This window comes from Gilliamella sp. B14384G10 (assembly GCF_016101685.1).
Taxonomy (GTDB): domain Bacteria; phylum Pseudomonadota; class Gammaproteobacteria; order Enterobacterales; family Orbaceae; genus Gilliamella; species Gilliamella apis_A.
Genome location: NZ_JACFQA010000001.1, coordinates 715,416 through 773,086, shown reverse-complemented (window position 1 = coordinate 773,086; position 57,671 = coordinate 715,416). Strand labels below are relative to the sequence as shown.

The window sequence follows — 57,671 nt, the reverse complement described above, 5'->3', positions numbered from 1 at the left end:
ATTAGTTCATATGGATTTTGTACGCGCATAATTACTTATTTGTTGAATTATCATTCAACACATCTTTAGATAAAAGGTCACCAATTTGGTGGCCTTTTATTTTTTTATTAGAGTTTAAAAAAGACAAATATCTATTATTATGATTGATTCTATTAACTCAATGTATACTGGTAATCAAACATAATAAAATAAATTGTAGATGACACCATTTTAGGAGAACTTCATGTCTGATATCCCAGCTTGCGATTTAGTTATTTTTGGCGCTAAAGGGGATTTAACGAGGCGTAAACTTTTACCGTCTCTATATCAATTAGAAAAATATGGAAAGTTACCAAAACAGACAAAAATTCTAGGTGTAGGCCGTGCTGATTGGGATCAAAAGGCTTATGCTGAAGTAGCTAAAGATGCATTGACCTCATTTATGTCCGAGCCTTTAGATGAAGCTGTTTGGCAACGACTTAGTCAGCGTCTAAACTTTCATAAATTAGATGTTAATGATATATCAGGCTTTGATTCTTTAAAAAATAAACTTGAAAAATCGCATCCTGCTATTTTTTATTTTGCTATGCATCCGAATGCATTTGGGACTATCTGCCAAGGCTTAGCAGCTGCAGGTATGAACCAATCTCAAAATCGAATTGTCATGGAAAAGCCATTAGGTTTTGATCTACAATCATCGAAAGAGATTAATGATTCAGTTGCAAAATTTTTTAGTGAGTCACAAGTTTATCGTATTGACCACTATTTAGGTAAAGAGTCAGTTTTAAATTTACTTGCATTACGCTTTGCTAACCCAGTGTTTGCTGCATTTTGGGATAGAAATTCAATCGATCATGTTGAAATAACTGTTTCAGAACAAGTTGGAATTGAGGGGCGCTGGGGCTATTTTGATAAAGCTGGACAAATGCGCGATATGGTGCAGAATCATTTATTGCAAATTCTTACTATGATTGCCATGTCTCCTCCAGCAAATCTTGACGATAATAGTTTGCGTAGAGAAAAGATTGCTGTACTTAATGCATTACGTCCAATTAATAAAGCTAATATTCGTGAAAAAGTAGTTAGAGGGCAATATACGGCTGGATTTGTTAACGGTATCAATGTTCCTGGTTATTTAGAGGAAGATGGCGCAAATAAGCAAAGTAATACTGAAACATTTGTTGCTATTCGTGTAGATATAGACAATTGGCGTTGGGCTGGGGTTCCTTTCTATTTAAGGACAGGTAAGCGCTTACCGAGCAAATGTTCTGAAGTGGTGGTTTATTTTAAATCTTTACCTCTTAATTTATTTAGCGAGTCTTATTCAGAATTACCACAAAATAAACTAACCATCCGTTTACAACCAGATGAAGGTATGGACATTGAAATTTTAAATAAAGTACCTGGATTAGATAGTACTCATAATTTACAAACCACTAAACTCGACTTAAGTTTTAGAGAAACATTTCATCAACATAGTGCTGATGCTTATGAGCGTTTACTATTAGAAGTGATGCGTGGCAGACAAGCTTTATTTGTTCACCGTGATGAGGTTGAAGCTGCATGGAAATGGGTTGATTCAATTATTAGTGCTTGGAATTTAGATAATGAATCACCAAAAACCTATCCTGCAGGTACTTGGGGGCCTGTCGCTTCAGTGGCTTTGATCACCAAAGATGGTCATTCATGGCATGAGTTTGAATAGAGGAATTGCGAAAATGTTTACATTAAATAAATACTCAAACAGTCAACTATTGATTGAAGATTTAGCCGCCCATATTGTCAAAGAACTAAAAAAGGCTATTGAGAAAAAAGGACATGCTTCTATCGCCGTGTCTGGTGGAAAAACACCTATACCACTATTTAAATTACTAAGCCAACAAGATTTAGATTGGCATAAGGTTTTTATTACATTAGTTGATGATCGATGGGTAGCTGATACTGATGATGCGAGTAATGAGAAGTTAGTATTAACTTATTTACTACAAAATAAGGCTAAATTAGCTAATTTTGTCGGCTTGAAAAATAGTTGTGATAATCCATTCGACGGCGCAGAAATTACCGATAAAATATTAAATAAAATTCCGATGCCATTTGATGTGTTAATTTTGGGAATGGGTGAAGATGGACATACTGCCTCGCTTTTCCCTGGTGCAGCTAATTTAATGGCGGGCTTAGATATGAAATCCGGTCGCAAAGTTATCGGTATGACACCATTAACCGCTCCACTTGATCGTATTACCTTAACATTACCTACTATTTTAGATAGTGAAAATATCTATTTACATTTAGTCGGTGAAAGTAAGATGCAAGTGCTTGAGCAAGCAGAACAAGGTGATGATATTAATCAAATGCCTATTCGTGCAGTCTTGCAGCAGAATAGAGTCAATGTTATTGGTTTTTGGACCGCTTCTTAACTAAATCAACCTTGCTAGTTTTGACTGGTAAGGTTCTAATTGACAGTCAGGTACTAAAACCTCTTGTTACCTAAATCATTGGCTCTTTATATCTATAATATATTGATAAATAGAATTTTTTATTAGAAAGCATCAATTTTGTATTAAAAACTATATCCATAATTCCTTTTAATATTCTTTACTACTTTATTTCAGTTGTTAGGATTTACTAACAGTTATATACATTTTTTACATTGGTAGAAATAAATTAATTAAACATCTATTATTTTATTAACTTTTGTGGTAAAAAGTGGGGTAAAGTGGTAAAAAATAGGATTGCAATTAACATATTGATTTTTTTATAATTTAAAAATAATAAAAATTGTTAATTATGGTGCTTTCATGTTTAGTGGTGCAATTTTAGTCAGTTTAGATAGTAAAGGGCGAATAGCAATTCCTACTCGCTATCGTGATTTTTTGTCTGACGGCTTAGTTTGTACCATTGGTTTATATCATCCTTGTTTAACACTTTATTCAATGTCTGAATGGCAAAAAATTGAATTACAACTATCAACATTGTCAACTATTGTTGAAGTAGAAAGAAGAATTAAAAGGCTACTATTAGGTTATGCAACGGAATGTAATTTAGATAATGCTGGACGTATTTTACTACCACCAACTTTACGTACTTATGCAAAACTAGAAAAACATACTATGTTTGTCGGCCAATCCAATAAATTTGAGATTTGGGATGAAGGAATATGGTATCAACAAATTAGTGATGATATTGCTGCGTTACCAACAGATATTGAAAACTTATCAGATAATTTAAAAAATCTAACAATTTAATAAGAGTAAATAACAATGGATTATCAACATAAAACAGTTTTGTTAAATGAAGCTGTAACGGCATTGAATTTAAAAAAAAACGGTATTTATGTTGATGGGACTTTTGGTCGTGGCGGTCATTCTCGTTTGATCCTCGAACAATTAGGGGATAAAGGGAAATTAATTGCAATTGACCGTGATGAGCGAGCTGAACAAGCAGCAGCTAAGATAAATGATCCTAGATTTACTTTTATTCGTGGTGAGTTTTCTAATGTTTATCAATATATTAATGAATTAGGGTTGTTAGGCAGCGTTGATGGTTTTTTGTTAGATTTAGGTGTGTCATCACCTCAATTAGATGATCCAGAAAGAGGATTTTCGTTTATGAGAGATGGACCACTTGATATGCGAATGAATAATCATAAAGGTGTAACTGCAAGTGAGTGGTTACTAAATAGTGATGAAAATGATATTGCATGGGTATTAAAAACTTTTGGTGAGGAAAAATTTGCTAAACGTATCGCACGTGCAATTGTTGAGCAAAATAAGGTGGCACCAATCACTCGAACTTTAGAGTTAGCGAGTTTAATTGAAAAAGCGACCCCGAAGAAAGATAAAAATAAACATCCTGCAACACGATCATTTCAAGCTATTAGGATTTACATAAATAGTGAACTAGAGGAAGTTGAACAAGCATTAAATAGCAGTTTATCGATATTGGCTAATCAAGGTAGACTGGCTGTGATTAGTTTTCATTCCTTAGAAGACAGAATTGTAAAACAATTTATTAATAAACAGAGTAAAGGCCCAGATTTACCTGCAGGGTTACCATTAACAGAACAACAAATTAAACAATATGGTAATGCTAAACTAAAATCACTTGGCAAAATTAAGCCGAGTAATGATGAAATATATGGTAACCCGCGTTCACGTAGCGCGATATTAAGGGTAGCAGAAAGGAAAAATGAATAGTAATCAAAACAATGAAATTTACAATAGAACTGATGTAGAAAAACACAATCAAAAAAGACCAAGCAAAAGTTTATTTGGGTTAATCCTTAATGATTTGCTTGGCCATCAAAAAATTTCATTATTGTTATTGTTACTTATTATTATTTCTGCTGGTGCTGTATTAATAACTACTCAGCAGGTACGTAAACAATTATTTGAACGTGAACAATTATTGCTTGAACAAGATGTATTAGAAAGTGAATGGCGTAATTTAGTTATTGAAGAAAATGTTCTTGCAGATCCCAAACGGGTTGAAGAAAAAGCTAAAAATCAATTAGGAATGTCTTATGTGACACCACAAAATGAAACCGTTATTGTGATAAAGAGTAAATAATGAAGTTTGCCAATAAAAATAAAAAAGATAACGTAAGACTTAATACGAAATCAAATAAAGGTAATAAATTAAACAGTAAAAAACAAGTTTTTACGCTTAATAGATTCTACCTTGTATATGGCTTTATTATTTTAGCAATTATTGGTTTGTTGGTGAGATTGGCTGTTTTACAAATAATAGAACCCGATAAACTTATTGCTGAAGCCAATAAACGTTCAATTCGTCATCAAGAAATGAGTGCGCCGAGAGCTATGATTACTGATCGTAATGGAAGAGCTTTGGCCGTTAGCGTTCCAATGTATGATGTTTGGGCTGATCCGAAAATAGTTGTGCAAAAAGGTGGTGTTGATGCCAATGATATTCGTTGGCAAGGATTAGCGAAAACGTTAAATATTCCAATATCGACATTAGAACAAAAATTGAGTAATCCATCGATGCGTTTTGTTTATTTATCTAAACAAATTACACCAACCATATCGGATTATTTAAAAAAATTAAAATTACCTGGAATATCGTTTGCTAAGACTTCAAAACGTTATTACCCTGCAGCAGAAAATATTGCCCAATTAATTGGCTTAACTGATATCGATGAGAACGGTACTGAAAAAGGTTCTGAAGGTATTGAAAAAAGTTTTAATAAATGGCTTATTGGAGAATCGGGACAACGTATAGTTAGACGAGATAGAGTTGGTCGTGTTATTGAGGAGCTCGAAAGAACAGAAAGTGAAATTGCCTCTGATTTAACGTTAAGCATTGATGAGCGTTTACAGTCGCTAGTTTATAGCGAGCTTAGCCAAGCAGTAGCATTTAATAAAGCTGATAGTGGTACAGCTGTTTTGATCGATGTTCATTCTGGTGAGATTTTAGCGATGGCAACCAGTCCATCCTATAATCCAAATAATCGAACTTCAATTGATTATAATTTGTTACGAAATCGGGCCATAACAGATGCATTCGAACCGGGTTCAACAGTTAAACCTTTAGTTGTTATGGCTGCATTAGAAAAGAAAATAGCCGACTTGAACACTATCATAGATACTAGACCTTTTTTAGTTAACCGCTATGAAATAAAAGATGTCTCTTATCAAAAAGCACTAAATTTGGCTGGTATTTTGGAAAAATCAAGTAACGTAGGGGTAAGTAAATTAGCACTACAAATGCAATCAGGTGATCTGGTTGAGTTTTATAGTCGTTTTGGCTTAGGTCAACCAACAGAACTTGGTTTAGGTGGTGAAGTTAGTGGTTCTATTGCTGCCGATAGGACGAGAAAATGGGCTGATATAGAGCGTGCAACATTTTCTTTTGGTTATGGTTTAAGCGTTACTCCATTACAATTGGCGAGAGCTTATGCAACTATTGGTAGCTATGGTGTTTATCGACCAGTTTCAATATTGAAAGTGAACGAACCAGTAGAAGGTAAACGGGTTGTAAGCGAAAAAATAGCTAAAACTGTAGTGCAATTGATGGAAGCTGTAGCCGTAACCGGTGGCGGAACTAAAGCCTCAGTTCCTGGATATAGTGTCGGCGTTAAAACGGGTACAGCTAAAAAACTAGCTGGTGGTCGATATGTTAACCAGTATTTAGCTTATACCGCAGGTATTGCACCGGCAACAGGGCCAAAATATTCACTAGTTGTGGTAATTGATAATCCAAAAGCAGGGCAATATTATGGCGGCTCTGTTTCCGCACCTGTTTTTAGTCGAATTATGGGGGGCGTTCTTAGAACAATGAACGTTAAACCAGATCGCCAAGTAGATGGCCAAATGATCGTATATTAGTAGGTAACAAATAATGGCAACAAACACATTTAAAACGTTATATAAATTATTAGGTGGGAGTGATCTGGAAATAGATGATTTCTCACTTAATCATTTGATAATTGATAGTCGAAAAGTAAATAAAGATGATGTTTTTATTGCTATTAAAGGGTATAACGTTAATGGTCGGGATTTTATTCCGCAAGCTATCTCATCTGGTGCTGCTGTAGTTCTAATTGAAACAAATAGAAAATCAAATGATTTGAAAATTGATTATCTTAAACAAAAAAATAAGAAGGTTATTCCACAAATTAGTATATTTCAGCTTTCTCAAAAATTATCAAAAATTGCAAACGATTTTTATTTTTCACCATCTAAAAATTTATCGGTTATTGGTGTAACTGGAACTAATGGTAAAACAACGGTAACTCAGCTTATCGCACAATGTGTAACTTTATTAAATCAAAAAGCTGCGTTATTGGGTACGATAGGTAATGGTATTTATAATCAACTTGAACCTTCAGTAAATACGACTTTATCTGCTATTGAAGTTCAATCAGCTTTAGCCGAATTTGTTACGCAACAAGTTCAAGTTGTCGCCATGGAAATTTCGTCCCATGGTTTAGCGATGAATCGAGTAAAAGCACTAAATTGTGCGGCAACAGTGTTTACTAATTTAAGCCGTGATCATCTTGATTATCATAAAACCATGAATAAATATGCTAAAGCAAAATGGTCATTATTCAGCGGTGATGAACACGAAAAGCAAGTTGCTAGTTCAGGTAAATCAATTATTAATTATGATGATGAATACGGACGGCGTTGGATAGATAAATTATCAAGTGTTACGGTTGTGTCATGTCAGCCTAAATCATTGCGCCGTTTAAAAACATTAGATAAAACCTATGTTGGTGTATCAATGATTGAATATCATGATAAAGGGGCCAAAATTCATATGGAATCGAGTTGGGGTAATGCTATTATTCACAGCCGATTATTAGGCGAATTTAATGTATCAAATGTACTGTTAGCAATCGCAACCTTGTTGACTCTTGATTATCCATTTTTTGCTGTTGTTAATATGGCATCATATCTTAAGCCGATCTGTGGTCGTATGGAAGTGATACATATAAAAAATAGTCCAACAGTCATTATTGATTATGCACATACCCCAGATGCATTACAAAAAGCATTACAAGCAAGTCGTATTCATTGTAAAGGCCAATTATGGGTGATTTTTGGTTGTGGTGGCGATAGAGATACCGGTAAAAGACCTTTAATGGCCGAAGTCGCGGAACAATTTGCTGATAAAATTGTATTAACAAATGATAATCCACGTACTGAAGATGAGACTAAAATTATTCATGATATAGAGCAAGGTTTAAGCAATATTAAAAATATACAAGTTATTACTGATAGAGTTACAGCTATTCGAGAAACGCTTGCTCAGGCTAAACCTGATGATGTTATCTTAATCGCCGGAAAAGGACATGAAGATTACCAAATTATTGGTAAAACCAAGCATCATTATTCAGATCAAGAAACGGTAAAACAGATTTTAGGAGTAGAGAATCTATCATGATTCCTTTAGTTATTAAACAAATTGCAACAATCGTCAATGGTACATCTTATCATCTTCCAGATGAAGAATTGGCTATTAATGAAATTTGTACTGATTCACGAAAAATTACTGATCAATCACTATTTATTGCATTGGTAGGTGAAAAATTTGATGGTCATTTATTTGCTAAACAAGCTATTGACGATGGTGCTATTGCGGTAATTGTAAATCGTAAAATCGATGATGATATTCCTCAAATAGTGGTCAATGATACTTATATAGCATTAGGTCAACTAGCTGAATTTGTAAGAGATCAAAGTTCAGCAAAATTTGTTGCGTTAACTGGTTCATCGGGCAAAACCTCCGTCAAAGAAATGACTGCCAATATTTTACAACAATGTGGTGAGACTCTTTATACTCAAGGTAATTTTAATAATGATATAGGAGTGCCACTAACTTTACTACGATTAAAGAAGCAAGATCAATTTGCGGTTGTTGAGTTAGGTGCTAATCATATAGGTGAAATTGCTTATACTACACGCTTAGTTAAACCAAACAGTGCACTAATTAATAATATAGCTTTGGCGCATATTGAGGGATTTGGTTCTCTTGATGGTGTAGCAACAGCTAAAGGTGAAATTTTTGAAGGATTAGCTGATAACGGAATTGCAATTATTAATTTGGAAAGTTGTTCTGATAACTGGTTAGCTATGCTCAAAAATAAAACTGTCTGGACCTTTTCGATACATAATTTTTCTGCTGATTTTTATGCTAGTAATATTGAAATTATGGATCAGACTACTTTCACATTACACACCCCAATTGGTGATAGTGAAATTACCTTACCATTAGTTGGTGAGCATAATATATCAAATGCCATAGCTTCATCTGCTTTAGCAATATCTGTAGGAGCAACCTTAACACAGGTAAAAAAAGGTTTAGCTGAGTCAAAATCGGTAAAAGGGCGATTGTATCCTGTTAGGTTAAATCAAACGCAGTTAATTTGGGATGATTCTTATAATGCTAACGTAGGTTCAATGTCTGCTGCTATTCATGTTTTAGCAACACAGCCTGGGTATAAAGTATTAGTCGTTGGTGATATGGCTGAATTGGGTAATGATGCAAACATTTATCATCAACAAATCGGCGAGTTAGCTAAACAACAAAATATTGATTGTGTTGTTAGTGTCGGCCAGCTAAGTGAATTAATCAGTCAATTTAGTGGTGTTGGCCATCATTTTATTGATAAACAAAGTGCTGTAGATTATTTATTAAACTTACTACGTCTACATCCAACTTTAACTATGTTAGTCAAAGGATCACGTAGTGCAAAAATGGAAGATCTTATCGTGGAAATTCAAACAAAAATAGGTCGGGATTAAAATTATGTTGGTGTGGATATCAGAATATTTAGTTAAATATTTTACTTTCTTTAATGTTATTTCTTATCTTACGGTAAGGGCTATTTTAGCGCTATTAACTTCATTGACCATTTCGCTAATTATGGGGCAAAAAGTCATTGATTGGTTACAAAAATTGCAGATTGGTCAAGTTATCCGTAATGATGGTCCGGAATCTCATTTAAGTAAAAAAGGAACACCAACAATGGGGGGAACGCTTATATTGGCCTCCATTTCAATTTCCGTATTTTTATGGGCTGATCTGCGAAATCCTTATGTTTGGGTAACATTATTTGTATTACTTGGTTATGGTATTGTTGGTTTTGCAGATGATTATTTAAAAGTTATACGCAAAAATACTGCGGGGCTAATTGCTCGATGGAAATATTTTTGGCAGTCAGTTATTGCATTAATTGTTGCTTTTGGTCTTTATGCTTATGGAAAAGATAGTTCTGTTACAGTTCTAGTTGTTCCATTCTTTAAAGATGTGATGCCACAATTAGGATTGTGGTTTATTTTACTAACTTATGTCGTCATAGTTGGCGCTGGTAATGCAGTAAATTTGACCGATGGTCTCGATGGATTGGCAATTATGCCAACAGTTTTTGTTGCTGCTGGTTTTGCACTTGTTTCTTGGGCAACTGGTAATGTTAATTTTGCTGCCTATTTACATATTCCATATATTAAATTTAGTGGCGAATTAATGATTGTTTGTACTGCAATTATTGGTGCTGGTCTTGGTTTTTTATGGTTTAACACTTATCCGGCAATGGTCTTTATGGGCGATGTCGGTTCATTAGCTTTAGGTGGTGTGTTTGGTATCATTTCTGTTTTGCTTAGACAAGAGTTCTTATTGTTAGTTATGGGGGGAATTTTTGTTATTGAAACCTTATCTGTAATTTTACAAGTAGGATCCTTTAAATTAAGAGGTAAACGAATTTTTCGAATGGCACCAATTCATCATCACTATGAATTAAAAGGTTGGCCTGAACCAAGAGTTATTGTTCGGTTTTGGATTATTTCACTGATGTTAGTGGTAATTGGGTTATTAACTTTGAAATTACGCTAAAGAATATTAGAGCAGGATTAAATCATGGTTGATTATCAAGGTAAAAAAATTGTTATTATCGGATTAGGTATTACAGGATTATCCTGCGTTGACTATTTTCTTGCTCAAAATGTTATACCGAAAGTAATTGATACTCGTACCTCTCCTTCTGGATTAGAACAATTAGATGAGCGTGTTAGGTATCATTTAGGTAATTTAAATACTGATTGGTTGTTTGAGGCTGACTTGATTATTGCCAGTCCTGGTATTGCTTTATCTACACCTGAATTACAAAAAGCCGCAAAACACGGAATTGAGATTATTGGCGATGTTGAACTTTTTTGCCGTGAAGTCAATCAACAAAAAAATAAAAAAGTTATTGCTATTACCGGGGCAAATGGTAAAACGACTGTCACAACTTTGGTTGGTGATATTGTAAAAGCCGCGGATATAAAAGTTGGTGTGGGTGGCAATATTGGTGAACCCGCTTTATCATTATTGCAACAAAACTGTGATGTTTATGTTCTTGAACTATCAAGTTTTCAATTAGAAACAACATCAAGTTTACAAGCTTCAGTGGCAACGATTTTGAATATTTCTGAAGACCATATGGATCGTTATCCACTAGGATTGATGCAATATACTGAAGCGAAACAACGAATTTATCATAATGCAAAATGTTGTGTTATTAACTATGATGATAAATTGACTAAACCGTCTGGTAAACAACACCATTGTGTCTCATTTGGATTAAATAGTGGAGACTATCATTTAGATGAGAAGTATGAACATTTAATTGCAAAAAATCAGCCTGTTTTATCAACTAAATCAATGAAACTAATCGGCTGTCATAATTATCTGAATGCATTAGCAGCCTTAGCTATTGCTGATAATTTACAGATCCCACGTGATTCAAGCTTACAAACAATTTCTAATTTTCAAGGTTTACCACATCGTTTTGAATTAGTCTTTGATTGCAATAATGTCAAATGGATTAATGATTCTAAAGCCACTAATGTAGGTAGTACCGAAGCGGCATTGAAAAGTGTTATATGTAATGGAAAACTATTTTTATTGTTAGGTGGCGATGGTAAATCAGCAGACTTTACCCCTTTGATTCCTTATTTAAAAAGTAGGAATATCGAAATTTTCTGTTTTGGCCGAGATCGAGATTTGCTAGCAAATTTAGCTCCTGAAATCACAACTGTTACGCGAACTATGTCCGAAGCCATGCAGTGTATAGCTAAAAAAATAGTCGCAAATGATGTTGTATTACTCTCACCGGCTTGTGCAAGTTTAGACCAATTTAAAAATTATATTGAGCGTGGAAATCTATTTGCAAAACTTGCCAAACAGTACGGTTCAAGGAGTGATGAATGACATTATTTTGGATAAAAAAACAAGTGAATCCAAATATTCCATTTGATAACCAATTACTTTGGACTGTAATTGGTTTAATGGTATTTGGTTTAATTATGGTGACATCTTCATCAATGGCGTTTAATGAGAGTGATCCATTCTTCTATACGCAACGAGAGTTGATTCAAATTGGAATGTCGCTCTTTTTAATGTGTATAACGTTATATATTCCGATGCAACGTTGGCAACAATTTGGATCAGTTTTATTAATTCTTTCAATTGTTATGTTGATAGTTGTTTTAGGGATTGGCTCTTCAATTAACGGTGCGTCTCGTTGGATCCCATTAGGTGTTTTTAATTTTCAGCCAGCTGAACTTTCTAAATTATCGTTATTTTTATTTTTAGCTGGTTATTTAGCCCGTAAGTCAGAAGAAGTCCAAAGCGGCTTTTGGGGTTTTTTTAAACCTATGGTTGTTATGGCGGTTTTGTCAATTTTGTTACTCAAACAACCTGATTTAGGTACTGTAATTGTATTATTCATGGTAACAATAGGCATCTTGTTTATTGCTGGCGCTCAATTATGGCAATTTATTGCGATTTTACTAACTGGAGTTGGTGCTGTAGTTTGCCTTATTTTATATGAGTCTTATCGTTTAACACGTTTAATGACATTCCTTGATCCGTGGCAAGATGCAACTGGTGCTGGTTATCAGCTAGTTGCATCGTTAATGGCAATTGGTAATGGTGGTATTACTGGACAAGGCATTGGTAATTCTATTTTTAAATTACGTTATTTACCTGAATGTCATACCGATTTTATTTTCTCAATTATTTCAGAAGAGTATGGATATATTGGTGTTGCTGCATTATTGTTATTACTCTTCTTTTTAACCTTTAAAGCATTAGCAATTGGCTATCGAGCTTTGAATGAAGGTTCCCAATTTTCAGGCTATTTGGCTTGTGAAATTGGTATTTGGTTTGGATTTCAAACTTTTGTTAATGTTGGTGTCACCTCCGGTATGTTACCGACAAAAGGTTTAACCTTACCATTTATTAGTTATGGAGGCTCAAGCCTTATTGTGATGAGTATTGCGGTTGCAATATTACTGAGAATAGATTTTGAGTTTAGGCAACAACAAACTCAAGCAAGAATAAGGTCGATAAAATAATGAAAAAATTATTAGTCATGGCAGGTGGAACAGGTGGCCATGTATTTCCAGGTATTGCCGTTGCTCATTATTTAATGAAGCAAGGTTGGCAAGTAAGGTGGCTAGGGACTGCTGATCGTATGGAAGCACATTTAGTGCCAGAAAATGGTATTGATATTGATTTTATTCAAATATCAGGCTTGCGAGGAAAAGGTAAAATGGCCTTATTAAAGGCGCCTTACAAAATATTAAAAGCGGTTTTGCAAGCAAGAAAGATCTTAAAAAATTATCGTCCGGATGTCGTTTTAGGTATGGGAGGATATGTTTCCGGACCGGGAGGAATTGCGGCTAAATCTCTAGGCATTCCGGTTGTATTACATGAACAAAATGGTATAGCAGGTTTAACTAACAAATCCTTAGCTAAAATTGCGACCAGAGTTTTACAAGCTTTTCCAACAGCATTTCCTAATGCAGAAGTTGTTGGAAATCCTGTTCGTAGTGATTTATTAACAATTGAAGAACCACGCGAAAGATTTAAAGATCGACAAGGCTCAATTAGAGTTTTGATTATGGGCGGAAGTCAAGGAGCTAAGGTCATTAATGATGTTGTACCTCAAGTAATTACAAGATTATCTGATAAGTATGTTGTTTGGCATCAAACAGGAAAAGGTATGTTAGATGAAGTACTTAAATCATATCAGCATTGTGATATGACAAATAATCGTGTGACAGAATTTATAACAGATGTAAAAGAAGCTTATGATTGGGCTGATATCGTAATTTGCCGTAGTGGAGCATTAACTGTAAGTGAGATTGAAGTTGTTGGTATTGGAGCTATTTTTGTACCATTTATGCATAAAGATCGCCAACAATTTTGGAATGCGAAATCTTTAGCCGATATTGGTGCGGCAAAGATAATTGAACAACCAGATTTCAATGTTGATTCTCTATTTACGTTACTTAAACATTTGAGTCGTGAAGATATAGTTGAAATGGCTATTAAAGCAAAAAGTTTATCAATTATAAATTCGACGGAAAGAGTAGCCGAAACGCTTATTTCGGTGGTAAAATAGTGAATTTTATATATAATTTTAAGTAATTGTCTTGTTGATGTGTTTAATATTTAATCTTAATTTATTTGATAAATGATTGTCCAATAAATTTTTAAATACCAAATACTAAACAAGAAGTAACTAACTAGTTAGGGGTTTAAGTGTGAATACTAAGGAATTAGCTGAATTAAGAGCAATCATTCCAGAAATGAAACGAGTCAAACATATCCATTTTGTTGGTATTGGTGGCGCGGGCATGGGCGGTATTGCTGAAGTTCTTGCTAATGAAGGATATCAAATTAGCGGTTCAGATATTACTGAAAATCCTGTAACTCAGCATTTAGAAACATTAGGCGCTAAAATTGTCATTGGTCATGCTGCTGAAAACGTCCTGAGTGCTAGTGTTGTGGTTATCTCTTCGGCGATTTCTCAGGATAATATAGAAGTTATTGCAGCTAGAGAGGCTCGGATACCAGTGATTCAAAGAGCTGAAATGTTAGCTGAGTTAATGCGTTTTCGATATGGTATTGCTATCGCTGGTACCCATGGTAAAACAACCACTACAGCAATGGTTACTTCTATATATGCAGAAGCTAAACTTGATCCAACTTTTGTTAATGGTGGATTAGTAAAAGCGGCAGGAACACATGCTAGACTAGGTAGTAGCCGTTATTTTATTGCTGAAGCGGATGAAAGTGATGCTTCATTTCTACATTTACAGCCTATGGTCTCTATAGTTACTAATGTCGAACCTGACCATATGGATACCTATCAAGGAAGTGTAGAAAATCTTAAGCAAACCTTTATCTCTTTTTTACGCAATCTTCCTTTTTATGGTTTAGCCGTAATGTGTTATGACGATCCGATTAATCGCGAGTTATTACCAGTGGTTGGTCGTAAAATTATCACCTATGGATTTAGCGAAGAAGCCGATGTAGTAATTAAAAATTATCGCCAAGAAAGAGGTGTTAGCTATTATACCGTTTGCCGTCCAGATAGAGATGATTTACACATTGAATTGAATGCTCCAGGCAAACATAATGCTTTAAATTCTGCGGCAGCGATTATTGCGGCAACAGAGGATGGAATTGATGATGATTCAATTGTACGTGCGCTGGCTAAATTTGCCGGTACTAGTCGACGTTTTGATCTATTAGGTATTTTTTCTTACGGAAATGATAAAGATATAATGATGGTTGATGATTATGGACATCACCCTAGCGAAGTTAATGCTACAATTCAAGCGGCTAGAAATGGCTGGCCAGATCGGCGTTTAGTTATGTTGTTTCAACCGCACAGATATACACGAACTAGGGATCTATTTGATGATTTTGCCCAAGTACTTTCTCAAGTTGATGCATTAGTGATGTTAGATGTTTATTCTGCCGGAGAACAACCTATTGCTGGTGCTGATAGTCGTTCACTTTGTCGTTCAATTCGTAATCGAGGGAAAGTGGATCCAATTTATGTTTCAGATTTAGATCTTGTACCGGAAATTATGAAAGAAATATTACAAGGTGGAGATTTGTTATTAACACAAGGCGCAGGTAGTGTTGGTCGGATTGCCCGTCAATTAGCTGGCAGCCAATTATTTTCAAAAGGGGTTTTATAATAATGGTTGATAAAGTTGCTGTATTGTATGGAGGAACCTCTGCTGAACGTGAAGTATCACTAAAATCAGGACAAGCTGTTCTAGCAGGATTAAAAGCAAATGGTATTGATGCTCATCTTGTTGATACAAAAGAGTATTGTATAACTAATTTAAAACAAGATGGTTTTTCAAAAGCATTTGTTATTTTGCATGGACGAGGTGGTGAAGATGGTATTACCCAAGCTATTTTAACTTATCAAAATATTCCTTATACCGGAAGTGATGTTTTATCCTCAGCATTAACTATGGATAAGTTAAAAACCAAACTAGTGTGGAAATCACTTGGTTTACCTGTTGCTGATTATGTAATGGTTGATAAATCACAATCAATTGATGTTGATAATATAATTAAACAACTTGGCTTACCATTGTTTGTTAAACCTAGCCATGAAGGTTCAAGTGTCGGTATGTCAAGAGTTAATCAAGCAGATGAATTAAAAGCAGCTGTTGATATTGCCTTTAAATATGATAATACTGTAATGATCGAATCATTTTTAGCTGGTCCAGAGTTTACTGTAGCTATTGTTGGTGATGATGTTTTACCTGCAATTTACATTAAACCCGCTACCAATTTTTATGATTATGATGCAAAGTATTTGTCAGATAAAACCCAATATTTTTGTCCAAGTGGATTAAGTGATGCTAAAGAACAAGAAATTCGTAAATTGGCATTAGACGCTTATAAAGCCGTAGGATGTAGAGGCTGGGGACGAGTCGATATTATGTTTGATGAAAATGAAAAGCCATATTTGCTTGAGGTAAATACTGCTCCAGGCATGACAGATCATAGCTTGGTTCCAATGGCGGCAAAAGAATATGGCTGGTCATTTAGTGATTTGGTTAAACGTATTTTACAATTAGCAACCATTTAATTGGCTTTATTTTTATGAAAAAAGTCCGACAAGCAGCGCATAAACATCAAAACCAGAATAGAAGAAAGTTGCTTGTTTTTCGCAATACAGAACAAATGCTAGGTTTTTTGTTCTTACTTGTAATAGTTGTTATTTGTGGATGGGCTGTCAATTGTATTAAAGATTGGATGGAAGATCCTGATCAGATGGTATTATCACAATTGACCTTAAGTGGTGATTATACTTATACGACAGAAGATGATCTTAGACAAGCAATTCTGGGATTAGGTTTACCAAATACTTATATTGGCCAAGATGTTGATGATATTCAGCAAGAAATTATGCGATATCCTTGGGTAAAACAAGCAAGTGTTCGTAAACAGTGGCCCGACAGGTTGATTGTATACATTGAAGAATATAAACCTGCGTTTTACTGGAATGATTTATATTTACTTGATAAAAATGGTAGTACTTTTAGTGTGCCATTGGATCGTTTGAAAGATTTATCATTGCCGAGACTTTATAGTCCTGAAGGTAAAGCCAAGTCAATGTTAGAAACTTATTTTAGATTAGAGGATATCTCTAAAAAATGGGCTAATAATAAATCTACTTTGACAATTCAGGCAGCAATATCGGATGAACGTAATGCATGGCAATTAATGGTAAAGCAATGTAAAGTTGATTTATGTTCTGAAAATGAGGAAATAAAATTGATATTAGGTAGTGAAAAAATAGAACAACGTTATCAACAATTTATCAAATTATTTCCAGAAATTCAGTCAAGAATACCCGATGGTGAAAAAATAACGGCTGCTGATTTACGTTATGAAAATGGTATTTCAGTGCAACGAGAAAAAATCTCTCAATAAGGAATAAACAAAGGCTGAAGTATGAAAGCAACAGAGAAAAAATTGGTTGTTGGACTTGAAGTTGGCACCTCGAAAGTTCTTGCCCTCGTTGGTGAAGTTCTTCCTGATGGTATTGTCAACATTATTGGTGTTGGACATTGTCCATCAAAAGGCGTTGATAAAGGTGGTGTGAACGATCTTGAATCAGTGGTTAAATCAATCCAACGGGCCGTTGATCAAGCTGAATTAATGGCTGATTGCCAAATATCTTCTGTTTATTTAAGTCTGTCAGGTAAACATATCCGTTGTCAGAATGAAATTGGAATGGTGCCGATTGCAGATGAAGAAGTGACAGCAGAAGATGTTGAAAATGTTGTTCATACCGCTAAATCTGTGCGTATTTTAGATGAACACAGAATTTTACATGTTATTGCCCAAGAGTACTCTATTGATTTACAAGAAGGTATTAAAAACCCAATTGGATTATCTGGTGTAAGAATGAAAGCGAAAGTTCATTTGGTCACCTGCCATAATGATATGGCAAGAAATATAGTTAAAGCAGTAGAACGTTGTGGATTAAAAGTTGATCAGCTTATTTTCTCTGGTTTAGCATCGAGTTATGCCGTATTAACTGATGATGAAAAAGAGTTAGGTGTTTGCGTCATAGATATAGGTGGCGGAACAATGGATGTCTCAGTTTATACTGGTGGAGCATTACGTCATTCTGTAGTTATTCCTTATGCTGGTAATGTTGTTACCAGTGATATTGCTTACGCATTTGGTGCACCACCAATGGATGCAGAAAATATTAAAATTCGTTATGGATGTGCTGTTGGTTCACTAGTAGGTAAAGATGAAGTTATTGATGTTCCAAGTGTGGGTGGACGTCCGTCTCGTTCATTACAGCGACAAACATTAGCTGATGTCATTGAGCCTCGTTATTCAGAGCTTTTATCACTAGTCCAAAAAGAGCTATTAGTATTACAAGACGAGCTTAAAAGACAGAATGTTAAATATCAATTGGCAGCAGGGATTGTGTTAACAGGCGGTGCTGCTCAAATTAAAGGTATGGTTGAATGTGCTGAAAAAGTTTTTCAAAATCAAGTGCGTATTGGCCAACCTTTAAATATTTCAGGATTAACTGATTATGTACAAAAACCATATTGTTCAACAACTGTAGGGTTATTGCATTATGGTAAACAAAGTTTATTACATGATGATGCTAAAGACAGCAATAAATCATCATTAAAAGGGATAGCTAAACGTTTGACCGGTTGGTTCAAAAAAGAATTTTAGCTAATATATTTAATAACTTCGTAGACATTGTAGCTGGTTATCTGTACAATGTTCTTAGATCGTAAATTTGGAGATAAGTTATGTTTGAGCCTATGGTTGCGGATGATGAGCCAGCAGCTGTCATTAAAGTTATTGGTGTCGGTGGCGGCGGCGGTAATGCTGTTGAGCATATGATTGCTGAACATATTGAAGGCGTTGAGTTTTTTGCAGCAAATACTGATGCACAAGCATTAAAAAGAATAAAAGTTGGTCAAACTATCCAAATCGGAAATAATGTTACCAAAGGACTTGGTGCTGGCGCTAATCCAGAAGTTGGCAGAAACTCAGCAGAAGAGGATCGTGATGTTATTCGTAGTGCGATTGAAGGTGCCGATATGGTCTTCATTGCAGCCGGTATGGGTGGCGGAACGGGTACTGGTGCTGCACCAGTTGTTGCTGAAATTGCTAAAGAATTAGGTATTTTAACTGTTGCTGTAGTTACAAAACCTTTTGGATTTGAAGGTAAAAAACGCATGGCTTTTGCTGAGCAAGGTATTGCTGAGTTAGCTAAACATGTTGATTCTCTTATTACAATTCCAAATGATAAATTATTAAAAGTTTTAGGTCGTGGCGTTAAATTATTAGATGCATTTGCTGCAGCAAATGGCGTATTAAAAGGCGCAGTGCAAGGTATCGCCGAACTAATTACTAAACCTGGTCACATCAACGTTGACTTTGCTGACGTTAGAACTGTCATGTCAGAGATGGGCTATGCGATGATGGGTTCTGGTCGTGCAACTGGTGATAATCGAGCTGAAGAAGCAGCTGAAATGGCTATTTCAAGTCCTTTACTTGAAGATATTGATTTATCAGGTGCTCGTGGTGTATTAGTTAATGTTACCGCAGGCCTTGACCTTGGTCTTGAAGAGTTCGAAACAGTAGGTAGCACCGTAAGAGCATTTGCTTCTGATAATGCTACTGTTGTTGTGGGTACAACTTTTGACCCAGATATGTCAGATGAGATTAGAGTGACTGTGGTTGCTACAGGTATTGGAATGGATAAACGTCCAGAAGTTAAAATAACTAAACCAGCTGCTCATCACGGCTCATTGTTTGGTCAAACTAGTCATTTGCCTTTACAACAAGAAGAAGCATCAATATCTAAGGTTGTAAACGAACCTGATGTATCTCCTATTGAGGAGCGTAAAATTTTAGATATTCCTGCATTTATTCGTAAGCAGGCTAATTAGTATTGAACTTATTTGATTTATTATTGTCTAATGCAATAGTAACAAATAAAAAAAAGTAGGTGCGAAGTGAAACAAAGAACATTAAAAAAGACAATTCAAGCAACTGGTGTCGGTTTACATACTGGTAAAAAAGTTACTTTGACATTACGTCCTGCACCGGAAAATACAGGTGTTATTTATCGTCGTACAGATTTAAATCCGTATGTTGATTTCCCTGTGGATGCAAAATCAGTGCGAGATACAATGCTTTGTACCTGTTTGGTTAATGAAGATAATGTTCGTATTTCAACTGTCGAACATATTAATTCAGCATTAGCTGGACTTGGTATCGATAATATTATTATTGAAGTAAATGCTCCGGAAATTCCAATTATGGATGGTAGTGCAAGTCCGTTTATCTATTTATTACTAGATGCTGGAATTGCTGAACAAAATGCATTGAAAAAGTTTTTACGAGTAAAAGAAACTGTTCGTGTTGAAAATGGTGATAAATGGGCCGAAGTGCGACCATATAGTGGTTTCCGTTTAGATTTTACTATTGATTTTCGTCATCCGGCTATTGATAGTAGTTCGCAACGTTACCAACTGGACTTTTCTTCTGAATCTTTTATTCGCCAAATTAGTCGTGCAAGAACTTTTGGCTTTATGCGAGATATCGAAGCTTTACAATCTAAAGGCTTATGTTTAGGTGGTAGTTTAGATTGTGCGATTGTTGTTGACGATTATAAAGTTCTTAATGATGACGGTCTCCGTTTCGAAGACGAATTTGTACGTCATAAAATGCTAGATACCATTGGTGACTTATATATGAGTGGCCACAATATGATTGGTGAAGTTGTTTGCTATAAATCAGGTCATGCATTGAATAATCAATTATTGCAAGCTTTATTGGCGAAACAAGATGCTTGGGAATATGTGACATTTACTGAAGAGCAAAGTGTTCCTGTTGCTTTAGGTACTAGACAACTTGTTCTAGCATAAATCCTTAAACGAGAATAATTGCTTTATTAACGCTTCCGAATTGGAAGCGTTTTTTATTTTTATAATTATGAGATATTAACATGAATAATAGCCATTTTTTTGCTCATTTATCACGTTTGAAATTAATTAATCGCTGGCCTTTAATGCGTAATGTGAGAACAGAAAATGTATCTGAGCATAGTCTACAAGTTGCTTTTGTTGCACATGCTTTAGCAATCATTAAGAATAAAAGATTTAATGGCAATGTTAATCCTGAGCGAATCGCATTATTAGCGATGTACCATGATGCATCAGAAGTATTGACGGGTGACTTACCGACACCAACTAAATATTATAATCCGCAAATCACATCTGAATATAAAAAAATTGAAAAAATAGCTCAAAATAAACTCATTAATATGTTGCCTAAAGAGTTGCAAGACGATTTTAGATCATTAATTGATGATGATTATTATGATGAGTCTGAAAAGAGTATCGTAAAACAAGCAGATGCTTTGTGTGCATACCTTAAAACCATTGAAGAACTTAGCGCTGGTAATAATGAATTCAAGTTAGCTGAGCAACGTCTGAAAAAAACATTATCTGAACGCAATAGTCCTGAAATGGATTACTTTTTAGATATATTTGTACCAAGTTTTAGTTTATCTTTAGATGAAATCACTATGGATAAATAGCTTTATCTATTTTTTAATAGCTAATTTATTACATAGTAAGACAAAAAATTAAAGTGTATCTTATCTATTTTTGATAAACATAACGCTTTACTGGACGACCAATTGGTAAGTAAGTCAAATGACTTTCTATCTCTCCCAGTTCTTCTAAGTAATCAAGATATTTCTTAACTGATATTCTAGATAGTGAAATTAATTCAACAATATCACTCATTGAAAAATCTTGTTGATAATTAGCGATCACCTCTCGTACTGATTGTAATGTTTGTGAATCGATACCTTTAGGTAACCTAGTTGAGGAATTAACGTGTTTGGTAAAAATCCGATCATCTAATTGATCTTGATTTAGTATTTCTGATGATGATAACAATCGAACTCGTTCTTGATAGGAGATTAAGGCTGTACGAAATCGTTGAAAAGTAAAGGGTTTAACTATGTAATCAATGACTCCTAAACGTAATGCTGTCTGAATGTCGTTGGTATTACATGCTGCTGTTACCATTATGATATCTATTTTGGGATAACTAATGCGAATGTATTTTAATAGTTCAAGACCATTTAATTTTGGCATAAATACATCAAGTAGTAACAGGTCAATATGGTTATCATGAATAAAATGTAGTGCTTGTTCTCCATTACTAACAACAGATGCCAAATTGAAACCAGGTAACATTTGTAAATATTTTTTATTTAATTGAGCCACCATTGGATCATCTTCAACGATTAAAACTTCTACCATTTGCTTATTTATTCCTATATATCTCTTTTAGTGGTAATAGTACCTTAAAACAAGTCCCTTTTTTATTATTAAGATCACATAATTGTATATGCCCATCTAATTCATCAATACTAGCCAATACTAAATAGAGTCCAAAGCCACGGTTATCACCTTTAGTCGAATAGCCTTTTTGAAAAATATATTGAATATCTTTTTCTGAAATACCTTCTCCGTTGTCATTAATTTCTATTTCAAAATTAGAGTTATCTATGACCAAACTTACTTTTATTTGTTTATCATCTAAAAACTGTACAGCATCCAACCCATTATCAATTAAATTACCAAGTATTGTGACTAAACTATGAATAACAGAAGTGTCTGTTATGGGGGCTAAAACACCATCAATATTGAACTCTAACGTAACATTTAATTCCCGTGCTCGACTAAACTTACTATTTAAAAAACCGGCAATAATGGGATCTTTTATATATTGACTAACAAGTTGAGATTCAGCCTGTTGATTGCCAATAATTTGTTCAAGGTAATCCATTAATTCTTGTTTATTATCATTGAAAGCTAAACCAAAAATAACATGTAATTTATTATTGAATTCATGTGATTGTGAACGTAAGGCGTCAGCATATCGATTTACCCCTGTTAAATTCTCCGCCAATTTACGAACCTCTGTCATATCTCTAAATGAGGCAATGGCTCCGACTAAAGCATCATTAACAAATAAAGGTGTTCGATTGGTGAGTATTACCACTCCATTGATATTTTGTTCACAATCATATTCAGCATTACCACTTATCATCACTTCATGTAGACGAGTATTAGGAATGAAATTGTTAATAGGTAAGCCAATAATATTTTCTTTATCATCATCTATACGCAAAATTCTAATCGCTTCATCATTAATTTGGGTTATTAAACCGTTGCGATTGATAACGACAATCCCTTCTTTTACTGTTCTAATAATTGCATTTCGTTCTGCAAATAACTGAGCCATTTGAATTGGTTCAAGACCATACAGGATCTTCTTTATATTATGGGATAACAAGTAGGCTAAAATAATGGCGATAGTTAACGAGGCAAATAAGGATAACCAAATCGGTTGGCTTGTTCTCGATGCTAAATGATTAATTTTCTGCAACGTCTGACCAACTAAAACGGCACCTATTTGTTGATGTTTTTCATTCATGATCGGTTTAAATGCTCGAACAGAATCCCCTAACGTACCCTTTGCGATTGAAGTATAAGACTCACCATTTAACGCTCGTTGTTCATCTCCTCCTACTATAGTTTGGCCTATTTTATTTTTATCTGGATGTGAGTATCTAACACCTTGCATATTGAATATAACAATAAAATCGGTTTGAGTAAGTGTCCTAGCTTGTTCTGTGGTTGCCTGAATGGTGGTGATATTTTGTAAAGTAGGATTTTGTATTTCATCAATGATAGTCTGAGAAGTTGAGATAATACTGGCAATATTTTCTACACGTTGTCGAGAATTAATAAGATATTCGTTATTGACTACATGAATAATATAAATGTTTTGTGCAATAACTGAGAGTATAAAAACCAAACAAATTAAGCTTATTAGCTTAACTTTCAATGGTAATTTGTTAAATAGGTATCTCATTATCATTTAATATATAAAAAATAAACGTCTAACTATATTAACTGATTAACAGGCAAAACCTACTAATAAATTTATTAGTAGGTTTTTTAGTTAATCTAATTTATTTTCAAGTTATCATTACAGTTTTGCTGCATTTTTGACGCTCTCAGCAACAACTTTCGCTACATTGGGTTCGAAAGCATTAGGTAATATGCAATCTACTGAAAGTTTTTCTGGTGTAATGATATTAGCTAATCCTTTGGCTGCGGCTAGTTGCATGGCTAATGTAATATTTTTTGCTCTAGCATCTAAGGCTCCTCTAAATATGCCAGGGAATGCTAACACATTATTGATTTGATTTGGGTAATCACTACGCCCAGTTCCAACAATATAAGCACCTGCAGCTTTGGCCTCATCAGGGAATATTTCTGGTGTAGGGTTTGCCATAGCAAAAATAATCGATTTTTCGGCCATTGTTTTAACCCATTCAGGTTTCAGTACTCCCGGCGCAGATACACCAATGAATACATCAGCACCTTTAACTGCATCTTCTAATGTACCTTTTTGTTTAGTTTTATTGGTTCTTTTCGCCATAGCTAAATGATGAGGCGGTAACGAAGTATCATCTTCAGATAATATGCCAATTTTATCAACAATTTTAAGATCGGAGACGCCAGCAGCTAATAACATATCGGCGATTGCTAAACCAGCTGCTCCTCCGCCATTAATCACAACTTTAGCTGATTCTATCGATTTGCCAGCAACTTTTAAGGCATTATATAGTGCTGCTAATACCACAATTGCTGTGCCATGTTGATCATCATGGAAAACAGGTATATCCAATATTTCTTGTAATCTTTTTTCAATTTCAAAACATCTTGGTGCACTAATATCTTCTAGATTTATTCCACCAAATGAAGGAGCCAATGCAGCAATATGTTTAACTAACTCATCTGGATCTTGTGTATTAATTGATAGTGGTATTGCATCAACATTAGCAAATTGTTTGAATAAAATTGCTTTTCCTTCCATTACTGGAATAGCTGCTTCTGGTCCAATATTTCCTAAACCTAATACAGCAGAACCATCTGTAATAACAGCTACTAAATTACGTTTACTCGTATATTCGTAAACTGATTCAGGATTTTTAGCTATTTCAGTACACACTGCGGCAACCCCAGGTGTATAAGCAACACTAAGATCTGCCATTGAATTAACAGGCACTTTAGAATGAGTTTCAAATTTACCATGCATTTGCTTACTGATTGCTAATGCTTTTTCTTGTACTGTTGTCATAATATTTACCTTTTTAAATATATTAAATCTATGTTAGATATTTTGTAAGATTAAATTAACGTAATAATTTGTCTAAAATTTTTTATAAATTAAATAATTAACTCTATATTTTATATGAATTTACATATGTAAATAACGCATTAGTGCTGTAGTACATATCACCATTAAAGCTCCTCCTAATCTGGTTGCGACCTGAGCAAAAGGCATTAAGTTCATTCTATTTGCTGTGGAAAGTATGGCGACATCACCAGTCCCGCCCATACCGCTTTGGCAAGATGAAATAATAGATGCTTCAACAGGATACATTTTTAAGAAGAAGCTGCAGACAAATCCTGTCATTGAAACAGTAAAAACAATAGCGATAATGGTAATGAAATACGGGATAGTTAATACATTAACTACACTGGCTAAATCGATATAAAGTAGACCTAATCCAGCCATTAATGGGAAAGTGAAATTGCCCGAAATAAATTTGTACCATTGTTGGCTACCGCGTTCTACACTTTCTGGTAATAAACGGAAGTATTTAACTACTGCAGTAGCAATAATCATTAAAACAGGACCAGGGAAATGAATCATTTTTTCTAAAATCATTCCAAAAATGAATAAAGTGGCTAAAATCATTACTGCACCACTCATTGAACGAGCATCAAGTGGCGTTTTATCATCTTTTAATGCTTCAGCTAATCCATCAAATTCAATTTTTACCAATTGACCATGACCACTTAAATGAGGTTTAACTTCACCAATTCTGCTCATAATGGCTGTAAAGGTAATTGCAAAAAAGTTACCAACTACTGTAGCTGGAATTAATGCACTAACAAAACTATCATAATCTTGATTTAGGATATTGCTATAAGCATTAGAAAGTTGTAAAACACCTTCACCAATTCCTCCAGCCATTACTGGTGAAACGGTATAGAAAAAGGCGTGTTCCCAAGTATCACCAAAAGCTACAGCGACAGTTACACCAACTAGTGCAGCTAAACACATTCCTAATAACATCGGGATCATCATGCGAATAAAGCCTTGAACTAAAATGACTCTATGCATACCAAGAATACTACCACATACTAAACTGGCGATATAAAAGAGTAAAAAGTTAGATTCTTTCATTAACATTTTTGTCGCCGATAGGGTATTTTCGTCAAATACACCATAGTAAACTAATAATGAAGGAACGATTAATGACAGAATAGCAGGGGCCCCAAACTTTTTGAAAAATGGAATATTTTGTCCGACAGTTCCCAAAAACCAACCTAAAGGTAATATCACGGCAAAACCACCAATTAATGTTCTTGGTAGCATGTCCAGTTGGGCGGCAATAATAACTATAATGGAACAAACTAAAAATATAGGAAGGGGGAGTGAACCTATATATATCTTATTTTCTTTTATATCTTGAAGTATGCTCATAACTAAACCTCTTTATGTTTTTTATAGTACATAAGCAGTATAGTTAGGTAGATATAAATCAGAAGAATAAGAAAGTTATCTAACTAATTTTGTAATTAATGTAAGTATGTTACTAACATAATTATTGATTTATAAAGACATTTATATTTAAACCATTTTTAAAATAATAAAATTAGTAGTGACTAATTTATTAGGATGCTATTATATTCATTAAGCTAATGAAATCAACCAATCCTTAATTTTTGCCCCTTTTAGGTATATCAAAACTTGTTCCTTAATTTTTTATATAACCATTTTTTGCTAAACAGTGTTGTCTTTGGTGACTAATCAAAAGATGAATATGATTAAAAAAGGTAATATTGATATGTGTAATTAGATCAATGAAAGAGCGGTAAATATTACCGCTTTTTTATAAAGTAATAATCAAATTAGTTATTTTTGTTTAGCATAAGGACCATATAAAATCCCGTTACTTTTTACAGGATTTGGTGTAAATAAACGAGCTGTTGCGACGCTTGATATTGCTACACTACGATCCCTAACAGTATCACTTATTTGAGTGATAGCAGCAGAAATTAACATACCTAATAAACTATTATTTGATTGTTGGTTTTCAAGACTAGAAGCCGTAGCATTGCCTGTCCAAATAACCTTTCCAGTTCGAGCATCGAGTAGTTTTGCTTCTAATGTTACACGTGTATCACTTTGGATCAGTTGATAATTAGTTCCATAGTTTCTCACATCAATATATAAAACTGCATCAGGATTAAAGGTCTGCTGTAATTTAGATAAACTAACTGCTTGAATATCATTAGCTACCGTTAAGCCATTTTGTTTAAATACTTCATCAGTAAACATAACAGGAAAAACATAATAACCAGCTTCAGCTAAAGGTAAGGTTACTTGAGATAAAACCCCATAACTCGCATTGATTTCATTTGAGTGATTGACTGGTAGTAAAACTAAAATTGAAGCAGGTTTACTTTCTTTGAATGCTGTATAGTCATAACTTTCTTTATTTACTGTACATCCTGCCAACATAAAGAGCCCCAGAAATGTTCCGAGTAGAGCAATAAATTTATTATTCATTGATTATTTCCCTTGATATTTTCTTTCAATAAAATCAATAAAGTGTTTTGATTCAGGGAAAAGAGTTTTTTCCTTTTCAAATTGTTCAAAAGCTTTATTTGTATCACCAGATGTTGCATATAACAAACCTAAATGAGCATATAATCCTGGTGGTACAGATTTATTAGTTGATTTAGCTCTTTCTATAGTTTTTTCTAAATCTTGAATCTGCTCAGTGTAGCTTCTTTTATCTGATTGAGTATAGTTATAAAGTACTTCTTGATAGTCACCCCAGTAATAAATAGTATTAGATGATTGACAACCATTTAATACAAATAATATTCCTGCGAACAATAAATATACAAAGTATTGTTTTTTTAACATTGTTAAGATCCTTATATCATTAACGTTCATTTTATTTGGTATTAGGTTTCCAGTCGCCGTTATCTAAACCTCTGACTAAATTATTAATTGCTTCTCTAATAGCCAAATCTAATACTTTGCCATTTAAAGTAGAGTCATAACTTGCTTTACCACCAAATCCAACTACTTCACGATTAGATAAGCTATATTCACCGGATCCTTGTACTGAATAAGCTACTTGAGATGTTCTGATATCAATTATGTTCAAACTTACTTTTGCATAAGCAATTTGTTCTTTACCTTTGCCAAGGATTCCCCATAGTTGATGATCACCGACTTCTTTTCGACCAAACTCTGTTACATCACCAGAAATGATGTAATTTGCACCGATCACGTTTTGCTTTTGTTTTCTATATTTAGCTTCAGTTGCTAATTCTTGCATGTTAGTTCTATCTAGAACATTAAAACGATTGGTTTGTTGTAAATGACTGATAAGCAATGTCTTTGATTGATTGCCCAATTTATCTACACCATCAGAAAAGATACCATTTTGATAACTTGAACGATTTTCAAATTTACCTACAGCAATATTGGTTTTAACACCATTATAATTTGAATGATAGCTATTTACAGTTGGTGATTCGATTGTTCTCGAAGATTCTTTAGCACAGCCAAATAGTAGACCACTAACAATTATAACTCCTAACAACTTATTGATTTCCATCATTATTCCTTATGTTTTTATTATAGCACTACTGCATAATTGAATTTTATGAGAATTAAATAATATATTATTAATAATTGTTATCAATAACTATTTTACAATTATTGTTTTATTTAATGATTTATATTTTCAATTAGCTTTTTTTATTATTCCACAGTATTAGTAATGATAAATAATTTATAGTCAAAGATAGTTATTTAAGGAAAGAAAATATATATAAAAATAATATATGTTGGTTAAAAAACCCCTTTCCTCAAAAATTTTTTAAGGAAGGAGTGAGGATTAGCGTAATAAGCAAGCTTGAATTTTATCGACTTCTTTATTAAGTGCATCAATAACTAAATCTGGATGTGATCTTTCTAGCGTTTTTACATTTTGAAATCCATCATTAGCGATCGATCCGGTATGTTGTTGAGCTTGTTTGATGTTACTAAATAAATAATGAATATTTTTAGCATTACGAGTAGTTGTTAAGGTATAACTGATAAAGTACTTAGATTGTGATTGATAATCGGTAACCGCATTGGCAACAATATTATTACCTTCAACTAATTTGATGGTATCACCACCATTGATGGTAATGGCTTGTTGCGTAGGCATATTATAGTATGGCCACCATGCTGACCCCAAATAGTTGTCGCTATTTAAAACTACAGGACTGTTATCAAGTTCTTGGGCAATACAAACAGATAATGAAGAATGAAGAACAGTAATAGGACGAGAAGTACTATATTTATTTATTATATCAACACCGTCAGCATTTTGGGCAATTTCTACTCCTTGAGCTTGATAGATTGATTGCATCTTTTGAGAAGCACAGCCAGTTAGTAACATTACTAAAACAGTAAAACCAATTAACTTTCTCATATCTCATCCTAGCTTGATTAACTTGTTTAATTCTAGCTGGTTATACAAGGATTTACTAGTATTTAAAAGATGAAAATATAAATATTTTTTAGTATTAAAAATTAGTCAGTAATTTGTTTTATATAAAATTAAAATAATAATAATTTTGGCGAGAAATTGAGAGAAATTAGTTTTTCTCTCAATTTTATTATTAGTCTTTTTTACCACGAATTTTTCGTGATAATCGTTTAAAACCATGAGTGAATTTTTTTATTGCCATTGCCATAACTGGTACTTTAATTTTAATACCAAAACGTTCACGCAACTCAATAGCATCATTAGCTTTGGTAAGCCAAATAAAACCAGAGTTAGTTAAATCGATCGCTTTGATTGTTCCTTCCGGTGTTAAAATAAAATTTCCTCCATGAATGTCATTGGAAACTAAATTATAACTATGTAATTTCTCAATGCAGTTTTTTATTTGTTCACCATAGGTTGCCATTTCTTCCCATTTTAATGATCGGCCTTCAATAAAATTAAAAATCATATAATGGCGTTTAGTCACTTTATCAAATGCGACTAGATAAAGTTCATAAGCTATATCACATTTGTCCAATGATATTTTTGCTAGCTTATGAATTAAATTGAAATAAAAGTCACCAGTGAGTTTGGCTATAATACGGCGTTCTAAACGATGTTCAACACCACCATCAATTTTAAAAATGAATTTAGTTTTCTCATGATTGATCAAATAAGTATATCGCTCAATTCTATCACTTGGATCGAGTAATTCATGATGGCCTTCTTCAGCCAGAAATTGGTCAAAAAGGTCTAAATAATTGATTTCATCATTTTGCACATAGGCAAACTTTATATTGCCGCGTTCAATTTCAATAATTTTTGCAAAGTTATTCAAATTTTGTAGTCCTAAGCGAGATAAAAAATTAAGCTATCTTAAACATTATCCCACTTAAAGTAAATCAATCACTGACAGTTATTAATACATACTTCGAAGTTAAATAAGCAGAATATTAAATAGTTTTAAAGCCTTTCAACTAAACTAATATAAGCAAATTTTAGTAAAGTGAGTAACCTAGTTAGTTTAATAGAAAAAATAGATTTAACTATTTATAAAAATTAACTTAATGATATGATCTGTTTATTATTAACAGCGACTATTTTTTATGCAAACCAAAGCTGCTGTGTGGTTTTTATATATCATAAGAACCGCAAAACAATCTTTATATACTGGTATCACTACTGATGTTACTCGAAGATTACATCAACACCAAATGGGTAAAGGGGCAAAACATCTAAAAGGACACAAGGATCTTGTTATTGTCTATCAACTAAGTGTTGGCGATAGATCAACTGCGTTGAAAGTAGAATATCGTATTAAACAGTTAACCAAAATTCAAAAAGAAAAGTTAGTTTCTATCTCTCCAAATCTCAATGAGTTATTTATTTTTCTGAATATGAAAACTATTTAATATTATTTGTTGTCTACATAATTGATAATAACTGTAATGGCGTAGCTTTAATTGCTTCAATTTGTTGGTTAAATTGTTTTAATTGTTGTTGCCAAAAATCAATATCGGTTAACCAAGGGAAAGCACGAGGAAACGCTGGATCTTGCCAGCGTTCGATAATCCATGCCAAATGATGGACTATTCGCATCGCCCGTAACGGTTCAATTAATATTAATTGATCATGATTAAATGGGAAAAATTCTTCATAAAGTTCAATAAAACTTGATAATTGAATTCTCTGCCGTTGTTGATCACCATTGAGTAGCATCCAGATATCTTGTATTGCAGGGCCATTTCTAGCATCATCAAAATCAACAATAATAGCTTTATCATGCCATAAAATATTTCCCGGATGACAATCGGCATGTAATCGAATTGGTTGCCAATCGTTATGCCAATATTGTTCAACAGTTTTAATTAAATTGCGGAGGATGATTTTAAGATCTGTTTGGATTTTATTCGGGACGATTGCGTTAGATAACAAAATTTCTTGAGGTTGATAAAGATATTCTTGCAAACCTATGGTTGGACGGTGTTCAAAAGGTTGTTTTGCGCCAATTTGATGAATTCGACCGAGCATAGTTGCGACGGAATCAAATTGCTCTAAATTATCGATTTCATATTGTCGTGCGCCAACGCTTGGAAATAAAGTAAAAAGATAACCTTGATATTCATGCACGGTATTATTATTAATTGTTGTTGGTGCAATGGCTGGAATATCGGCTTGGACTAATTGCTGAGTAAATTGATGTTCTTCAATAATTTGTAATTTATCCCAGCGATGAGGACGATAATATTTAACGACATAACGAGTGCTATTTTCATCAGAAAATTGATATACACGATTTTCATAGCTATTTAAAGCCGTAAGGCCTGAATCAACGTAGATACCTATGGCGGCTAAGCTATCAAGAATCAGTTCCGGCGTTAATGTTTGGAAAGAAAATGCACTGTTATTCATAATGTTCCATTATTGTTGGCTAAACCATTCATCTAGTTTTTGCTTTAAAGCTTCTAAACCAACACGTTTTGGCGATGAGAAAGGAGCAACAGTAATATCACCTTGAAAAGGTAAAATGGCTTCTTTGACCATATTAACTTGTTTTTTTTGTGCACCAGAAGCCAGTTTATCGGCTTTAGTTAATAATAACATTACAGGAATATTTACTGATACAGCCCATTCAATCATTTGTTGGTCCAAATCCTTTAATGGGTGTCTAATATCCATTAAGACAACTAAACCTTTTAAACTTTCTCGTTTTTGCAAATACTCACCGAGTGATTTTTGCCACTTTCGTTTAATCGCTTCAGGAACTTGCGCATAACCATAACCAGGTAAATCTACTAAGCGACAGTTTTCTTCAACTTCGAAAAGGTTGATTAGTTGTGTTCGTCCCGGAGTTTTACTGGTCCTTGCTAGGGCTTTTTGATTGGTTAATGTATTGAGTGCACTTGATTTACCCGCATTGGAACGTCCGGCAAATGCAATTTCAACGCCAGTATCAATTGGTAAATGTGTAATGTCAGGGGCACTTAAGATAAAATGCGTTTTAGCATAATTTAATGGTCGAATGTCAGTCATAAACAATATCCTTTAAGTGCATTAACGGCACTTAATCACTTAAAATGCCGTTACTGTATAGAAAAACTTAAGAATTGACAACTTTTTCGACTGCTTTGCCAAATCGGTTCATGCCTTCTTTTATTTCATCTTCCGAGATAATTAAAGATGGCGTAAAACGTAGTACATTTGTCCCTGCATTTAGTATCATTACTTTATACTCGGTAGCAACATTTAAAAAATCTCGTGCCTTACTATGAAATTCAGGTTGTAATTCAGCACCTAAAAGCAAGCCTTTACCTCGATACTCTCGAAATACTTTGAATTTATCATTAATAGTTTCAAGTTGTTCAATAAACATTGCCCGACGTTTTTGAACACCTTCAAGTACTTCTGGGCTATTAATGATATCGAAAGCAGCACAACCAACGGCACAAGCCAGTGGATTTCCACCATAAGTGGTACCATGAACACCAGGATGCATTACCGATGCAATCTCATTTGTAGTTAGCATTGCACTAATAGGAAAGCCACCACCGAGAGCCTTAGCGGAAGTTAAAATATCAGGAATGACATCATATTGTTGATAAGTATATAAACTGCCTGTTCGCCCCATACCGCATTGTACTTCATCAAAGACTAATAGGGCGTTATTTTGATCACAAAGTGCTCGTACACCTTTTAAAAACTCTGGTGTGGCAGAAGTTAATCCTCCTTCACCTTGCACTGGTTCTAAAACTACAGCACAAGTATGATCATCCATTACGGCTTTAACAGCATCTAAATCATTAAAAGGAACATGAATGATATCAGCAGGTTTCGGCCCAAAGCCATCGGAGTATTTAGCTTGCCCGCCGACTGATACAGTAAAAAAAGTACGGCCATGAAAAGATTGATAAAATGCGATAATTTTCGTCTTATATGGACTATACTTTTCAGCAGCATAATATCTTGCTAATTTAAAAGCTGCTTCATTTGCTTCGGCACCTGAATTAGCAAAAAACACACGTTCAGCAAAAGTATTTTCAATAATTTTTTGGGCAAGTCGTAGTGCCGGTTCATTGGTAAAAACATTACTAACATGCCATAATTGTTCGCTTTGTTGCTGTAGAGCATTGATCAACTGAGGATGACAATGACCGAGAGCATTGACAGCTATACCTCCAGCAAAATCGATGTATTCTTCACCATTTTGATCCCATACTCGACTACCATTTCCTTTCACAGGTATAAAGTTAGCGGGCGAATAAACGGGTAGAATTACTTTATCAAACAGATCTCGTGTAATTTCGGGCTGCATTATTTAATCCTTATTTAAACCAACGATCATTTTATATTTTATGTTATTTAATAAGATAGTAAAGTTAATATTTATTCATAATTATTGAATTTATATGCATTTAAAAGAAAGTTATATATTTTGTTCTTTTCTATAATTATTTTCGGGTATAATCAACGGTTAATTAATAATTGTCGATAAGATAGGAATAAATATGAGTCGCATTGTTTATTGCCATTATTTAAAAAAAGAATCCGAAGGATTAGATTTTCAGCTTTATCCAGGTGAATTGGGTAAACGTATTTATAATGAAATTTCAAAGATTGCATGGCAAGAATGGCTTAAAAAACAAACAATGTTAATTAATGAAAATAAATTTAATATGATGAATTTAGAACATCGTAAAAAAATTGAAACTGAAATGGTTAAGTTTTTGTTTGAAGGTGAAGACGTTGTTGTTGATGGGTATAAACCTGAAAATTGAGAGCTAAAATGAAAAATAATTATAAAATTATTACGTTACTCGTTTCCGTAACTTTATTAACAGCTTGTCCTGGTTCAAAAAACAAAAGTACCGATGAAGATTATTATATAAAGGATACCAATGCATTTAATATTTTAATCAGTCAGTATGCAAATAATATAGAACAAATTTGGGGGCCTAAAGAAATTCTTATTGCCGGACCAAAAGATTATGTTCAGTATGAAGATAATTTGCAAACACGCGTCCACATCAATTTTGTTTCAGGCGTAATAACAATTGAGACTTTATCTGATACCCCACTTGCCCATTTAAAAGATGCTATTGTTTCGACGTTACTTATGCCAGAACCGGTTGATATCATCCGCCGTGATAAAATAAGTCAGAACTTATCAGAAGAACCATTTTTATATAATCAGGTTCTTGACCAAGAAAGACAACCCATTCGTTGGAGTGGCAGGGCGAACAGTTTTGCTGATTATTTACTTGCCAATAATCTAAAAGCTCGTTCATCTGGTTCTCATAAAATTACCTATGTTGAAATCAAGTTAGTTCCAAATCATATTAATGAACGTGCAAGAAAATTCTTACCACTTGTTACTGAAGCATCAAATCGTTATTTTATTGATGAACGATTAATTTTAGCCATTATGGAAGTAGAATCTGCATTTAACCCTTATGCAGTCAGTCGTACTGATGCGTTAGGATTAATGCAAGTTCAACAACATACCGCTGGTCGAGATATATTTAAATCTCGAGGCAAATCAGGCGAACCCAGTCGCCAATTTTTACTGGATCCACGTAATAATGTTGATATGGGAACCGCTTATTTATCACTGTTAAAAAATAAATATTTAGCCGGTATAAATAATCCAATTTCATTAAGATATGCAATGATAACTTCCTATAATGGTGGTGCTGGTAGTGTATTACGTACTTTTTCTAATGATAGGAATGAAGCCATTAATATTATTAACTCAATGACACCCCAACAAGTTTATCGAAAATTAGTGACCTCACATGTTTCCCAAGAATCACGTAATTATTTGGTGAAAGTGAGTAAAATCTTAGATAACAAATAATTGATGATTATTAGCCACTTTTTTAAATCTGAATAAAAGATATGAAGAGTGGCTATTTTATATACATTTCACAATGTTAATAACTAATGATTTTTTAAGTTTTAAAGATTTTTAATAAAAAAAACGTGATCTACTTCAATTTTTGAGTATACTATGCGTCTCATAAAACCCTAGTTTTTTTGAGGATGTCAACTTGAGTAATGATAAGCTTGTGGACTCATTTTCTCCTGCACAAATGACCCAAATTGCCGAAGAAATTGGCAATTATAAAGTAAATAAACACCCTAGTAGTACTATCTTATCTGCCATCATCGCTGGTGTATTCATATCAATAGCTTTTGTCTTTTATATCACTGTTACGACTGGGACAGCTACAGTTGCTTTTGGTTTGGCTAAATTAGTTGGTGGTATCTGTTTCTCGTTAGGATTAATGTTAGTTGTCTGTTGTGGCTCTGATCTTTTCACTTCAACAGTATTAACTATATTACCTAAAATGACCCATAAAATTAGTTGGACAAAAATGATTCGTAATTGGATTTTTGTCTATATTGGTAACTTTATTGGTGCTATACTGTTTGTAACAATTATTTGGTTTTCTGGACAATATATGGTAGCCAATGGTTTGTGGGGATTGAATGTATTACAAACTGCAGATCATAAATTACACCATACCTTTATTGAAGCCGTATGCTTAGGTTTACTCGCTAATTTAATGGTTTGTTTAGCGGCTTGGATGAGTTATGCGGGTCGTAGTTTACTTGATAAAATGTTAATTATGGTATTACCTGTAGCTATGTTTGTCGCCAGTGGTTTTGAGCATAGCATTGCAAACATGTTTATGATTCCGATGGGCATTGTCATTAAAAACTTTGCATCACCTGAATTTTGGACGGCGGTAGGCGTATCTGCTGATACGTTTAATTCATTAACAGTTGAGCATTTTGTCTTAAATAATTTAATCCCGGTAACAATTGGGAATATATTGGGTGGTTTAGCTGTAGCGCTACCTTATTGGGCTTTATATCTTCGTAAGCCACATTGATTTTATAATATTTACCCTTATATAAGAGTAGATAGGTATTTATGTAAACCTGAGGTTAATAATTATGAGTAATTTAAACGAAGTACAAGCAAAAGCTTGGAAAGGATTTAAAGAAGGTGATTGGCAAAATAATGTCAATGTTCGTGATTTCATTCAAACAAATTACACACCTTATGAGGGTGATGAATCTTTCTTAGCTGGCGCTACCGATGCTACCACTAAATTGTGGGATAAAGTTATGGAAGGCATCAAATTTGAAAACTCCACTCATACACCAGTTGATTTTGATACCAGTGTAATTTCAACTATTACTGCCCATGATGCAGGTTATATTGAAAAAGATTTAGAGAAAATTGTTGGTTTACAAACTGAAAAACCACTAAAACGTGCGATTATCCCGTTTGGTGGTATCAAAATGATCGAAAACTCTTGTAAAGCTTACGACAGAACTTTAGATCCATTAGTCAAAAAAATCTTCACTGAATATCGTAAAACTCACAACCAAGGTGTGTTTGATATTTATACTCCAGATATTCTTCGTTGTCGTAAATCAGGCGTTATTACCGGTCTTCCTGATGCTTATGGTCGTGGTCGTATCATTGGTGACTACCGTCGTGTAGCTCTTTACGGTATCGATTACTTAATGCAAGATAAATTTGCGCAATTCACTTCATTACAAGCTGACTTTGAAAATGGCGTTGATTTACCAATGACTATGCAACGTCGTGAAGAAATTGCTGAACAACATCGCGCACTAGGTCAAATTAAAGAAATGGCTGCGAAATACGGTTTTGATATTTCAGCACCAGCAACTACAGCACAAGAAGCTGTTCAATGGACTTATTTTGGTTATTTAGCGGCGGTTAAATCTCAAAATGGTGCGGCGATGTCTCTTGGTCGTACTTCAACATTCTTTGATATTTACTTCCAACGTGATCTTGCAGCTGGCTTAATTACTGAAGAAGAAGCACAAGAAATTGTCGACCATTTCGTTATGAAATTACGTATGGTTCGTTTCTTACGTACTCCTGAATATGATGAATTATTCTCTGGTGACCCAATCTGGGCAACTGAATCTATCGCGGGTATGGGTGTTGATGGTCGTACATTAGTGACTAAAACATCATTCCGTTTCTTAAACACTTTATATACCATGGGACCTTCTCCAGAGCCAAATATGACAATTCTTTGGTCTGAACAGTTACCTTCTGGATTTAAAGAATTTGCTTCAAAAGTATCTATCGATACATCTTCATTACAATATGAAAATGATGATTTGATGCGTCCTGATTTTAACAACGATGACTATGCTATCGCATGTTGTGTAAGCCCAATGATTGTTGGTAAACAAATGCAATTCTTCGGTGCTCGTGCTAACCTTGCAAAAACTCTTCTATATGCAATCAATGGTGGTGTGGATGAGAAATTAAAAATGCAAGTTGGGCCTAAAGAAGATCCAATTACAGACGAATATTTAGATTTTGATAAAGTATTTGCTCGTTTAGATCATTTTATGAATTGGTTAGCTAAACAATATGTAACTGCGCTAAATGCTATTCACTATATGCATGATAAATATAGTTATGAAGCTTCATTAATGGCGTTACATGACCGTGATATTATTCGTACTATGGCATGTGGTATTGCAGGCCTTTCTGTTGCTGCTGACTCTTTATCTGCAATTAAATATGCGAAAGTAAAAACTATTCGTGATGAAGATGGTCTTGCAGTTGATTTTGAAATCGAAGGTGAATATCCACAATTCGGTAACAATGATCCACGAGTTGATGACATTGCTGTTGATTTAGTTGAACGTTTCATGAAGAAAATTCAAAAACTTAAAACTTATCGTAATGCAATTCCTACACAGTCTGTATTAACCATTACTTCAAACGTTGTATACGGTAAGAAAACAGGTAACACCCCAGACGGACGTCGTGCTGGTGCACCATTTGGACCAGGTGCTAACCCGATGCACGGACGTGACCAAAAAGGTGCGGTAGCTTCATTAACTTCTGTTGCTAAATTACCATTTGCTTATGCGAAAGATGGTATTTCATATACTTTCTCAATCGTTCCTAATGCATTAGGTAAAGATGATGATGCACGTAAACGTAACCTTGCAGGCTTAATGGATGGTTATTTCCATCACGAAGCAACTGTGGAAGGTGGTCAACATTTAAATGTTAACGTATTAAATCGTGAAACATTATTAGATGCGATGGAACATCCTGAAAAATATCCACAATTAACTATTCGTGTGTCTGGATATGCAGTACGTTTTAACTCATTAACTAAAGAACAACAAAAAGACGTTATTACACGTACTTTCACTCAATCAATGTAATTTAGTTGATAATAAGCTTAAATTAAATAGCGTCCTTTAAGGGCGCTATTTTTTTGTAATTGAAATTTTCTGCTTAAAAAAAAGTTATTGAATTAATATCGTTTCTCACTTATTGGTGTAATTGGTGAAAGCATTAGCATAACTGAGTTAAAATAAGAAAGAAGAGCAATGTAAGCAATTATCAGAGAATTGTTATGGAAAAAAATATTATTATGACAACAGAACAACCGATTAAAGGTCGTATTCACTCTTTTGAGTCTTTTGGTACAGTTGATGGGCCAGGTATTCGCTTCATTGTTTTCTTTCAAGGATGTTTAATGCGCTGCTTATATTGTCACAATCGTGACACATGGGATTTAAAAGCAGGGCGTGAAATTACTGTTGCTGAGCTGATGAAAGAGATCATCACTTATAAAAATTTTATTATGCCTAATGGTGGTGGCGTAACAGCATCTGGTGGTGAAGCAACCTTACAATCAGAATTTATCACTGAGTGGTTTAAAGCTTGTCATGCTGAGGGTATTCATACCTGTTTAGATACTAATGGTTATGCAAGACAACTTGATCATACCGTTGAAGAGTTAATGGAAGTAACTGATCTTGTGATGCTTGATTTAAAACAAGTGAATGATGATATACACCAAAAATTGGTAGGTGTTCCAAATAAACGGGTTTTAGAATTTGCTAAATATCTTCAAAAAATAAATAAACGAACTTGGATCCGCTATGTTGTTGTACCAGGATGGACGGATGATGATAATTCAGCCCATTTACTTGGTCAATTTATTCAAGGAATGGATAATATTGAAAGAGTTGAATTACTCCCATACCATAAGCTCGGTGCATATAAATGGGATACACTGGGTGATAAATATATGTTAGAAGGTGTAGAAGCTCCACCACGAGAAACATTGGATCGAATCCAATCAATTATTGAAAGTTATGGTCAGTATGTGACATTTAGCAAATAAAGTTGATTAATTAGTAAAAAGGTACCAATTATGGCGCCTTTCTATCTGCTATTTTAATCTTTTTCGTTTTACTGTTCGTAGTATATAAATAGTTCCTTCCAGAGCTAGTACACAAACTGATAACCAAATAAGCCCGTATGGTAAAATATGCTCTGTGGATATTGATTCATGTAAAAATAACACAGAAACAACAGTAAGTAATACGGGCTCGACATATCCTAGTAATCCAAATAGTCCAAGCGGTAACAGCCGTCTAGCGACGAAATACATCGCAAAGGCGATGGCAGTAATAATACCGAGCATTGGAATAAAAATATGAAAATGAGATAAATCACTTATAATCTCATTACATGGATAATGTAAAAGAAAATAAATCAGACAGCCTATAAATATAAAAAAGAAGTCCGAAAAGGTTCCTGCAATACCTTCTATCTGTAATTTGCGTCGTGTCATAAAGTAAATAGGATAACCCAAGGCGATGATGGCAGTTTCCCAAGAGAAAGCGCCAGTAATATAGATTTCTGATATAACACCTATGCTAGCGAGTAATACCGCAATTTTTTGAAAAATACTTAGCCTTTCTTTATAGAAAATTTGCCCAAAGACCACCATACTTAATGGTAATAAAAAATAGCCAAGTGAAGCCGATAATCCATGACCATTAATTGGTGCCCAAATAAAAATAAGCATTTGAATAGTTAGTAGAAAAGAAGAAAATAATAACCCAACTAAAAGATATGGCTTATCTTTAATTCGAATAAAAAGGGCGGATATAGATGACCATTGCTTTTCAATCAGAATTAATACAATAATAGCCGGAAAAGATGTTAACAATCGCCAGCAAAAAATATCTACTACAGATAAAGGTTGCAATAATACTGGATAGTAATACAGCAAGCCAAAAAGACATGATGCTAGGATTGATAATGCAACACCTTTTATCATCTTATTTACCTTAATTAATAAAAAAATAGCGCTAATGAATAGCGCTACAATGAATATTTGAAATTATAAAACTAACCAATAACTTCAAGGCCGTTCATATATGGTACTAATACTGATGGTACTTTAATTGTTCCGTCTGCTTGTTGATAATTTTCCATTATAGCAACCAGTGTACGTCCAACGGCTAAACCTGAACCATTTAGGGTATGTACTAAATAGGTTTTATTATCAGCTTTATTGCGGTAACGAGCTTGCATACGACGTGCTTGGAAATCCCACATATTTGAGCATGAAGATATTTCACGATAAGTATTTTGTGCTGGTACCCAAACTTCTAGATCATAGGTTTTGCAAGAACCAAAGCCCATATCCCCAGTACAAAGTATAATTTTACGATATGGCAATTCTAATAATTGTAAAACTTTTTCAGCATGTGCAGTTAATTCTTCTAATGCTTGCATTGATTCTTCTGGTTTAACAATTTGCACTAATTCGACTTTATCAAATTGATGCATACGAATTAAGCCACGGGTGTCTTTACCATATGAACCAGCTTCAGAACGGAAACAAGGCGTATGAGCTGTCATTTTTAATGGTAATACGCTTTCATCAAGAATTTCATCACGCACTAAATTAGTAACTGGCACTTCTGCAGTTGGGATTAGTGCATAATTACTACTTTCAGACTCTTCATCAAGCGGTTTGGTATGGAATAGATCTCCCGCGAATTTAGGTAATTGACCTGTTCCAAAAAGCGTAGCTTGATTCACTAGATATGGTACATAAATTTCAGCATAGCCATGTTGTTCAGTATGTAGGTCTAGCATAAATTGCGTAATTGCACGATGTAAACGGGCTATTTGTGATTTCATTACCACAAAACGAGCGCCAGTTAGTTTTACACCAGCAGCAAAATCAAGACCACCAAAACGTTCACCTAATGCAACATGATCTTGAATAGGAAAATCGAAGGTTCTTGGCGTGCCAAAACGAGAAATTTCAACATTATCATTCTCATCTTTACCATCTGGCACAGCATCATTAGGAATATTGGGAATGTTGGCAGAAATGTCTTTAATTTGGTTGAGGAGCTTATCAAGTTCTGTTTTTGCACTGTTAAGCTTTTCACCTAATTTGTTTACTTCTTCGCGCACAGTTGAAATATCTTCACCGCGTGCTTTTGCTTCACCAATTGCTTTCGAGCGAGCATTACGCTGCGCTTGTAAGTTCTCTGTTTCAACCTGTAGTGTTTTACGTTTTTCTTCAAGTTGTCGAATAGTCTCAACATCTAATTTAAATCCACGGCGAGCTAATTTGCTAGCAACGAGATCTAATTCATTTCGAAGTAAATTTGGGTCCAACATAAAAAGAGTCCATTATTGTTTATTAATGTTATTTATTTAATTTCTTATTTTAGTACAGCTAACAAAACATATAAATAAAAAAGTATGATTAATAACACATATGAAATTCGTGAGTTAAGTATACTAGAATTGTTTCGGGATTCAACCAGAGTGGCAGGCCCGAACAATGCTAAATGATATATATAAATTTATTTAATTGGATAAGAAAATAATTACTCGTTATATGTCAAAATTCCATACATATAAAATTTATTATTTTTGTGTTTGTTACTGCTGCATATCTTGCTTGATATCTTCAGGTGACTATTATTATTAAAAGCAAATACAAATACAAGTTATTAACAGTTATTTTTTAGAAAATATATAATATTAAAAACGTTGTTCTATAAGTAATCTTTTATTCTATTTTTCAACAGTATTAAATCAAATTTCAAATAATTTATTTACTGCTGGAACTATTTTTTTCTAATTTAGATCTTATTAAAATTTTTAGCTGTATCGTTTGGATTATTATTATTCTGGACAATTTTTTCCCTTAAAATCTTATATAAAGGTCAAAATAATCAATGAAAAAAGCCCAAATGCTTTTTTTGATTTTTTTCTCATCAACTATCTCTTTTAAGTTTTTTGAGAGATTTAGTGAGATATTTGATAATTGGTGATAGTTCGCCTTGAATGGATCTTATATTGATATGTAAAAATGACAAGATTATACTTAACCGCTATATATTTTAACTTTTCAAAAATTTTACAGGGTAGAAGGTAAATGGAACAAGAACAGAACAAAGCAACAAGTGGTTTTGCTATAGCTGGAATGGTTTGTGGGATTGTATCATTAATTCCCATGGGGCTTTTTAGTATTGCTGTGGCTATTGTTGCTATAGTGTTAAGCGCTATTGCTAAGAGTGATATAAGAAATAATAATAAAAATGGTGCAGGTTTTGCTACAGCCGGGATGGTTTGCGGAATTATTGCTATTGTACTATGGGTTTTATTGATAGTTGTGATTAGTACGGCGATATTATCATTTGCCTAATTATATAACTAAAACATAAAATCATTATTAATTAAAGCTGACAAAGTCGGCTTTTTTTGATCTAAAAGTAAAATATAATAAATTTGTTATTTTTCTCTCTTTGCCAATCTACATTCGTATTCATGTTGTAATCTTTATTAATAATAAAACCATTTCTTTTTAATCCATAAAACGTTTTATCTAGAGTTTTTTACATGTTTAAAGATTGCCTTTTGAACTTTTTATTCGTCTCGCTCTATTCGAATTTTACAGCAATGATTGGGGGTGGATAAGGTGTAAGTAGTATAGTCATAGATTAAATGCTTTGTAAGAGGCTCTAAATGAACATTATTAGCCGTTTTGGTGTCAGGTAAGGGTAGGGGTAGAGTAGTTAATCAAGTGTATTATATTTAGTGCTTTATTGGATATATATTTAAAACATTATTCTATAATACTTGTCATTTTAATTCATAAACTGAGGTGATGATTATAACAAAGTGATTTTCTTATTCTAGTATTCTATTTTTATCAAAATATACAAAGAGAAATATCTAATGAAAATTAAGTCATTGCTATCAGTTAAGCTGAAGTTGATATAAATTATTATTTTTTTGATTATAACAAATCGAAATGTTTTTGGATGCTTAATGGCGCACCCGAAGGGATTCGAACCCCTGACCGCTCGGTTCGAAGCCGAGTGCTCTATCCAGCTGAGCTACGGATGCGTGTAAGTTCGTAAAAAATGGTGCATCCGAAGGGATTCGAACCCCTGACCGCCCGGTTCGTAGCCGGGTACTCTATCCAGCTGAGCTACGGATGCGTATTGAATATTTTAAAATGGTGCATCCGAAGGGATTCGAACCCCTGACCGCCCGGTTCGTAGCCGGGTACTCTATCCAGCTGAGCTACGGATGCATATTTTAATTTTTAAATGGCGGTGAGAGAGGGATTCGAACCCTCGATGCAGCTTTTGACCGCATACTCCCTTAGCAGGGGAGCGCCTTCAGCCTCTCGGCCATCTCACCAAAACATTATGACTTTGCTTCAACAACAAAATCATAATGTGTGGCGCACATATTACGTTCTAGAAAAAATAAGTCAAACATTTTTTTAAGAACTCGTGCTAGTTGTTTATTTCGTACCCAATATTACTCTTTGGGTTGAACTGATTCATCACTTTTATCTTGCGATTGATGAATTCTGTTGTATATTTCTTCTCTATGAATAGAAACTTCTTTAGGTGCATTAATACCGACTCTGACCTGATTACCCTTCACGCCTAAAACGGTAATAACAACATCGTCACCAATTATAAGTGTTTCACCTACTCTCCGAGTTAAAATTAACATTAGATCTCCTAATATCAGTTAAGTATATATCCAAACAATTTTAAGATATAGCTTCGTCAGCCCCCCATCAATAAGATAGAAAGACGGAATTTTACAGAAATACACTAATGTTTAATTAACAAACAAACACTGGAGCACATCTGGCTAACTTGCTTGTAATTTATTACTGATTTCTTTTTTTACAGAAGATAACGCTTCTGGTAACGCTGAAAGATCCATTCCACCTGCTTGAGCGAAATCAGGCCGCCCACCACCTTTACCACCTACTTTTAATGCTAATTGAGATACTAATTCACCAGCTTTAACAATGCCTAATAAATCATTAGTTACACCGGCAGCTAAATTGATTTTGTCTCCATTAACAGCCGCTAAAATAATTACGCCGGTTTTTAATTGATTTTTCAAATCATCAATCATTGTGCGTAACATTTTTGCTTCGACATTATCAAGTTTAGCAATTAGCAAGTTTTTATTATTTATTTTTTCGCATTGATCAAGCAATTGCCCACTTTGTTGGCTAGCTTGTTGGGCCTTTAGTTGCTCCATTGCTTTTTCTAATGCTTTATTTTGATCGAGCAATTGCTCTATTCGTGATAACACCGCTGATTTATCACTTTTAACCAATTGTCCAATTTGGTTTAATAAATTGGATTCATGATGTATGTATTCCATCGCATTTTGTCCAGAAGTGGCTTCAATACGACGTACCCCTGAGGCAATACTTGATTCAGAAGTAATTTTAAATAGGCCTATATCTCCAGTTCTATCAACATGTGTGCCACCACAAAGTTCGATAGAGAAATCGCCCATGGTTAATACTCTAACAATATCTTCGTACTTCTCACCAAATAATGCCATAGCACCTTTATTTTTAGCCTGATCAATTGGCATCAGTTCTATGTCAACTGGTAAGTTACGACGTATTTGTTGATTAACTAGATTTTCAATTTCAACAATTTGTTCTTGCGTAATAGGTTGATTATGCGAGAAATCAAATCGAAGGTAACTGTCATTAACTAGTGATCCTTTTTGATGTACATGATTTCCTAAAATACGTTGTAGAGCAGCTTGCAATAAATGTGTCGCCGAATGGTTACGACGAATACGTTCTCGTATTTCTACATCTATTGCAGCGGTTACGATATCACCAACTTTTAATGTACCTTTGGTGACTTTACCAATGTGACCAATACTTTTACCATATTTTTGGCTATCAGTCACACCGAACACTAGATTAGCTGAGCTTAATACACCTTTATCACCAACTTGACCACCTGATTCACCATAAAATGGTGTTTTGTCTAAGATGACAATTGCGGTATCGCCGGCATTGATAGCATCAACTTTATTCCCATCTTGGAAAATTGCAATGACTTTTCCTGATGATTCGGTTAGTTTATAACCTAAAAATTCAGTTTTATCATCAAGTTTAATCATATTACTATAATCAACAGTAAATGAACTTGATTCTCTAGCTCGTTTTCGTTGTTCTTCCATACATTGATTAAAACCATCTTCATCAATAGTGATGTTTTTTTCACGACACACATCAGCAGTAAGATCTAATGGGAAACCGTAAGTATCATATAGTTTAAATGCAACATCTCCCGGTAGTATTGCATTAGTAATCTTACCTAGCTCTTGATCAAGTAAAAATAAGCCCCGTTCTAATGTTTTTAAGAACTGTTCTTCTTCTATTTTTAGGGTTTCTTCAACTAATTTTTGGTTATTTGCTAATTCATTAGCGGCGCTTCCCATTACATCAATTAATGGTTTAACTAACTTATAGAAGAAAATATCTTTAGCACCTAGCATATGTCCATGACGTACTGCTCGGCGTATAATTCGACGTAATACGTAACCTCGGCCTTCGTTTGAAGGTAACACTCCATCGGAAACTAAAAAAGCACAAGAACGTATATGATCAGCAATAACTCGTAATGATTTACTTTCTAAATCGTTGGTTTGGATGATTTGTGCAGCATCTTTTATTAATTTTTTAAACAGATCAATATCGTAATTTGAGTTGACATGCTGTAACACTGCCGCTATGCGTTCAAGTCCCATGCCTGTATCAACGGAAGGTTTAGGTAACGGTTCCATTGTACCATCAGCATGACGATTGAATTGCATGAATACGATGTTCCAAATTTCAATAAAACGGTCACCATCTTCTTCCGCACTTCCTGGAGGTCCCCCCCAAATATGCTCACCATGATCATAAAAAATTTCAGTACAAGGTCCACAAGGTCCAGTATCGCCCATTTGCCAAAAGTTATCAGACGCATATGGCGCACCTTTATTATCACCTATACGAATAATACGCTCTTTCGGAATACCAATTTCATTTTCCCAGATTGCATAAGCTTCGTCGTCGGTTTCATACACGGTTACTGTTAAGCGATCTTTTGGCAGGTTAAACCATTTTTCACTAGTTAATAATTCCCATGCAAAATGAATCGCGTCATGTTTAAAATAATCGCCAAAACTAAAGTTTCCTAGCATTTCAAAAAAAGTATGATGCCGAGCTGTATAACCTACATTGTCAAGGTCATTATGTTTGCCTCCAGCACGCACACAACGTTGTGATGTTGTTGCTCTGGTATAAGATCGTTTATCGATACCAAGAAAAACATCTTTAAATTGATTCATTCCCGCATTGGTGAATAAAAGTGTTGGATCATTATGTGGAACAAGGGAACTACTCGCAACAATTTCGTGTCCTTTGCTATGGAAAAAGTCAAGAAAATTTTGACGAATTTCTGCAGTGCTTTTCATTTATGCTTCCATATTAAACGATAAATTTTTAGACATAGTAATATACCCGTTACAACTTAAGTTGAAAAGTAAATATTCTTAATACAGCGATTGATCTAATTACTATTAGTAAGGAATAAAATTAAAAGATCTTGAGAGCTTTTTACGCAATGGGCATTCATAATGCTTAGTATTGTAGGGACTATAATGGTTTAAGTCAATAAACTATACGCAGTTTTTATATCATTTTGTGTAAAACCTCTGGAGGTTAAAAACTGTACTACCTTTTGTTTTTGTTGATTATTTTTAGAATCGATAACTTTAAACTTTTTCAACAATTGTTGATAAGCTATCTCAGACCAATTAATATCAACTATATTTAAGAGCTTTTTATTGATATCAGATGATAAACCTCGTTGCTTTAATTCTAAACTAATTTTATATTTTCCATACCCTTTATTAGCACGCATAAATATATATTTTTCAATATATTGCTCATCATCCATCCAATGTTTCTGGGTACAATGTTTAATGACATGCTCTATTTGTGTCTTTAATTGAGTTAATTGTTCTGGGTAATCATCTTCTGCACATTTTATTTTTTTACTAAAAAATAAAGTTAATTTTCTGGTAAGTTCATATGAAGAGTGATCACGCTGTGCAAGTAATTGCACAGCTTTGGCTAAAATTAATTTATTAAGATTGTGTGACATTATTCGAAATTTTCATCTTCTATTGTAGATTCTTCGTCCTCTGCAGAGAAAACAGCAGGGCTATTTAATAATAAATCACGTAATTTTGTTTCAAGCTCGGTAGCAATTTCAGGGTGTTCTTGTAAAAACTTAATTGAATTAGCTTTACCTTGTCCAACTTTCTCGCCATTATAGCTATACCATGCGCCGGCTTTATCAACTAATTTATGTTTAACACCCAAATCAATCAATTCACCTTCTTTTGAGATACCACATCCATAAAGAATTTGGAATTCAGCTTGTCTAAATGGCGCAGCGACTTTGTTTTTAACCACTTTTACCCGAGTATCACTACCGATAACATCTTCTCCTTCTTTTACTGCACCAGTACGGCGGATATCTAAGCGCACTGAAGCATAGAATTTTAATGCGTTACCGCCAGTAGTTGTTTCAGGATTACCAAACATAACACCAATTTTCATACGAATTTGGTTGATGAAAACGACAAGACAATTCGCATTTTTGATGTTAGCGGTTAACTTACGTAATGCTTGAGACATTAAACGTGCTTGTAATCCCATATGAGAATCACCCATTTCACCTTCAATTTCCGCTTTTGGTGTTAATGCTGCGACAGAGTCGACAATAATGACATCTACAGCGCCAGAACGAACCAATGCATCACAAATCTCAAGAGCTTGTTCACCAGTGTCTGGTTGTGAAACTAATAAATCGTCAACTTGTACCCCTAATTTTGCAGCATAGATTGGATCTAAAGCATGCTCAGCATCGATAAATGCACAGGTTTTACCTTCTTTCTGTGCTTGTGCAATAACAGATAATGTTAATGTTGTTTTACCTGATGATTCAGGTCCAAAGATTTCAACAATTCTGCCCATTGGTAAGCCACCAATACCCAATGCTATATCTAATCCTAAAGAACCAGTTGAAACGGCGTCCACATCTAAAGTTTGTGTGTCGCCTAAACGCATTATTGAACCTTTACCAAATTGTTTTTCGATTTGACTTAATGCTGCTGAAAGTGCTCGTTGTTTGTTTTCATTCATATAATTAAATTCCAATAAGTAAGGATATGAGATACATTATACTGTATTGTTATACAGTATCAAGTTTTTTTTATAAACAGTATTAAATTGATTAATTATGTGAAATTATTCACAAATTTTCTTAATATTTATTACTAAATCCCGTTATGCAATTAATTAAACATTATCTTGAGAGTTATTTAGAATAACGATCTTCATATCGCCATTTGAAAAATGATAATAATCAAATTATGCTAATTTAATTAGGTAATACTTTCATAAAAAAGAAGCATTTGATATGATTGGCATCAAGAAGCTTTTTGGCCATTATTAATTTATTAAATTAATTACCACAGAACATAATCGTTTAACAAATATTGGCAATTTTTTATATATAAACGTTATGCTAATCAAAAACATCTTTACTAATTAATACACAATCAAATAAAGGAAAATGATGACTGTTGATAATCAAAATTATGTATTGTGTTCCCATTGTGATTTGGTTATCGGATTAACAGATGTTGCAATTGGACATAAAGCTACTTGTCCTCGTTGTACTACAACATTGTTTAAAAATCAGAATAATATGAAATTTCGCGTGTCAATGTATGCATTTTGTTCATTAATTATGCTTATCGTCGCTTGTGGGTTTGTGTTTATTGATATTAATTTAGTCGGTAATGTTAATGGTGTAAGTGTTTTAGATATACCCAAAATACTTTTTTTTGATAGATATAGCTATATTTCCGCATTATTTGTTTTATTTGTGCTTGTTTTTCCATTACTCAATTTATCTATTATTGTATTACTTTGTTGCAAAATAAAACTGACTAAATATCGAAAAAGAGATCTTTTGATTGTTTATGAAAAATTTCAGCATTGGTGTATGCCTGAGATTTTTTTGACAGGAATTTTAGTTAGTTTTGTTAAATTAATGAGTTATGGCAGCCTTGGTGTTACAGGGACCTTTTGGGCATTTTGTTTATTTGTTTTCTTTTATATCAAAGCAGTAGTTATTTTTACACCCGGTAAAATATGGAATGAAATCCATCGTAATAATTTTACTTTAAAACCATTAGAAGTAGGTAAAACGGGAATGTATCAAAATATAAAATTGTGCAGCTGTTGCCATGCAATTATTCCTGCTGAGTATGCTAAATGTCCAAGATGTAAACAAAAAAGTCAACTTAGAGGAAGAGATAAAGTACAGTGGACGATTGCACTTTTAGTTACTTCACTGATTATTTATATACCAGCTAATTTATTTGGCATCATGATTACTGAAGTTTTTGGTGCACCATCGAGTTCGACGATTATGGATGGAGTTATCTATATGTGGCAAGCAGGGGATGTGCCGGTAGCATTAATCATTTTCGCTGCTAGTGTAGTTATCCCTATTTTAAAAATTATTTCTCTTAGCTGGCTTTGTTATTTTGCTTTGGCAGTTAAGAATAAGAAAAAACGTAATTGTCTAAAAATGAAGAAATTATATAATGCTGTTGAATTTATTGGTAAATGGTCAATGATCGATATCTTTGTGGTTTCGGTAGTGTGTTCTTTAGTGAGAAATCAACAAATGATGGGCGTATATCCTGATATAGGGGTAAGTTTTTTTGCTACTGTCGTTATCATTACAATGATTGCATCCCAAAAATTTGATCCACGTTTGCTTTGGGATCGAATACCAACTAGAAAATAAAATAATAGGAATAATATGGCAAGCTCAAATAAATCAGCAAAAATAATTAAAATTAGAGCAATTTCAGCAATATGGATTATTCCCATAGTTACCGCAGTTGTTGGTTTATGGATTATCTATGCCCATTTTGCTGATCGAGGTACTCCTTTTACCTTATTGGCTAAAGATGCAAGTGGTATTGTAGCTGGTAAAACAGTCATAAAAAATCGCAGCGTTGATGTTGGTATTGTTGATGAAGTGACATTATCTGATGATTACAAACAAGTCGTAATCAAAGGTCGAATCTATAACGACATGAATCCGCTTTTGAAAAATGATTCAATATTTTGGGTGGTTAAACCTGAAATTGGTCGTGATGGTGTGACAGGGCTAGGAACTATTTTATCGGGTGTCTATATTGAGCTTGTTTCAGGGAATGATACTCATAGCTTTAAAAATAATCCATTTATTCTATCTGATGCACCGCCCTTATCAGATCCAAGCATAAAGGGAATTCGTTTAAATTTAGATAGCGATCAAAGTGGTGTTGTGCCACGCGGTGCTAAAGTGATGTTTCGCGGCTATCATGTTGGTAATGTTGAAACGTCACAGTTTGATGTTGAAGCACGTAAAATGAAGTATCAAATTTTTATTACGACACCTTATGATGCATTAGTTACTGAAAATGTACGGTTTTGGAAAGAAGGGGGAATCAATTTAACGTTATCTTCTCGTGGTGCCAGTTTAGATGTGCCTTCTTTAGATGTTCTAATGTCAGGCGGTATTAGCTTTGATTTACCTGATGGGGCAAAATTAGGACAACCGGCTAAGCAACATGATGTATATAAATTATATGAAGATAGAAAGTCGATTCAAGATTCACAATATACTGAATATAAAGAATTCCTACTTATGATTACGGACTCAATATCGGGATTAACCGAAGGTGCACCAGTTGAATATCATGGCATAAGGCTCGGTACAGTAAGTAAAGTACCGTTTTATACCACAGAAATGTTGCAAGAAAGATCAATCCTTAATCAAAGAGTACCGATACTAATTAAAATCGAACCTGACAGATTAGCTGAATTGGTAGAAGATAAGATAGATATTGCTAATTTAATTATAAATGAGCAAAAAAATGGTTTGCGAGCATCATTAAAGACTTCAAATATGTTTACGGGGGCACTTTATATTGATTTAGATTTTTATCCAGAGTTAAAAGACAAATATGATACTAAATTAGCTAAACAATATGGATACGATACTATTGAAACTACATCAACTGGATTTGCGCAAATTCAAGCAAAAATACTGCAATTATTAGATAATTTTAATAGTTTACCTGTTAACAATACTATGGAGCAATTTAATAAATCCTTAGAATCGAGTCAACGCTTAATGAATACCATAAATCAAATTATGGCAAGTAAAGAGATGCAAAATATGCCTAAAGATTTACAAAGAGCTATGCGTTCATTAAATGAAGCGATGAAAGGAATACAACCAGGTTCACAACTTAATACACAAATGAATGAAAGTTTACAGAAAATTCAGCAAATGATGGATGAATTAACTCCTTTACTTCATACGCTAAATAATAAAAGTAACGCATTGATCTTCTCTTCACCAAACAAAAAAGATGAAGAACCAAAAGCCAGAGGAAATAAATAATGTTCAAATCGATTCGATGTTTTAAAATTACACTATTGATAGCATTATTAGCGGTAATGGTGGGTTGTTCATCAAATACCGAAAGAAAAAATTATTTTCAATTAACAAGTAATTTAGTTAATGTTGATTCAGTGACGACTCACTCGACCAATAAGTTTATTTGGATTGAGTCTATTGAAGTAGCCAGTTTTTTAAATAAATCAGGCATTGTTTTACAAACACAAGATATAAAATATGTTACAGCAACTAATAATTTATGGGCCTCAACATTGTCTCAACAATTTGCAGATAGATTATCGCAGGATCTAACTCAACTTTTACCTAATTATTTAGTCTCAACCAAATCTATTACTACACCTACCTTAACAATTAAGCTTTTTATTGATGGTTTCCATGGTAGTTATAAGGGGGATGCAGTGATAAAAGGGCGCTGGGTAGTGACAGATAATAAAGGACAAATTAGGACTAAAGTTATTGAACGCAGTGTTCCGTTGGCAAAAAATGGCTATAGCGCACTGGTAAAAGCCTTATCGCAAGGCTGGCAAGATGAAGAGTTAGAATTTGCGAATTCAATCAAATATTAGTTATTGTTTAACATTCCGCCGATATAATGGCGGAATGTCATAGATAGTTAATTTCAAATTATTATAACTGTTTTTTCAATTCACTAAATACCTGCTCTTCAATTTCAACCCAACCTCGAACACTATTAATAAATGCTATTTTATCGGCCTGTAAAATATCTTTTTTGTTTATCGTTTTCTCAATTAATTTATGCTGATTTAAATAATGTTGTCGCATAGTGCCAGCTAATAGTCCTGATGTAATGGCAGGAGTTATCCACTTATCATTAATTAATAGGGCGATATTACCATTAACAAACTCGGTAATTTCATCATTTTGATTATAATTGATATATTCTTGACCAACTGTCAATTGAGGAAAATGTTGCCGATTGGTTGTTTTATGATAGAGAAAAACATTATGCTTATCGACACTTTTAGGCGCAAAAGCTATATTGTCAATCACCATTGAGGTAGTGAGCAAATCTATGCTTATTTCCGATTGTCCAGATTTAGATAGTAGAAGTCTAACTTTATATTTTCCTAATGGATTTTTTTGGGCTATCTTCGTTAGTGTCTGTTTGACTGTTTGAATATCACATTTAAAATCAAAATATTGCGTTGAGTCGTTCAATCTGTCTAAATGTGCATTAAGTAGCAAAAACTCTCCATTTTCTAACAATAAGGTTTCAATAATATATTCAGGTATAGATAAAGTTCTATGCAAAATAGCTGTTTTCGCTAGGACTTCGTTATATTCATCATTGGCGCTTGAATCCCAAGTAATGCCTCCACCAACACCATAATTCAACTGTTGATTATTAATGGTTAAGGTACGTATTGGAATATTAAATATCGCCTTTTTCATAAAAGGGTCAATATAACCAATTGAGCCACAATACACGCCACGAGCTGAATTCTCAATATTACTAATAATATGCATGGTACTTGCTTTAGGTGCTCCAGTGATTGAGCCACATGGGAACAGTGCTTGCAATAGTTGATATAGGTTAATATTATCTTTTAATATTCCTTGAATTGTCGAGGTTAGTTGCCATACCGTTGGGTATTTTTCTGCGGTAAATAAGTGTGGGACGGTGATCGATCCTGGTTTTGAAATTCTGCTCAAATCATTACGCAGTAAATCGACAATCATCATATTTTCAGCAAGATTTTTTTCTGAACGCAACAACTCTACTTGTTGTTTATCTTGTTGTGTCGTCAATCCTCGGGCGGTAGTACCTTTCATTGGTTTCGTTGTAATAGTTTTATCTTCTAATTTAAAAAATAGCTCAGGAGAAATAGATAAGATATGATAATTTTCAAATTCTATATAGGCACAATAATTGGCAAGATTATTTTTTTGTAGAAAGTAATAATAATCTAAAGGATTACTATTAAATGGTGCACTAAATTGAATGGTATAATTGGTTTGGTAAGTATTACCTAATTCAATTTGCGAGTGAATATAGTCAATTTTTTGCTGATATTCGTTAATATCAGTATCACAAGATAACTTTAACGATAGTGGTGAAAAGTGATTTGAATCTGGAATCGGCTCACTCGTATACTTATCAAAAATACCAAATAATAGTAATGGTAAATCAAGATTTGAGCTTTTTATAACTTTGGTTTTATTGTTTTCACTAAACCCCATAGCACTTTCATAAGCAAGATAACCACAAGCGTAATAACCTTTATTTGTGAAGCTTTCTATTTCATCAATGCGTTGTTTAATAGCTCTATAATCGTTTGATTTTATAATTTTGATTGGATCACAAAAATATTTACGTTCACCTTCAAAATCGATATAAATTTTCATATTAATTACCATTAACAAAGTTACTAATTATTTTTAAACCAGATTCTGTCTTAATTGCCTCTGGGTGAAATTGTACCGATTCAATTGGCAGTGTTTTATGTCGTAATCCCATAATCAATCCTTGCCTATTTTTAGCGGTAACTATTAAAGGTGACTCATTTAATGGCAAATTAGGGTGGGCAATTAGAGAATGATACCTAACCACGGAGAGTGGATTTTTAATCCCGACAAATAAGCCTTGCTCATCATGTGTAATTTCATCAATTTTACCATGCATTGGTACTGGGGCTCTAACAATGCTATAACCAAAATATTGGGCAATCGCTTGATGACCTAAACAAATGCCAAGTATTGGGCAGTGATTAGCAAAACAATTGATCGCCGATAATGATATTCCGGCATTATCGGGTGTTCCCGGCCCCGGAGAAATGACCATTTTGGAAAACGATAATCGCTTTAATTCATCAATAGATTTTTCATCATTTTTGATGACCATAACTTCGGCTCCTGCACGGCAAAGGTAATCATAGATATTAAAAGTAAAAGAATCGTAATTATCAATTAGAAGAATCAAAATAGTACCCAATGCTTAATAATTATAAATAAAGGAGGTTTTAACGAGTGACTGGTGATTTTATTATAAAAAGCGATGCTATATAAAGTAATTAATTACTTATTAAAAAAACTATCTACGACTATACTAGACATTTAAAAACCCTGTTTCTCAAAAATTTGAGGAGCGGGGTTTTTTATTACTTATTTCTCATAAAGTTAATATTTATGTGATCAATATCACACAATTTTTCTAATCTACTTGTATGGTAGTATGATTAGAATTAAAGTTTGCTCATTAATCATTTTTCAGAGGTATCAAATGAAAATCGTAAAAGCAGAGGTTTTTGTGTGTAGTCCAGGAAGGAACTTTGTCACATTAAAAATCACTACAGATTCAGGCGTATATGGAGTTGGTGATGCGACACTCAACGGACGAGAGCTATCTGTCGCATCATATCTCAAAGATCATCTTTGTCCACAGTTAATCGGCCGAGATGCTAGTCAAATTGAAGATATATTTCAATATTTCTATAAAGGTGCTTATTGGCGTCGAGGGCCAGTGACCATGTCAGCGATATCAGCAATTGATATGGCGTTATGGGATATCAAAGGTAAAGTAGCCAATATGCCACTTTATCAGTTATTAGGTGGAGCTTCACGTACTGGTGTCATGGTCTATTGCCATACCACTGGTAAAGATATTGAAGAAGCGTTGGATGATTACGCCAAACATAAGGAAATGGGGTTTAAAGCCATTCGTGTTCAGTGTGGAATACCAGGAATGAAGACCACATACGGCCAAAGTAAAGGTAAAAATTTAGCTTATGAGCCGGCTACTCGAGGTAATTATCCTGAAGAACAATTTTGGGCAACCGATAAATATCTTGATTTCACACCAAAATTATTTGAAGCAGTAAGAAATAAATTTGGTTTTAATGAACATTTATTGCATGACATGCACCATCGTTTAACCCCAATTGAAGCAGCACGATTTGGCAAAAGTATTGAAGACTACCGACTATTTTGGATGGAAGATCCGACACCTGCAGAAAATCAAGAGTGCTTCCGTTTAATTCGTCAACATACCGTAACACCAATTGCTGTCGGTGAAGTATTCAATAGCATTTGGGATTGTAAACAATTAATTGAAGAACAACTGATTGATTATATTCGAACCACGATAACTCATGCTGGTGGTATTACACATATGCGCCGGATTGCTGATTTTGCGGCTCTTTATCAAGTTAGAACTGGTTCGCATGGTCCATCTGATTTATCACCAATTTGTCATGCAGCGGCGCTGCACTTTGATATGTGGGTACCTAATTTTGGTGTACAAGAATTTATGGGTTATTCCGAACAGATGTTAGAAGTTTTCTCGCCTAATTGGACCTTTAATGATGGTTATATGCATCCAAGTGACAAACCCGGATTAGGAATTGATTTTGATGAAAAACTTGCAGCAAAATATCCATACAATCCTGCTTATTTGCCAATTGCTCGTCTAGAAGATGGCACATTGTGGAATTGGTAATTAAAAAATGAAGGAAATTAATATGTCAACTTTAGAAACAATGGAAGAAAAAGAAAAACGGAATATTATAAGGCGTGTAGCTGTTGCATCATCTATTGGAACTGCTGCAGAATATTATGATTTTTTTGCATATGGAACGGCAGCAGTACTCTTTTTTGGTCAACTGTTCTTTCCTAGTAATGATCCTTTTATTAGCACTCTTGCAGCATTTGCTACTTATGCAGTAGGTTTTTTTGCTAGACCTATTGGCGGTATTGTTTTTGGTCATATGGGCGATAAAGTAGGAAGAAAAAAAGCGTTAGTCATTACTATTTTAATTGTTGGATTAGGAACATTCGTTATTGGTTTATTACCAACTTATGCATCAATTGGTTGGTGGGCACCTGTAATTCTAATTTTAATTAGAGTTCTACAAGGATTTGGTGTTGGTGGCGAACAAGCAGGTGCGGTGTTGATGACAGCGGAATATTCTCCGCCTGAAAAGCGCGGATTTTTCTCTAGTTGGGTGCAAATAGGGGCACCACTTGGTTTTTTGTTACCTTCAGCGCTTTTTGCTTTATTAACATCATTACTTTCAGAAGAACAAATGCTTGATTTTGGTTGGAGAATACCATTTTTATTAAGTTTACTTTTAGTTATATTGGGATTATTTATCCGATTACGTATTGACGAATCACCTGTTTTTGAAAAAATTAGACAAACTAAAGCTGTTGAATCTTCAATGCCGTTGAAAGATGTTATGAAAAATTATCCGGGGATTGTTGCTAAAGGGGTTGGTGCAAAACTAATTGAAGCATGTTCATTTGCCATGTTTACAGTGATTGTTTTAGCCTATGTAAATGTAAATCAATTTAATAAAAGTTATGTATTAGATGCAATAATTGTTGCTGTAGTCATCGAGATTTTTACTATCCCGTTAATGGGCGCTTT

52 protein-coding genes and 4 tRNA genes (2 of these 56 cut by a window edge) are annotated in these 57,671 nt (G+C 33.9%); 32 read left to right on the top strand and 24 right to left on the bottom strand.

All coding sequences use genetic code 11. The annotated features are described in order from the left end of the window. The 20 genes from rplY to yfbR form a co-directional block, all read left to right on the top strand. On the top strand, nucleotides 1–31 hold the end of the coding sequence (gene rplY, locus H3T54_RS03490) for a 50S ribosomal protein L25 (protein ID WP_034901157.1). 254 nt of this gene lie to the left of the window's left edge; 31 of the gene's 285 nt are visible here — the last part of the coding sequence; its start codon lies beyond the left edge, outside the window; it ends in the stop codon at nucleotides 29–31. 192 nt (nucleotides 32–223) lie between these two features. Further along, a complete protein-coding gene (gene zwf / locus H3T54_RS03485; protein WP_198220935.1) occupies nucleotides 224–1,684 on the top strand; it encodes a glucose-6-phosphate dehydrogenase in 1,461 nt (486 codons plus the stop codon). 13 nt (nucleotides 1,685–1,697) lie between these two features. Beyond that, on the top strand, nucleotides 1,698–2,396 hold the full coding sequence (gene pgl, locus H3T54_RS03480; RefSeq protein ID WP_110447182.1) for a 6-phosphogluconolactonase: 699 nt from the start codon (nucleotides 1,698–1,700) through the stop codon (nucleotides 2,394–2,396). Between the two features lie 381 nt (nucleotides 2,397–2,777). Beyond that, nucleotides 2,778–3,224 (top strand): division/cell wall cluster transcriptional repressor MraZ, encoded by a 447-nt coding sequence (gene mraZ / locus H3T54_RS03475; protein ID WP_110447183.1) that lies wholly within the window; start codon nucleotides 2,778–2,780, stop codon nucleotides 3,222–3,224. A 15-nt stretch (nucleotides 3,225–3,239) separates the two neighbouring features. Beyond that, nucleotides 3,240–4,175, top strand: coding sequence for a 16S rRNA (cytosine(1402)-N(4))-methyltransferase RsmH (gene rsmH / locus H3T54_RS03470; RefSeq protein ID WP_110447184.1), 936 nt, complete (start codon nucleotides 3,240–3,242; stop codon nucleotides 4,173–4,175). After that, entirely contained in the window at nucleotides 4,168–4,548 is a 381-nt protein-coding gene (gene ftsL, locus H3T54_RS03465) for a cell division protein FtsL (protein WP_198200857.1), read from the top strand. Before rsmH ends, ftsL begins: the two co-directional genes overlap by 8 nt. Continuing rightward, on the top strand, nucleotides 4,548–6,326 hold the full coding sequence (gene ftsI / locus H3T54_RS03460; protein WP_198220933.1) for a peptidoglycan glycosyltransferase FtsI: 1,779 nt from the start codon (nucleotides 4,548–4,550) through the stop codon (nucleotides 6,324–6,326). Before ftsL ends, ftsI begins: the two co-directional genes overlap by 1 nt. 13 nt (nucleotides 6,327–6,339) lie before the next feature. Next, nucleotides 6,340–7,887 carry a UDP-N-acetylmuramoyl-L-alanyl-D-glutamate--2,6-diaminopimelate ligase gene (murE, locus tag H3T54_RS03455; RefSeq protein WP_198220931.1) on the top strand — a complete coding sequence of 516 codons (1,548 nt, stop codon included), beginning with the start codon at nucleotides 6,340–6,342 and terminating at the stop codon, nucleotides 7,885–7,887. Next, nucleotides 7,884–9,248: a UDP-N-acetylmuramoyl-tripeptide--D-alanyl-D-alanine ligase gene (murF, locus tag H3T54_RS03450; protein WP_110447188.1), complete on the top strand. Its 1,365-nt coding sequence runs from the start codon at nucleotides 7,884–7,886 to the stop codon at nucleotides 9,246–9,248. The genes murE and murF overlap by 4 nt, the downstream gene beginning before the upstream one ends. 4 nt (nucleotides 9,249–9,252) lie before the next feature. After that, entirely contained in the window at nucleotides 9,253–10,335 is a 1,083-nt protein-coding gene (gene mraY, locus H3T54_RS03445; protein ID WP_065578128.1) for a phospho-N-acetylmuramoyl-pentapeptide-transferase, read from the top strand. Nucleotides 10,336–10,359: 24 nt separating this feature from the next. Beyond that, nucleotides 10,360–11,694 carry a UDP-N-acetylmuramoyl-L-alanine--D-glutamate ligase gene (gene murD, locus H3T54_RS03440; protein ID WP_198220929.1) on the top strand — a complete coding sequence of 445 codons (1,335 nt, stop codon included), beginning with the start codon at nucleotides 10,360–10,362 and terminating at the stop codon, nucleotides 11,692–11,694. Then, complete coding sequence (gene ftsW / locus H3T54_RS03435; protein ID WP_198220927.1) at nucleotides 11,691–12,842, top strand: cell division protein FtsW; 1,152 nt, start codon at nucleotides 11,691–11,693, stop codon at nucleotides 12,840–12,842. Before murD ends, ftsW begins: the two co-directional genes overlap by 4 nt. Continuing rightward, nucleotides 12,842–13,894, top strand: coding sequence for an undecaprenyldiphospho-muramoylpentapeptide beta-N-acetylglucosaminyltransferase (murG, locus tag H3T54_RS03430; protein WP_198220925.1), 1,053 nt, complete (start codon nucleotides 12,842–12,844; stop codon nucleotides 13,892–13,894). Before ftsW ends, murG begins: the two co-directional genes overlap by 1 nt. Nucleotides 13,895–14,036: 142 nt before the next feature. After that, entirely contained in the window at nucleotides 14,037–15,485 is a 1,449-nt protein-coding gene (gene murC / locus H3T54_RS03425; RefSeq protein WP_198220923.1) for a UDP-N-acetylmuramate--L-alanine ligase, read from the top strand. Nucleotides 15,486–15,487: 2 nt separating this feature from the next. After that, nucleotides 15,488–16,396: a D-alanine--D-alanine ligase gene (locus H3T54_RS03420; RefSeq protein WP_198220921.1), complete on the top strand. Its 909-nt coding sequence runs from the start codon at nucleotides 15,488–15,490 to the stop codon at nucleotides 16,394–16,396. Between the two features lie 14 nt (nucleotides 16,397–16,410). Next, nucleotides 16,411–17,244 (top strand): FtsQ-type POTRA domain-containing protein, encoded by an 834-nt coding sequence (locus tag H3T54_RS03415; protein ID WP_198220918.1) that lies wholly within the window; start codon nucleotides 16,411–16,413, stop codon nucleotides 17,242–17,244. A gap of 21 nt (nucleotides 17,245–17,265) precedes the next feature. Continuing rightward, nucleotides 17,266–18,519 (top strand): cell division protein FtsA, encoded by a 1,254-nt coding sequence (ftsA, locus tag H3T54_RS03410; protein WP_110447194.1) that lies wholly within the window; start codon nucleotides 17,266–17,268, stop codon nucleotides 18,517–18,519. A gap of 80 nt (nucleotides 18,520–18,599) precedes the next feature. Next, nucleotides 18,600–19,748, top strand: coding sequence for a cell division protein FtsZ (ftsZ, locus tag H3T54_RS03405; RefSeq protein ID WP_110447195.1), 1,149 nt, complete (start codon nucleotides 18,600–18,602; stop codon nucleotides 19,746–19,748). Nucleotides 19,749–19,814: 66 nt separating this feature from the next. Then, nucleotides 19,815–20,729, top strand: a complete 915-nt coding sequence (gene lpxC, locus H3T54_RS03400) for a UDP-3-O-acyl-N-acetylglucosamine deacetylase (RefSeq protein ID WP_086363868.1) — start codon at nucleotides 19,815–19,817, stop codon at nucleotides 20,727–20,729. A gap of 80 nt (nucleotides 20,730–20,809) precedes the next feature. Then, complete coding sequence (gene yfbR, locus H3T54_RS03395) at nucleotides 20,810–21,403, top strand: 5'-deoxynucleotidase (RefSeq protein ID WP_198200841.1); 594 nt, start codon at nucleotides 20,810–20,812, stop codon at nucleotides 21,401–21,403. Nucleotides 21,404–21,467: 64 nt separating this feature from the next. Here yfbR and H3T54_RS03390 read toward each other — a convergent pair whose 3' ends face one another. The 9 genes from H3T54_RS03390 to H3T54_RS03350 all read right to left on the bottom strand — a co-directional run bounded on the left by H3T54_RS03390 (nucleotide 21,468) and on the right by H3T54_RS03350 (nucleotide 30,368). Then, complete coding sequence (locus H3T54_RS03390) at nucleotides 21,468–22,139, bottom strand: response regulator (protein WP_110447197.1); 672 nt, start codon at nucleotides 22,137–22,139, stop codon at nucleotides 21,468–21,470. A gap of 4 nt (nucleotides 22,140–22,143) precedes the next feature. Further along, a complete protein-coding gene (dcuS, locus tag H3T54_RS03385; protein ID WP_255520616.1) occupies nucleotides 22,144–23,760 on the bottom strand; it encodes a DcuS/MalK family sensor histidine kinase in 1,617 nt (538 codons plus the stop codon). Between the two features lie 117 nt (nucleotides 23,761–23,877). Beyond that, the gene (locus H3T54_RS03380) at nucleotides 23,878–25,035 is read right to left on the bottom strand and encodes an NADP-dependent malic enzyme (RefSeq protein ID WP_110447199.1); all 1,158 of its coding nucleotides are present in this window, start codon (nucleotides 25,033–25,035) and stop codon (nucleotides 23,878–23,880) included. A gap of 120 nt (nucleotides 25,036–25,155) precedes the next feature. Then, nucleotides 25,156–26,451: a 2-hydroxycarboxylate transporter family protein gene (locus H3T54_RS03375; RefSeq protein ID WP_198220914.1), complete on the bottom strand. Its 1,296-nt coding sequence runs from the start codon at nucleotides 26,449–26,451 to the stop codon at nucleotides 25,156–25,158. Between the two features lie 432 nt (nucleotides 26,452–26,883). Continuing rightward, nucleotides 26,884–27,540 carry a DUF799 domain-containing protein gene (locus H3T54_RS03370; RefSeq protein WP_198220912.1) on the bottom strand — a complete coding sequence of 219 codons (657 nt, stop codon included), beginning with the start codon at nucleotides 27,538–27,540 and terminating at the stop codon, nucleotides 26,884–26,886. Nucleotides 27,541–27,543: 3 nt separating this feature from the next. Then, entirely contained in the window at nucleotides 27,544–27,903 is a 360-nt protein-coding gene (locus tag H3T54_RS03365) for a DUF4810 domain-containing protein (RefSeq protein ID WP_198200831.1), read from the bottom strand. A gap of 31 nt (nucleotides 27,904–27,934) precedes the next feature. Continuing rightward, on the bottom strand, nucleotides 27,935–28,606 hold the full coding sequence (locus H3T54_RS03360; protein ID WP_232350105.1) for a CsgG/HfaB family protein: 672 nt from the start codon (nucleotides 28,604–28,606) through the stop codon (nucleotides 27,935–27,937). A 282-nt stretch (nucleotides 28,607–28,888) separates the two neighbouring features. Then, nucleotides 28,889–29,473, bottom strand: a complete 585-nt coding sequence (locus H3T54_RS03355) for a hypothetical protein (protein ID WP_198200827.1) — start codon at nucleotides 29,471–29,473, stop codon at nucleotides 28,889–28,891. 190 nt (nucleotides 29,474–29,663) lie between these two features. After that, nucleotides 29,664–30,368, bottom strand: a complete 705-nt coding sequence (locus H3T54_RS03350; protein WP_198200825.1) for a lipopolysaccharide core heptose(II) kinase RfaY — start codon at nucleotides 30,366–30,368, stop codon at nucleotides 29,664–29,666. 268 nt (nucleotides 30,369–30,636) lie between these two features. Between H3T54_RS03350 and H3T54_RS03345 the strand changes: the two genes are divergently transcribed. Further along, nucleotides 30,637–30,942 carry a GIY-YIG nuclease family protein gene (locus H3T54_RS03345; RefSeq protein ID WP_110447203.1) on the top strand — a complete coding sequence of 102 codons (306 nt, stop codon included), beginning with the start codon at nucleotides 30,637–30,639 and terminating at the stop codon, nucleotides 30,940–30,942. Between the two features lie 13 nt (nucleotides 30,943–30,955). On the opposite strand, the gene H3T54_RS03340 is transcribed toward H3T54_RS03345, so the two are convergent. From H3T54_RS03340 to H3T54_RS03330, 3 genes are all read right to left on the bottom strand, one after another. Next, the gene (locus tag H3T54_RS03340; RefSeq protein WP_198220910.1) at nucleotides 30,956–31,942 is read right to left on the bottom strand and encodes a serine/threonine protein kinase; all 987 of its coding nucleotides are present in this window, start codon (nucleotides 31,940–31,942) and stop codon (nucleotides 30,956–30,958) included. A gap of 9 nt (nucleotides 31,943–31,951) precedes the next feature. Continuing rightward, nucleotides 31,952–32,554 (bottom strand): ribosome biogenesis GTP-binding protein YihA/YsxC, encoded by a 603-nt coding sequence (gene yihA / locus H3T54_RS03335; RefSeq protein ID WP_086358306.1) that lies wholly within the window; start codon nucleotides 32,552–32,554, stop codon nucleotides 31,952–31,954. A 76-nt stretch (nucleotides 32,555–32,630) separates the two neighbouring features. Then, a complete protein-coding gene (locus H3T54_RS03330) occupies nucleotides 32,631–33,842 on the bottom strand; it encodes an aspartate aminotransferase family protein (RefSeq protein WP_198220908.1) in 1,212 nt (403 codons plus the stop codon). Nucleotides 33,843–34,035: 193 nt separating this feature from the next. Here H3T54_RS03330 and H3T54_RS03325 point away from each other — a divergent pair, with 193 nt between their 5' ends. The 5 genes from H3T54_RS03325 to pflA all read left to right on the top strand — a co-directional run bounded on the left by H3T54_RS03325 (nucleotide 34,036) and on the right by pflA (nucleotide 39,744). Continuing rightward, on the top strand, nucleotides 34,036–34,305 hold the full coding sequence (locus tag H3T54_RS03325) for an oxidative damage protection protein (protein ID WP_110447206.1): 270 nt from the start codon (nucleotides 34,036–34,038) through the stop codon (nucleotides 34,303–34,305). Nucleotides 34,306–34,313: 8 nt separating this feature from the next. Beyond that, nucleotides 34,314–35,384, top strand: a complete 1,071-nt coding sequence (mltC, locus tag H3T54_RS03320; RefSeq protein WP_110447207.1) for a membrane-bound lytic murein transglycosylase MltC — start codon at nucleotides 34,314–34,316, stop codon at nucleotides 35,382–35,384. A gap of 193 nt (nucleotides 35,385–35,577) precedes the next feature. After that, a complete protein-coding gene (gene focA / locus H3T54_RS03315) occupies nucleotides 35,578–36,426 on the top strand; it encodes a formate transporter FocA (protein WP_232351491.1) in 849 nt (282 codons plus the stop codon). 64 nt (nucleotides 36,427–36,490) lie between these two features. Further along, nucleotides 36,491–38,773 carry a formate C-acetyltransferase gene (gene pflB, locus H3T54_RS03310; protein ID WP_086364102.1) on the top strand — a complete coding sequence of 761 codons (2,283 nt, stop codon included), beginning with the start codon at nucleotides 36,491–36,493 and terminating at the stop codon, nucleotides 38,771–38,773. Nucleotides 38,774–38,967: 194 nt separating this feature from the next. Continuing rightward, a complete protein-coding gene (gene pflA / locus H3T54_RS03305) occupies nucleotides 38,968–39,744 on the top strand; it encodes a pyruvate formate lyase 1-activating protein (protein ID WP_232351490.1) in 777 nt (258 codons plus the stop codon). Between the two features lie 48 nt (nucleotides 39,745–39,792). Here pflA and rarD read toward each other — a convergent pair whose 3' ends face one another. Both rarD and serS read right to left on the bottom strand, forming a co-directional pair. Then, entirely contained in the window at nucleotides 39,793–40,689 is an 897-nt protein-coding gene (gene rarD / locus H3T54_RS03300) for an EamA family transporter RarD (protein ID WP_198220906.1), read from the bottom strand. Nucleotides 40,690–40,760: 71 nt separating this feature from the next. After that, nucleotides 40,761–42,053: a serine--tRNA ligase gene (gene serS / locus H3T54_RS03295; protein ID WP_110447209.1), complete on the bottom strand. Its 1,293-nt coding sequence runs from the start codon at nucleotides 42,051–42,053 to the stop codon at nucleotides 40,761–40,763. 766 nt (nucleotides 42,054–42,819) lie between these two features. On the opposite strand from serS, the gene H3T54_RS03290 reads away from it, so the two are divergent. Next, nucleotides 42,820–43,089, top strand: coding sequence for a DUF4190 domain-containing protein (locus H3T54_RS03290; RefSeq protein WP_198200810.1), 270 nt, complete (start codon nucleotides 42,820–42,822; stop codon nucleotides 43,087–43,089). A gap of 627 nt (nucleotides 43,090–43,716) precedes the next feature. On the opposite strand, the gene H3T54_RS03285 is transcribed toward H3T54_RS03290, so the two are convergent. The 8 genes from H3T54_RS03285 to recA form a co-directional block, all read right to left on the bottom strand. After that, a tRNA-Arg gene (locus H3T54_RS03285) sits at nucleotides 43,717–43,793 on the bottom strand. A gap of 18 nt (nucleotides 43,794–43,811) precedes the next feature. Next, nucleotides 43,812–43,888: transfer RNA gene (locus tag H3T54_RS03280), tRNA-Arg, on the bottom strand. Between the two features lie 18 nt (nucleotides 43,889–43,906). Further along, a tRNA-Arg gene (locus H3T54_RS03275) sits at nucleotides 43,907–43,983 on the bottom strand. Nucleotides 43,984–44,000: 17 nt separating this feature from the next. Further along, nucleotides 44,001–44,093, bottom strand: a tRNA-Ser gene (locus tag H3T54_RS03270). 123 nt (nucleotides 44,094–44,216) lie between these two features. After that, a complete protein-coding gene (gene csrA / locus H3T54_RS03265; RefSeq protein WP_110447211.1) occupies nucleotides 44,217–44,417 on the bottom strand; it encodes a carbon storage regulator CsrA in 201 nt (66 codons plus the stop codon). Between the two features lie 144 nt (nucleotides 44,418–44,561). After that, a complete protein-coding gene (alaS, locus tag H3T54_RS03260; protein ID WP_198220904.1) occupies nucleotides 44,562–47,195 on the bottom strand; it encodes an alanine--tRNA ligase in 2,634 nt (877 codons plus the stop codon). Between the two features lie 191 nt (nucleotides 47,196–47,386). Continuing rightward, entirely contained in the window at nucleotides 47,387–47,848 is a 462-nt protein-coding gene (locus H3T54_RS11940; protein WP_198220902.1) for a regulatory protein RecX, read from the bottom strand. A 38-nt stretch (nucleotides 47,849–47,886) separates the two neighbouring features. Next, nucleotides 47,887–48,933: a recombinase RecA gene (recA, locus tag H3T54_RS03250; RefSeq protein WP_110447214.1), complete on the bottom strand. Its 1,047-nt coding sequence runs from the start codon at nucleotides 48,931–48,933 to the stop codon at nucleotides 47,887–47,889. A gap of 436 nt (nucleotides 48,934–49,369) precedes the next feature. Here recA and H3T54_RS03245 point away from each other — a divergent pair, with 436 nt between their 5' ends. From H3T54_RS03245 to H3T54_RS03235, 3 genes are read left to right on the top strand one after another with little or no spacing between them, the layout of a single operon-like run. After that, nucleotides 49,370–50,614 (top strand): PqiA/YebS family transporter subunit, encoded by a 1,245-nt coding sequence (locus H3T54_RS03245; RefSeq protein WP_198220900.1) that lies wholly within the window; start codon nucleotides 49,370–49,372, stop codon nucleotides 50,612–50,614. A 15-nt stretch (nucleotides 50,615–50,629) separates the two neighbouring features. After that, nucleotides 50,630–52,267, top strand: coding sequence for an intermembrane transport protein PqiB (gene pqiB / locus H3T54_RS03240; protein ID WP_198220898.1), 1,638 nt, complete (start codon nucleotides 50,630–50,632; stop codon nucleotides 52,265–52,267). Next, nucleotides 52,267–52,851, top strand: coding sequence for a membrane integrity-associated transporter subunit PqiC (locus H3T54_RS03235; RefSeq protein ID WP_198220896.1), 585 nt, complete (start codon nucleotides 52,267–52,269; stop codon nucleotides 52,849–52,851). The genes pqiB and H3T54_RS03235 overlap by 1 nt, the downstream gene beginning before the upstream one ends. Before the next feature lie 61 nt (nucleotides 52,852–52,912). On the opposite strand, the gene pabB is transcribed toward H3T54_RS03235, so the two are convergent. Together pabB and H3T54_RS03225 are read right to left on the bottom strand one after the other, a co-directional pair. Beyond that, the gene (pabB, locus tag H3T54_RS03230; protein ID WP_198220894.1) at nucleotides 52,913–54,652 is read right to left on the bottom strand and encodes an aminodeoxychorismate synthase component I; all 1,740 of its coding nucleotides are present in this window, start codon (nucleotides 54,650–54,652) and stop codon (nucleotides 52,913–52,915) included. A 1-nt stretch (nucleotide 54,653) separates the two neighbouring features. Further along, nucleotides 54,654–55,226 carry an aminodeoxychorismate/anthranilate synthase component II gene (locus tag H3T54_RS03225; RefSeq protein ID WP_198220892.1) on the bottom strand — a complete coding sequence of 191 codons (573 nt, stop codon included), beginning with the start codon at nucleotides 55,224–55,226 and terminating at the stop codon, nucleotides 54,654–54,656. Between the two features lie 300 nt (nucleotides 55,227–55,526). Between H3T54_RS03225 and manD the strand changes: the two genes are divergently transcribed. Next, nucleotides 55,527–56,741 (top strand): D-mannonate dehydratase ManD, encoded by a 1,215-nt coding sequence (gene manD, locus H3T54_RS03220; protein WP_034902860.1) that lies wholly within the window; start codon nucleotides 55,527–55,529, stop codon nucleotides 56,739–56,741. A 22-nt stretch (nucleotides 56,742–56,763) separates the two neighbouring features. Further along, nucleotides 56,764–57,671, top strand: partial view of an MFS transporter gene (locus H3T54_RS03215; RefSeq protein WP_110447220.1) — the 5' portion only. The gene runs 427 nt beyond the window's last position; the window shows 908 of its 1,335 coding nt (coding positions 1–908); its start codon is at nucleotides 56,764–56,766; the stop codon falls past the right edge of the window.

Excerpts from the sequence above, each read along its gene's own strand:
- zwf (WP_198220935.1), top strand. The coding sequence starts at position 224 with ATGTCTGATATCCCAGCTTGCGATTTAGTTATTTTTGGCGCTAAAGGG.
- pgl (WP_110447182.1), top strand. The coding sequence starts at position 1,698 with ATGTTTACATTAAATAAATACTCAAACAGTCAACTATTGATTGAAGAT.
- mraZ (WP_110447183.1), top strand. The coding sequence starts at position 2,778 with ATGTTTAGTGGTGCAATTTTAGTCAGTTTAGATAGTAAAGGGCGAATA.
- rsmH (WP_110447184.1), top strand. The coding sequence starts at position 3,240 with ATGGATTATCAACATAAAACAGTTTTGTTAAATGAAGCTGTAACGGCA.
- ftsL (WP_198200857.1), top strand. The coding sequence starts at position 4,168 with ATGAATAGTAATCAAAACAATGAAATTTACAATAGAACTGATGTAGAA.
- ftsI (WP_198220933.1), top strand. The coding sequence starts at position 4,548 with ATGAAGTTTGCCAATAAAAATAAAAAAGATAACGTAAGACTTAATACG.
- murE (WP_198220931.1), top strand. The coding sequence starts at position 6,340 with ATGGCAACAAACACATTTAAAACGTTATATAAATTATTAGGTGGGAGT.
- murF (WP_110447188.1), top strand. The coding sequence starts at position 7,884 with ATGATTCCTTTAGTTATTAAACAAATTGCAACAATCGTCAATGGTACA.
- mraY (WP_065578128.1), top strand. The coding sequence starts at position 9,253 with ATGTTGGTGTGGATATCAGAATATTTAGTTAAATATTTTACTTTCTTT.
- murD (WP_198220929.1), top strand. The coding sequence starts at position 10,360 with ATGGTTGATTATCAAGGTAAAAAAATTGTTATTATCGGATTAGGTATT.
- ftsW (WP_198220927.1), top strand. The coding sequence starts at position 11,691 with ATGACATTATTTTGGATAAAAAAACAAGTGAATCCAAATATTCCATTT.
- murG (WP_198220925.1), top strand. The coding sequence starts at position 12,842 with ATGAAAAAATTATTAGTCATGGCAGGTGGAACAGGTGGCCATGTATTT.
- H3T54_RS03420 (WP_198220921.1), top strand. The coding sequence starts at position 15,488 with ATGGTTGATAAAGTTGCTGTATTGTATGGAGGAACCTCTGCTGAACGT.
- H3T54_RS03415 (WP_198220918.1), top strand. The coding sequence starts at position 16,411 with ATGAAAAAAGTCCGACAAGCAGCGCATAAACATCAAAACCAGAATAGA.
- ftsA (WP_110447194.1), top strand. The coding sequence starts at position 17,266 with ATGAAAGCAACAGAGAAAAAATTGGTTGTTGGACTTGAAGTTGGCACC.
- ftsZ (WP_110447195.1), top strand. The coding sequence starts at position 18,600 with ATGTTTGAGCCTATGGTTGCGGATGATGAGCCAGCAGCTGTCATTAAA.
- yfbR (WP_198200841.1), top strand. The coding sequence starts at position 20,810 with ATGAATAATAGCCATTTTTTTGCTCATTTATCACGTTTGAAATTAATT.
- H3T54_RS03390 (WP_110447197.1), bottom strand. The coding sequence starts at position 22,139 with ATGGTAGAAGTTTTAATCGTTGAAGATGATCCAATGGTGGCTCAATTA.
- dcuS (WP_255520616.1), bottom strand. The coding sequence starts at position 23,760 with ATGAGATACCTATTTAACAAATTACCATTGAAAGTTAAGCTAATAAGC.
- H3T54_RS03380 (WP_110447199.1), bottom strand. The coding sequence starts at position 25,035 with ATGACAACAGTACAAGAAAAAGCATTAGCAATCAGTAAGCAAATGCAT.
- H3T54_RS03375 (WP_198220914.1), bottom strand. The coding sequence starts at position 26,451 with ATGAGCATACTTCAAGATATAAAAGAAAATAAGATATATATAGGTTCA.
- H3T54_RS03370 (WP_198220912.1), bottom strand. The coding sequence starts at position 27,540 with ATGAATAATAAATTTATTGCTCTACTCGGAACATTTCTGGGGCTCTTT.
- H3T54_RS03365 (WP_198200831.1), bottom strand. The coding sequence starts at position 27,903 with ATGTTAAAAAAACAATACTTTGTATATTTATTGTTCGCAGGAATATTA.
- H3T54_RS03360 (WP_232350105.1), bottom strand. The coding sequence starts at position 28,606 with ATGGAAATCAATAAGTTGTTAGGAGTTATAATTGTTAGTGGTCTACTA.
- H3T54_RS03355 (WP_198200827.1), bottom strand. The coding sequence starts at position 29,473 with ATGAGAAAGTTAATTGGTTTTACTGTTTTAGTAATGTTACTAACTGGC.
- H3T54_RS03345 (WP_110447203.1), top strand. The coding sequence starts at position 30,637 with ATGCAAACCAAAGCTGCTGTGTGGTTTTTATATATCATAAGAACCGCA.
- H3T54_RS03340 (WP_198220910.1), bottom strand. The coding sequence starts at position 31,942 with ATGAATAACAGTGCATTTTCTTTCCAAACATTAACGCCGGAACTGATT.
- H3T54_RS03330 (WP_198220908.1), bottom strand. The coding sequence starts at position 33,842 with ATGCAGCCCGAAATTACACGAGATCTGTTTGATAAAGTAATTCTACCC.
- H3T54_RS03325 (WP_110447206.1), top strand. The coding sequence starts at position 34,036 with ATGAGTCGCATTGTTTATTGCCATTATTTAAAAAAAGAATCCGAAGGA.
- mltC (WP_110447207.1), top strand. The coding sequence starts at position 34,314 with ATGAAAAATAATTATAAAATTATTACGTTACTCGTTTCCGTAACTTTA.
- pflB (WP_086364102.1), top strand. The coding sequence starts at position 36,491 with ATGAGTAATTTAAACGAAGTACAAGCAAAAGCTTGGAAAGGATTTAAA.
- pflA (WP_232351490.1), top strand. The coding sequence starts at position 38,968 with ATGGAAAAAAATATTATTATGACAACAGAACAACCGATTAAAGGTCGT.
- rarD (WP_198220906.1), bottom strand. The coding sequence starts at position 40,689 with ATGATAAAAGGTGTTGCATTATCAATCCTAGCATCATGTCTTTTTGGC.
- serS (WP_110447209.1), bottom strand. The coding sequence starts at position 42,053 with ATGTTGGACCCAAATTTACTTCGAAATGAATTAGATCTCGTTGCTAGC.
- H3T54_RS03290 (WP_198200810.1), top strand. The coding sequence starts at position 42,820 with ATGGAACAAGAACAGAACAAAGCAACAAGTGGTTTTGCTATAGCTGGA.
- csrA (WP_110447211.1), bottom strand. The coding sequence starts at position 44,417 with ATGTTAATTTTAACTCGGAGAGTAGGTGAAACACTTATAATTGGTGAC.
- alaS (WP_198220904.1), bottom strand. The coding sequence starts at position 47,195 with ATGAAAAGCACTGCAGAAATTCGTCAAAATTTTCTTGACTTTTTCCAT.
- recA (WP_110447214.1), bottom strand. The coding sequence starts at position 48,933 with ATGAATGAAAACAAACAACGAGCACTTTCAGCAGCATTAAGTCAAATC.
- H3T54_RS03245 (WP_198220900.1), top strand. The coding sequence starts at position 49,370 with ATGACTGTTGATAATCAAAATTATGTATTGTGTTCCCATTGTGATTTG.
- pqiB (WP_198220898.1), top strand. The coding sequence starts at position 50,630 with ATGGCAAGCTCAAATAAATCAGCAAAAATAATTAAAATTAGAGCAATT.
- H3T54_RS03235 (WP_198220896.1), top strand. The coding sequence starts at position 52,267 with ATGTTCAAATCGATTCGATGTTTTAAAATTACACTATTGATAGCATTA.
- pabB (WP_198220894.1), bottom strand. The coding sequence starts at position 54,652 with ATGAAAATTTATATCGATTTTGAAGGTGAACGTAAATATTTTTGTGAT.
- manD (WP_034902860.1), top strand. The coding sequence starts at position 55,527 with ATGAAAATCGTAAAAGCAGAGGTTTTTGTGTGTAGTCCAGGAAGGAAC.